General features: G+C 60.0%; 52 protein-coding genes and 1 riboswitch (1 of these 53 running past the window's edge). Of the genes, 42 read left to right on the top strand and 10 right to left on the bottom strand.

Annotated elements, in window-relative coordinates; all coding sequences use genetic code 11:
• Positions 1-506: the 5' portion of a hypothetical protein gene (locus tag K419_RS0113225; RefSeq protein WP_026842018.1), read on the bottom strand. It extends 160 nt beyond the left edge of the window; only the first 506 of its 666 coding nucleotides appear in the window; it begins with the start codon at positions 504-506; its stop codon lies off the left edge, out of view.
• A gap of 186 nt (positions 507-692) precedes the next feature.
• Between K419_RS0113225 and K419_RS0113220 the strand changes: the two genes are divergently transcribed.
• From K419_RS0113220 to gltX, 25 genes are all read left to right on the top strand, one after another.
• Positions 693-1,487, top strand: a complete 795-nt coding sequence (locus tag K419_RS0113220; protein WP_026842017.1) for a dienelactone hydrolase family protein — start codon at positions 693-695, stop codon at positions 1,485-1,487.
• A gap of 316 nt (positions 1,488-1,803) precedes the next feature.
• A complete protein-coding gene (locus K419_RS0113215) occupies positions 1,804-3,069 on the top strand; it encodes a metallophosphoesterase family protein (RefSeq protein WP_026842016.1) in 1,266 nt (421 codons plus the stop codon).
• Positions 3,060-6,023 (top strand): AAA family ATPase, encoded by a 2,964-nt coding sequence (locus K419_RS0113210; RefSeq protein ID WP_026842015.1) that lies wholly within the window; start codon positions 3,060-3,062, stop codon positions 6,021-6,023. Before K419_RS0113215 ends, K419_RS0113210 begins: the two co-directional genes overlap by 10 nt.
• Before the next feature lie 13 nt (positions 6,024-6,036).
• Complete coding sequence (locus tag K419_RS0113205; protein WP_026842014.1) at positions 6,037-6,933, top strand: DMT family transporter; 897 nt, start codon at positions 6,037-6,039, stop codon at positions 6,931-6,933.
• Between the two features lie 202 nt (positions 6,934-7,135).
• Entirely contained in the window at positions 7,136-7,816 is a 681-nt protein-coding gene (locus K419_RS0113200) for a site-2 protease family protein (protein ID WP_026842013.1), read from the top strand.
• Between the two features lie 43 nt (positions 7,817-7,859).
• The gene (gene trpS, locus K419_RS0113195) at positions 7,860-8,843 is read left to right on the top strand and encodes a tryptophan--tRNA ligase (RefSeq protein WP_026842012.1); all 984 of its coding nucleotides are present in this window, start codon (positions 7,860-7,862) and stop codon (positions 8,841-8,843) included.
• 242 nt (positions 8,844-9,085) lie between these two features.
• The gene (locus K419_RS0113190) at positions 9,086-9,940 is read left to right on the top strand and encodes a segregation and condensation protein A (RefSeq protein WP_026842011.1); all 855 of its coding nucleotides are present in this window, start codon (positions 9,086-9,088) and stop codon (positions 9,938-9,940) included.
• Complete coding sequence (gene scpB / locus K419_RS0113185; RefSeq protein ID WP_026842010.1) at positions 9,930-10,508, top strand: SMC-Scp complex subunit ScpB; 579 nt, start codon at positions 9,930-9,932, stop codon at positions 10,506-10,508. Before K419_RS0113190 ends, scpB begins: the two co-directional genes overlap by 11 nt.
• A 62-nt stretch (positions 10,509-10,570) precedes the next feature.
• Positions 10,571-11,371: an AmmeMemoRadiSam system protein B gene (amrB, locus tag K419_RS0113180; protein WP_026842009.1), complete on the top strand. Its 801-nt coding sequence runs from the start codon at positions 10,571-10,573 to the stop codon at positions 11,369-11,371.
• A complete protein-coding gene (locus K419_RS0113175) occupies positions 11,371-13,998 on the top strand; it encodes an A-adding tRNA nucleotidyltransferase (protein WP_026842008.1) in 2,628 nt (875 codons plus the stop codon). Before amrB ends, K419_RS0113175 begins: the two co-directional genes overlap by 1 nt.
• Before the next feature lie 268 nt (positions 13,999-14,266).
• Positions 14,267-14,650 carry a hypothetical protein gene (locus K419_RS0113170; protein ID WP_026842007.1) on the top strand — a complete coding sequence of 128 codons (384 nt, stop codon included), beginning with the start codon at positions 14,267-14,269 and terminating at the stop codon, positions 14,648-14,650.
• 317 nt (positions 14,651-14,967) lie between these two features.
• The gene (locus tag K419_RS0113165; protein WP_026842006.1) at positions 14,968-16,008 is read left to right on the top strand and encodes a DHH family phosphoesterase; all 1,041 of its coding nucleotides are present in this window, start codon (positions 14,968-14,970) and stop codon (positions 16,006-16,008) included.
• A 53-nt stretch (positions 16,009-16,061) separates the two neighbouring features.
• Positions 16,062-17,204: an aminotransferase class V-fold PLP-dependent enzyme gene (locus K419_RS0113160; protein ID WP_026842005.1), complete on the top strand. Its 1,143-nt coding sequence runs from the start codon at positions 16,062-16,064 to the stop codon at positions 17,202-17,204.
• Positions 17,205-17,350: 146 nt separating this feature from the next.
• A complete protein-coding gene (locus tag K419_RS0113155; protein WP_026842004.1) occupies positions 17,351-18,673 on the top strand; it encodes a PhoH family protein in 1,323 nt (440 codons plus the stop codon).
• 75 nt (positions 18,674-18,748) lie between these two features.
• Positions 18,749-19,777 (top strand): tRNA (adenosine(37)-N6)-threonylcarbamoyltransferase complex transferase subunit TsaD, encoded by a 1,029-nt coding sequence (gene tsaD, locus K419_RS0113150; RefSeq protein ID WP_026842003.1) that lies wholly within the window; start codon positions 18,749-18,751, stop codon positions 19,775-19,777.
• On the top strand, positions 19,777-20,604 hold the full coding sequence (gene rsmA, locus K419_RS0113145; RefSeq protein WP_026842002.1) for a 16S rRNA (adenine(1518)-N(6)/adenine(1519)-N(6))-dimethyltransferase RsmA: 828 nt from the start codon (positions 19,777-19,779) through the stop codon (positions 20,602-20,604). The genes tsaD and rsmA overlap by 1 nt, the downstream gene beginning before the upstream one ends.
• A 61-nt stretch (positions 20,605-20,665) precedes the next feature.
• Positions 20,666-22,018 (top strand): UDP-glucose dehydrogenase family protein, encoded by a 1,353-nt coding sequence (locus tag K419_RS0113140; RefSeq protein WP_026842001.1) that lies wholly within the window; start codon positions 20,666-20,668, stop codon positions 22,016-22,018.
• A gap of 147 nt (positions 22,019-22,165) precedes the next feature.
• On the top strand, positions 22,166-23,101 hold the full coding sequence (locus K419_RS0113135; protein WP_026842000.1) for a UDP-glucuronic acid decarboxylase family protein: 936 nt from the start codon (positions 22,166-22,168) through the stop codon (positions 23,099-23,101).
• Positions 23,102-23,107: 6 nt separating this feature from the next.
• The gene (locus tag K419_RS0113130) at positions 23,108-23,494 is read left to right on the top strand and encodes an FtsB family cell division protein (RefSeq protein ID WP_026841999.1); all 387 of its coding nucleotides are present in this window, start codon (positions 23,108-23,110) and stop codon (positions 23,492-23,494) included.
• Complete coding sequence (locus K419_RS23845; RefSeq protein ID WP_012530718.1) at positions 23,491-23,661, top strand: hypothetical protein; 171 nt, start codon at positions 23,491-23,493, stop codon at positions 23,659-23,661. The genes K419_RS0113130 and K419_RS23845 overlap by 4 nt, the downstream gene beginning before the upstream one ends.
• Complete coding sequence (gene argS, locus K419_RS0113120; protein WP_026841998.1) at positions 23,658-25,322, top strand: arginine--tRNA ligase; 1,665 nt, start codon at positions 23,658-23,660, stop codon at positions 25,320-25,322. Before K419_RS23845 ends, argS begins: the two co-directional genes overlap by 4 nt.
• A gap of 9 nt (positions 25,323-25,331) precedes the next feature.
• Complete coding sequence (locus K419_RS0113115; RefSeq protein ID WP_026841997.1) at positions 25,332-26,102, top strand: SPOR domain-containing protein; 771 nt, start codon at positions 25,332-25,334, stop codon at positions 26,100-26,102.
• 70 nt (positions 26,103-26,172) lie between these two features.
• Positions 26,173-27,015: a response regulator gene (locus tag K419_RS0113110; protein ID WP_026841996.1), complete on the top strand. Its 843-nt coding sequence runs from the start codon at positions 26,173-26,175 to the stop codon at positions 27,013-27,015.
• Positions 27,016-27,098: 83 nt separating this feature from the next.
• A complete protein-coding gene (locus K419_RS0113105; RefSeq protein ID WP_026841995.1) occupies positions 27,099-27,287 on the top strand; it encodes a DNA gyrase inhibitor YacG in 189 nt (62 codons plus the stop codon).
• Between the two features lie 68 nt (positions 27,288-27,355).
• Positions 27,356-28,759: a glutamate--tRNA ligase gene (gene gltX / locus K419_RS0113100; RefSeq protein WP_026841994.1), complete on the top strand. Its 1,404-nt coding sequence runs from the start codon at positions 27,356-27,358 to the stop codon at positions 28,757-28,759.
• A gap of 193 nt (positions 28,760-28,952) precedes the next feature.
• On the opposite strand, the gene K419_RS0113095 is transcribed toward gltX, so the two are convergent.
• On the bottom strand, positions 28,953-29,120 hold the full coding sequence (locus K419_RS0113095; protein ID WP_012530712.1) for a DUF362 domain-containing protein: 168 nt from the start codon (positions 29,118-29,120) through the stop codon (positions 28,953-28,955).
• A 235-nt stretch (positions 29,121-29,355) separates the two neighbouring features.
• Between K419_RS0113095 and K419_RS0113090 the strand changes: the two genes are divergently transcribed.
• Positions 29,356-30,621: an acetate kinase gene (locus K419_RS0113090; protein ID WP_026841993.1), complete on the top strand. Its 1,266-nt coding sequence runs from the start codon at positions 29,356-29,358 to the stop codon at positions 30,619-30,621.
• Positions 30,622-30,738: 117 nt separating this feature from the next.
• On the opposite strand, the gene pta is transcribed toward K419_RS0113090, so the two are convergent.
• The 4 genes from pta to K419_RS0113070 all read right to left on the bottom strand — a co-directional run bounded on the left by pta (position 30,739) and on the right by K419_RS0113070 (position 34,039).
• Complete coding sequence (pta, locus tag K419_RS0113085) at positions 30,739-31,740, bottom strand: phosphate acetyltransferase (RefSeq protein WP_026841992.1); 1,002 nt, start codon at positions 31,738-31,740, stop codon at positions 30,739-30,741.
• An 88-nt stretch (positions 31,741-31,828) separates the two neighbouring features.
• Positions 31,829-32,326, bottom strand: coding sequence for a molybdopterin adenylyltransferase (mog, locus tag K419_RS0113080; RefSeq protein WP_026841991.1), 498 nt, complete (start codon positions 32,324-32,326; stop codon positions 31,829-31,831).
• 23 nt (positions 32,327-32,349) lie between these two features.
• A complete protein-coding gene (gene moaC / locus K419_RS0113075; protein ID WP_026841990.1) occupies positions 32,350-32,826 on the bottom strand; it encodes a cyclic pyranopterin monophosphate synthase MoaC in 477 nt (158 codons plus the stop codon).
• 1 nt (position 32,827) lies between these two features.
• Complete coding sequence (locus K419_RS0113070; RefSeq protein WP_026841989.1) at positions 32,828-34,039, bottom strand: molybdopterin molybdotransferase MoeA; 1,212 nt, start codon at positions 34,037-34,039, stop codon at positions 32,828-32,830.
• Positions 34,040-34,113: 74 nt separating this feature from the next.
• Positions 34,114-34,234: riboswitch (molybdenum cofactor riboswitch) on the bottom strand.
• Between the two features lie 328 nt (positions 34,235-34,562).
• Here K419_RS0113070 and moaA point away from each other — a divergent pair.
• Both moaA and K419_RS0113055 read left to right on the top strand, forming a co-directional pair.
• On the top strand, positions 34,563-35,543 hold the full coding sequence (gene moaA, locus K419_RS0113060) for a GTP 3',8-cyclase MoaA (protein ID WP_026841987.1): 981 nt from the start codon (positions 34,563-34,565) through the stop codon (positions 35,541-35,543).
• 56 nt (positions 35,544-35,599) lie between these two features.
• A complete protein-coding gene (locus K419_RS0113055; RefSeq protein WP_026841986.1) occupies positions 35,600-36,031 on the top strand; it encodes an MOSC domain-containing protein in 432 nt (143 codons plus the stop codon).
• Here the strand turns inward: K419_RS0113055 and K419_RS0113050 are convergent.
• Both K419_RS0113050 and K419_RS0113045 read right to left on the bottom strand, forming a co-directional pair.
• Entirely contained in the window at positions 36,028-38,013 is a 1,986-nt protein-coding gene (locus K419_RS0113050) for a cache domain-containing protein (RefSeq protein ID WP_026841985.1), read from the bottom strand. The two genes, K419_RS0113055 and K419_RS0113050, sit on opposite strands and share 4 nt — an antisense overlap.
• Positions 38,010-39,380: a sigma-54-dependent transcriptional regulator gene (locus tag K419_RS0113045; RefSeq protein ID WP_026841984.1), complete on the bottom strand. Its 1,371-nt coding sequence runs from the start codon at positions 39,378-39,380 to the stop codon at positions 38,010-38,012. Before K419_RS0113045 ends, K419_RS0113050 begins: the two co-directional genes overlap by 4 nt.
• A gap of 268 nt (positions 39,381-39,648) precedes the next feature.
• Here K419_RS0113045 and fdnG point away from each other — a divergent pair, with 268 nt between their 5' ends.
• The 6 genes from fdnG to K419_RS0113010 all read left to right on the top strand — a co-directional run bounded on the left by fdnG (position 39,649) and on the right by K419_RS0113010 (position 47,325).
• A complete protein-coding gene (gene fdnG / locus K419_RS0113035; RefSeq protein WP_084154226.1) occupies positions 39,649-42,678 on the top strand; it encodes a formate dehydrogenase-N subunit alpha in 3,030 nt (1,009 codons plus the stop codon).
• Complete coding sequence (locus K419_RS0113030; protein ID WP_026841981.1) at positions 42,675-43,514, top strand: 4Fe-4S dicluster domain-containing protein; 840 nt, start codon at positions 42,675-42,677, stop codon at positions 43,512-43,514. Before fdnG ends, K419_RS0113030 begins: the two co-directional genes overlap by 4 nt.
• Positions 43,515-44,726 carry an NrfD/PsrC family molybdoenzyme membrane anchor subunit gene (gene nrfD, locus K419_RS0113025; RefSeq protein WP_012530700.1) on the top strand — a complete coding sequence of 404 codons (1,212 nt, stop codon included), beginning with the start codon at positions 43,515-43,517 and terminating at the stop codon, positions 44,724-44,726.
• A gap of 225 nt (positions 44,727-44,951) precedes the next feature.
• Complete coding sequence (gene fdhD, locus K419_RS0113020; RefSeq protein ID WP_026841980.1) at positions 44,952-46,358, top strand: formate dehydrogenase accessory sulfurtransferase FdhD; 1,407 nt, start codon at positions 44,952-44,954, stop codon at positions 46,356-46,358.
• A 93-nt stretch (positions 46,359-46,451) separates the two neighbouring features.
• The gene (locus K419_RS0113015) at positions 46,452-46,625 is read left to right on the top strand and encodes a twin-arginine translocase TatA/TatE family subunit (protein ID WP_012530698.1); all 174 of its coding nucleotides are present in this window, start codon (positions 46,452-46,454) and stop codon (positions 46,623-46,625) included.
• A 244-nt stretch (positions 46,626-46,869) separates the two neighbouring features.
• Entirely contained in the window at positions 46,870-47,325 is a 456-nt protein-coding gene (locus K419_RS0113010; RefSeq protein ID WP_026841979.1) for a bacteriohemerythrin, read from the top strand.
• 94 nt (positions 47,326-47,419) lie between these two features.
• On the opposite strand, the gene K419_RS0113005 is transcribed toward K419_RS0113010, so the two are convergent.
• Complete coding sequence (locus tag K419_RS0113005; protein ID WP_026841978.1) at positions 47,420-48,184, bottom strand: SDR family NAD(P)-dependent oxidoreductase; 765 nt, start codon at positions 48,182-48,184, stop codon at positions 47,420-47,422.
• 287 nt (positions 48,185-48,471) lie between these two features.
• Here K419_RS0113005 and K419_RS22055 point away from each other — a divergent pair, with 287 nt between their 5' ends.
• From K419_RS22055 to K419_RS0112975, 6 genes are all read left to right on the top strand, one after another.
• Complete coding sequence (locus K419_RS22055; RefSeq protein WP_035497228.1) at positions 48,472-49,314, top strand: DUF302 domain-containing protein; 843 nt, start codon at positions 48,472-48,474, stop codon at positions 49,312-49,314.
• Positions 49,315-49,344: 30 nt separating this feature from the next.
• A complete protein-coding gene (locus K419_RS0112995) occupies positions 49,345-49,695 on the top strand; it encodes a DUF488 domain-containing protein (protein WP_026841976.1) in 351 nt (116 codons plus the stop codon).
• 48 nt (positions 49,696-49,743) lie between these two features.
• Entirely contained in the window at positions 49,744-51,690 is a 1,947-nt protein-coding gene (locus tag K419_RS0112990) for an aconitate hydratase (RefSeq protein ID WP_026841975.1), read from the top strand.
• A complete protein-coding gene (pdhA, locus tag K419_RS0112985; RefSeq protein WP_026841974.1) occupies positions 51,674-52,651 on the top strand; it encodes a pyruvate dehydrogenase (acetyl-transferring) E1 component subunit alpha in 978 nt (325 codons plus the stop codon). Before K419_RS0112990 ends, pdhA begins: the two co-directional genes overlap by 17 nt.
• 350 nt (positions 52,652-53,001) lie before the next feature.
• On the top strand, positions 53,002-53,442 hold the full coding sequence (locus tag K419_RS0112980; protein ID WP_026841973.1) for a response regulator: 441 nt from the start codon (positions 53,002-53,004) through the stop codon (positions 53,440-53,442).
• A gap of 243 nt (positions 53,443-53,685) precedes the next feature.
• Complete coding sequence (locus tag K419_RS0112975) at positions 53,686-54,096, top strand: bacteriohemerythrin (RefSeq protein ID WP_026841972.1); 411 nt, start codon at positions 53,686-53,688, stop codon at positions 54,094-54,096.
• Here the strand turns inward: K419_RS0112975 and K419_RS0112970 are convergent.
• Entirely contained in the window at positions 54,093-55,319 is a 1,227-nt protein-coding gene (locus tag K419_RS0112970; protein ID WP_026841971.1) for a sensor histidine kinase, read from the bottom strand. The genes K419_RS0112975 and K419_RS0112970 overlap by 4 nt on opposite strands.
• A 236-nt stretch (positions 55,320-55,555) precedes the next feature.
• Here K419_RS0112970 and K419_RS0112965 point away from each other — a divergent pair, with 236 nt between their 5' ends.
• Entirely contained in the window at positions 55,556-56,206 is a 651-nt protein-coding gene (locus K419_RS0112965; RefSeq protein WP_026841970.1) for a response regulator transcription factor, read from the top strand.
• A 588-nt stretch (positions 56,207-56,794) separates the two neighbouring features.
• The gene (locus K419_RS0112960; RefSeq protein ID WP_026841969.1) at positions 56,795-57,103 is read left to right on the top strand and encodes a hypothetical protein; all 309 of its coding nucleotides are present in this window, start codon (positions 56,795-56,797) and stop codon (positions 57,101-57,103) included.
• Positions 57,104-57,671: the final 568 nt, after the last annotated feature.

Below are 57,671 nucleotides of genomic sequence, written 5' to 3'. Positions count from 1 at the left end.
TGGGTGGAGAGGATCGACCTGATGTTGCTCAGGTCCGACTCGTACGCCCGGTAAGCGCGGCGGACCGAAATAGCTTTGGCTGCAATCCGATCGAACGCCGGCCCCAACTCCAAAGGCTTCGTTCTCCCCGTGTTGGACAGCCGCGGGAATTGGCACTCTGTCACCGATTTTTCAGGCTCCACCAAGTAACTGCTTCCCTGGTACTCCATGCCGTCGGCATGTCTCACCAACCGCTCCCCAACCAGGTTCATACTCGCCGCCTTGTCGGCAAAATCCCGATAGGCACGTTCCAGGTCGGGAGGGTCGGCGAAAACAAGTTCCTCCAGCGCCTCGCGGGTGTTCTCTGCCTGCATACGGGCGTACTCGAGATCTGCCTCCACCGTCTGCAGCGAGGCGCTGTTGTTCTCACGGAAAGTGAACCGGCCTCCGGCGCACCCGGCGAGGCAAAGGCTCGAAAAGACAAATCCCACCACCAAAACTAAATGAGCCGGGCTCGGTTGTCTCATGACACGCTCCTGTTATGATTTGCGATACGTTAATGTTACTGATCGTGCCTAGGCTGTCAATGTGTCGTAACTTGCTTGAATCCCAGTAGTTTGATTTCTGATAAACTAATGATAGAAGTTCCGCAGCTAATGAGAGTGCAACGCCGGTCACAAAAAGACAGGCATTTCAGCAGCAGGAGGTTGATCATGAAACAGTACCTTTTTGCACTGATGATAGGAATGGTGGCCCAGAACGCGTTCGCCGGCGTGGTCGGCAAGACGGTCGATTACCGCCAGGGCGATACCGTCCTGGAAGGGTATGTGGCGTATGACGACTCGGTAAAAGGGAAACGGCCCGGGGTTCTGGTAATACACGAGTGGACCGGGTTGGGGGCATACGAGAAGGGGCGCGCCGACCAGCTTGCGAAGCTGGGGTATGTCGCCTTCGCGGCCGATATCTATGGCAAGGGAGTCCGCCCGGCGACCCAGGAGCTGGCGGCAAAGGAGGCCGCCAAGTATCGCGGCAACGACCGTAGTCTCATCCGGGCGCGTAGCGCCGCGGGTCTGGAGGCGCTATCCAAATTGCCGCAAGTCGATCCAAAGCGACTGGCGGTGATCGGGTATTGCTTCGGCGGGACCGCCGCGTTGGAACTGGCCCGCAGCGGTGCCGCTGTCTTGGGTACGGTCAGTTTCCACGGCGGCCTGAGCACCCCGGTTCCCGCGGATGCCAAGAACATCAAGGGGAAGGTCTTGGCTCTGCACGGGGCCGACGACCCCTACGTAAAGCAGCCCGAAGTGGAAGCGTTTCAGCAGGAGATGCGCCAGGCGAAAGTAGATTGGCAGATGAACTATTACGGCAGTGCCGTCCATAGCTTCACCAACCCCAAGTCCGGCAACGACCCGAGCAAGGGAGTCGCCTACAACGAGAAGGCCGACCGGCGTTCCTGGGAGGCGATGAAGATCTTTTTTAACGAGATATTCGGGCATAAGCAGAAGCGTTGACCACCTCCGCTATACGGGCGGAGTAAAGGGTCACGAGCCTGAGAGTCCCCGCCCCCGGAGGGGGGGAGGAGACAGACAGACGGTGACCTTCCTTCAACCTGCGCAACATGGCTGATCGGCTGGAGGGATTGGAGCGGGACCCCTGGGAGGGGTACTTCGAACTGCGCCAAAAGCTTCCCGGCGAGGGAGGGGGACCGGCAGGAAAGTAGCCTTGACTTGGGGCGGCAAGCGGCGGTATACCTGTTCAATTCAAAAAGGGGGACAGGCTACTTTTTGAAATCAAAAAAGTAGCCTGTCCCCTTTTCCCGGAGCCGTCATGCCCGTCAGATTCATCCACACCTCAGACATACACCTGGGAAAAACCTACCGCTGCCTGGGCGGCGATGCCGAGCGCTATCAGGACTTTTTCACCACCTTCGCAACCATCATCGCCGATGCCATCAAGGAGCAGGTCGACTTCGTCCTGATCGGCGGCGACCTCTTCCATACCGGACAGATCCTCCCCAAGACTTTCGCCAAGACAATCGAGATCCTGCAGCCGTTGAAGGACGCGGGGATCCCCTGCCTAGCCGTCGAAGGAAACCACGACTGGATACATCGCCGCGACAGTGTCTCGTGGATGGAGGCGCTTTCCCAACTCGGATACATCCGCCTGCTGCGCCCCTCCCGTACCGGCGACGGCAACTACCTCTTCGAATCTTTCGACCTTGAGCAGGGAGCGGGGGGGCACCTCGAAATCGGCGGAGTGAATATCTATGGTCTCGGGTATATCGGCTCCCAAGCGGCCAACCACGTGGCGCGCATCTGCGAGGCGGTCGGCACCCGCCGCAACGTCCTGCTCTTTCATGTCGGTGTCTGGAGCTACTCTCCCGTGGAAATCGGCAACATCCGTCCCGAAGAGGCGCTTCCTTTGTCGGATTGCTTCGACTACGTGGCGCTCGGGCACGGCCACAAGCCTTACGTCGTCCGCACCCCCGACGGCCGCCCCTACGCTTTCAACCCCGGATCGCCCGACTGTGTCAACTTCGGCGAGGAGCGCTACGACAAGGGTTACTACCTTGCCTCCCTTGAGGACGATGGGGAGGTCCGCCACGAATTCCGGCGCTGTTCCCCCCGCCCCATGCTGGTTCTAACCGTCAACCTGGAAGGCGCCATGAACGCCGACGAGGCATTGCAGCGGTTCGCCGCCGGGGTCGCCGAGAAGCTCGCCGGCGGTTCAGACCCGCGCTCGCCGCTGATCGAGGTTCGGCTCTGCGGCAAGGTCGGTTTCCACCCCTTCGAGCTCAGCCGCGACCGCCTGCGCCTGGCCCTCTTCGAGGTCTGCCAGCCGCTGCACCTGGAGATAAAGAACCACCTCTCCCAGGTCTCGGGGGGGGGAGGGGAGGAGAAGGTCAAGAAGAGCCTCGCCGAGATCGAGCGGGATGTGTTGGCTGAACTGGTAGGGGCTAACAGCCAGTATCAGGGTAGGGAAGAGGAGCTGGTGCGGCTTTCCCTCGCTCTGCGCGACCTGGTGCTCAAGGGGGAGGTAGAGGGTGAGGAACTGCTGGCCCTGCTTCCGTCTGGAGGTGCCGGATGCGCATAATCTCGGTCCAGTTGAAGAACATCAAGTCGCACCGCGACAAAGAGATTACCTTCTCCCCCGGTATCAACGTCCTCTCCGGCGCAAACGGTTCGGGCAAAAGCACCATCTTCGAGGCCATCGGCTACGCCCTCTTCGGCGTCTCTGCGCAGGACTTCGTCTCCAAGGCCGACCGCTTCCTCACCATCGGCGCGAGGAAGGGAGAGATCAGCCTGGTGTTCGAGCCCGCCTCCGGCGAGACGTACCGGGTGACCCGCACGGTGGGGGGCGCCGGCAAATGGCTCCTGGCCAAGGACAACGGCGGCGGCTTCGAAATAGAGGAACACGCGAACATCCAGGAGACGGAGCAGCGCATCGCCTCGCTTTTGGGGCTTGCCACCGGCCGGCCGCTGGCGGAACAGTTCAAGCTGGTCATCGGCCCCTTCCAGAACGACTTCCTGGGCCCGTTCGTCATCAAACAGCCGACCAAGCGCCAGGACGCCTTCGACGAGATCCTCGGCATCGACACCTGGCGCAAGACCTTCGACGGTACTAAGTCTCTCGCCAGCGCCATCGTCGCCAAGACGGAAACCATCCAGGCAGAGGTCGCCGCGAAGATGGAGCAGGTTTCTGTGCTTCCGGCCAAGGAGCAGGAACTGCGTGACCTGCGCGAGCAGGGGGTGGCGAAAGAGGCCCAGTTGCGGCAAAAGGTCGCCGAGCAGGAACAGGTTAACCAGCTTTTCGCCGGACTGGAGGCGCGGAAGGAACGGATCGATGCGGTCGGGCGCGAGGTGCAAGCCCTGGAAGATCGGTCCGTCTCCGGCAAGGAGTACATCTCCACCCAGTTGCTGCTGGTCGAACAATCGAAAGCGGCGGCAGCGCTCGTGGCTGAAGCAGCCCAGGGGAAGCATGCCTACGACGCAGCCGAGGCGAAGCTCAAGCGTTTGCGCGATGAAGAGCAGCAAAAGCTCGCTCTGGAGCGAAAGCTGGGAGAGCTGGATAAGGAACAGGCTGCCCTTCAAAGCACGCTGGCAATTGAGAACCGCGAGCTGGCCGAGACGCGGGCCACGATGGATACCGAACGAGAGCGCCTGGCACTGGAAAAAGCCGCGCTTGCAGATGCTCTTATCGAACTGAAGAGCGCGGAAGCGGCTACCGGAGAGGCGCTGGCGGTGGTCAACCGCAGTTGCGCGCAATTCCGCGAACTTCCCGTGCATCGCATCGATCAGGCCCTGCCTTATCTCTTCGTCGCCCTGGACCGCATGGCGGCTATAGACGAGCAGTCCCTGGAGAGAAAGAAACTTATCTCTGCCGGCGCCGCGCTCAAGACTGAAGCCGCCGAACTAGTCGCCCGGCAGGCCCTTTTGGAAAAGGTTCAAGCTGAGCGCTCCGAGCTGGCCGGGCGCAGGCTTTCGCTGGTCGAAGGGCAGGAAAAGCTGGGAGCGGGGGATTGCCCGTTCTTCCATGAGCCATGCCGGAACCTCGCCTCGGGTGACGCTTCCGGCCTCTTCGAGGCGCGCATCCAACGGATCGATGCGGAAATCTCGCGTCTCGACCAGCAGGCGGTGGAACTCGCCGCCCAGGTTGCGGCTGCGCAGGCTGCGGCACGAGAACTTGCCGGAGTAGAGCAGGTGGCGAGCGAGCTGGAGAAGGCTGGTCGCGAGCGCCAGAAGCTGGAGCAGGATTTCACCAATGGTTTTTCCGAGATCGCGTCCGCCGTGCTGGTCCCAAGCCTTCGGACCTGGCTCGATTCGGCAGAACTGGGAATCGATCTGGCTGCTGAACTTCCGGGCCTGCAGGTAGAGCTGGCCGCCGCGCCGCTGCAGCGAAGGGCTGCGCTCTCCGAAGCAAGCGATGCCTGGCGGCGTGTCGTTGTTTTGATCGAGGAAGGTCTGGATGTCAGGCTCAAGAAGGCTCAGGAGCCGGTTCAGGAGTGCGCGCTGAAACTGGCCCAGCTTGCCGAGAAAGGGGAAAGCCTCGCCGCGAAGGAGCGGGAACTCGCCGCCTCTGCCGAGAAGCTGGCCTTCCGCGAGCGGGCGATAGCCGAGCATGGCAAGCGGTTGGCGGCGCTGGTCGAAGCCATAGGCGCGGTGAAGAAGGATCTCGCCACTCATGCCGGCCTCGACCAGGCGATAAAGGAGGCGGGAGAGGAACTGGTTCGTTTTCAGGCAGACCGCGACCGCTACATAGCCAACGAAAAAGCAGCGCAAGAACTGGATAAGCGCCAGGAGACGCTGGCGAAATATCAGGCGAAGCTCAAGGAGATAGAAGGATCGCTGGCCGCAAAGAGGGAAGAGCTGCGCCAGTCGGTGGAGGGGTACGACCAGGCGCAGCATGAGGCCGTGAAACAGCAGCAGGTGGAGTTGGTCTCGGCAGTGGCGACGCTCACCTCAGAGATCGGAGCGGTAGGCGAAGGCATCTCGCGTCTGGAAGGGGAGACCGCCGCGCTTAGGGAAATTGCAGCTGAGATCGAGAAGAAGCTCGCCGCCATCGCGGCGTTGAAGGAACAGGGGGTTCTGGTCAAGTTCCTGCGCAACCAGGTGTTCAAGAACGTCTCCAGCCAGCTCTCCGAGCGTTTCCGGGAGGAGATCAGTTTCCGCGCCGACCGGATCTACCGCAGCATCTGCGCGTCCGACGAGGAGCTGGTTTGGGGCGAAAATTACCAGGTCGTGTTGAAGGACATGGCGGAGGGGCAGGTCCGGGAGCGAAGCGACGACCAGCTCTCAGGAGGGCAGATGATGAGCGCCGTGGTGGCGCTGCGCCTGGCGCTTTTGCAGACCATCGGCGCGCGCATCGCCTTCTTCGACGAGCCCACCTCGAATCTCGACGCCGAGCGGCGCGAGAACCTGGCGCGCGCCTTCCGCGCCATAGACGTGGGACAGGAGGAGGTGACCGAGCACTGGTACGACCAGCTCTTCCTGGTCAGCCACGACGTGAGTTTCACCGAGATTACCGATCAAACCATCCAGCTCGACTAGAGGATTTCCCTACATGTCCCCAAAACACTACGGCGCCTGGTTGATCGCCGCCTCCGCAGCAGGTTTCGCCACCCTCGGCATCCTCATCAAGAGCGCCTTTTCCGGCGGCGCCAACATCACCACGGTACTTGCCGGGCGGTTCCTGGTAGCGTCGTTTTTTCTGTTCATCTATCTCAGGGCGCGCAAGACCCCGCTTGTCATCGGGCGCAAATCCTCGCTGCAACTGCTGCTGATGGGAATGATCGGCTACGGCGGCATGTCCATGCTCTACGCCAACGCCATCCACTACCTTCCCGCGTCCCTGACCGGGATGCTCCTTTACACCTACCCGGCGCTCGTCACCGTCATCGCGCTGATCGTGGGTGAAGAGCGCTTCAACGCCGCCAAAGGTGTGGCGTTGGTGGTTTGCAGCGCCGGTTTGGTGCTGCTGTTGGGTGCCTCGTTCGAGGGCGCCCGGTTGGAGGGAGTACTTTGCACTTTGGGGGCGGCCGGGATCTACAGTTGTTACATCATCATCGGCAACCGCATCTTGAAGAACATCGACCCGCTGGTCACCTCATTGTGGGTCTGTGCCTCGGCAGGATTTACCTTTCTCATTTATGGCGTCGCTACCGGCGGCCTCACCCTGGACCTCGCGCCCGTTGGGTGGCTTTCCATCCTGGGGATCGCCCTGTTCCCAACGCTAATCGCGGTCGTCGGTTTCTTTGCCGGGCTACGCTACGTCGGCGCCACCAACGCCTCCATCATCAGCATGCTTGAGCCGTTGATCACCGTGCTCTTATCCGCGCTTCTTCTGGGGGAGCGGATCACCGCGCTGCAAGGTTTCGGCGGAGCGGTTCTTTTATTCGGGGGACTGATCCTGCAGTTGTGGGGGCACGAAGCGCGTCGCGAGACGGTCACCGAGGTTTAAAGTCGCTACCTCGCTTTTCCTTATAGGAGTAGGTTGCCCGGGCTCTCTCTCAGCGACGGAGGCGAATGAGTCCACCCTGCGCACTGTAGCCTTTTTGAATGTGTAGCCTGCGCACCATAGCCTTGGCGAAGGTGCGTTGACTTTCCTCCCTCGATCTGCTAGAGACATAGGGCTTGTACCCAACGCAAACTTGAAGGATTTCATGGAACAGTTCTTTCTCAAGCTTTCCATCATGCTGGTTCCCGCGCTCATGGCCATCACCTGTCACGAGGTGTCCCACGGCTACATAGCAGACCGCCGCGGCGACAACACCGCCAGATACTTGGGACGCCTGACGCTCAATCCTCTAAAACACCTGGATCTCTTCGGCACCCTGATGATATTCATCGTCGGGATAGGGTGGGCGAAACCGGTTCCGGTCAACTTCAACAATCTGAGGCGCCCGAAAACCGACATGATATGGGTCGCCGCTGCCGGACCCATCACCAACTTCCTGCTTGCGACGTTTTCCGCTTTCGCCATGCGCGCACTGATAGGCGCGACGCAAGGAGTGCCGGATACTTCCCCGCTGGCAGCCTTCGTTGACCCCGTCACGCTGATGCTCGCCTTCTCCGTGTACATCAACCTGCTGCTCGGTATCTTCAACCTGATCCCTGTGCCGCCTCTGGACGGCGGGAGGGTGGCGGTCGGTCTCCTGCCGCTGCGCCCTTCGATGGCGCTGGCGAGGCTGGAGCCGTTCGGCATGATCATAATCATCGTCCTGGTCTTTTTCACCAATGCTTTCAGCTACGTGATCTCACCCGCCCTGAGCTTCGGGGTGAACCTTTTGGCCGGGCCACACAGCAATCTCGTTTTCGGAGTAACCAGGCTCATGCTGAAATAGCAGGGCCAAGTAGATAGAGAAATCCAAAAGGAGTCCGCATTCTATGAGCAATAACCGTATCGTTAGCGGCATGAGACCGACTGGTAAACTGCATCTGGGCCATTACCACGGGGTGCTCTCCAACTGGCTTGAGTTGCAGCGTAACTTCGAGTGTTTCTTCTTCGCTGCCGACTGGCATTCGCTGACCACGGAGTACGCCACTACGGACGGTATCAAGGACAACATCAAAGAGATGGTGCTGGATTGGCTCGCTTTCGGGATCGATCCCGAGCAGAGCGTCATCTTCGAGCAGAGCAGGGTGCCGCAGCATGCCGAATTGAACCTGATCCTCGGGATGATCACCCCGGTCTCCTGGCTGGAGCGCAACCCCACCTACAAGGAGATGCAGGAGAATTTAACCACCAAGGACCTCTCCACCTTCGGCTTCTTGGGCTACCCGGTGCTGATGGCCTCCGACATCATCGTCTACAAGGCTTCGCGCGTCCCGGTAGGCCAGGACCAGATCCCGCACCTGGAGATCACCAGGGAGATCGCCCGCCGCTTCAACTACCTCTATGGCGAGGTGTTCCCCGAACCGTCCGCGCTCCTCACCGAGACCCCGAAGGTGCTCGGCACCGACGGCAGGAAGATGAGCAAGTCCTACGGCAACGCCATCTTCCTCTCCGACGACGCCGAGGAGACCAGGAAGAAGGTGATGTCCTACGTGACCGATACCCAGCGTCCCTTCAAGAAGGACCCGGGCGAGCCGGACCGCTGCGTCGCTTTCACGTTGCATTCGCTTTACGTGGATCAGGCCAAACGCGAAGAGATCGTCACCGGCTGCCGCGGCGCCCAGCTTGGCTGCGTGGATTGCAAGAAGATCCTGGCCCAGGCTATGGTCGATACCCTGGCGCCGCTCAGGGCAAAGCGCGCCGAGCTGGCTGAGAAGCCGGGGCTGGTGAGCGAGGTGTTGGCAGAGGGAAGCCGCAAGGCCGAGGTAGTCGCCCGCCAGACCTTGGAAGAAGCACGCGCGGCGCTCAAGGTTTAAACCGCCAAACGGCCGTTCAACGTTCCAGGTTCAAGGTTCAACTTTCTGCTCACTTCAAGGGGGCGGCATCTTGACGGCACGGTTGGTTGCGCTCCCAGGCAGAAGTCGCTGGTCTTGTTCCGGAGGCCGTCAGGGTGGCGAGGACCACTTGTCACCAAAGCCGCTCGAACGTAGAACGTTGAACCGTTTTCCCGCTGCTCGAACGTTGAACATTGAACGTTGAACGGCCTTTAGGAGATTTCTTGTCGCTGGATACGATGCAAAGCAACCTTTTTTCTGAAGCCCTGGAGCAGTCGTACCGGGTTCAGATCGAGGAGTTCGAGGGTCCGCTCGATCTCTTGCTCCACCTCATCAAGAAGAACGAGGTGGACATCTACAACATCCCCATCGCCGCCATTACCAGGCAGTACCTGGAATACATGGAACTGATGAAGGAGCTGAACCTGGACATCGCGGGGGAGTTCCTGGTCATGGCTGCGACGCTCCTGCAGATAAAGTCGCGCATGCTCCTTCCGGCGACCCAGGAGGAAGACGGGGAGGCCGAGGTGGAGGACCCGCGCGCCGAACTGGTCCGCCGGCTCCTCGAGTACCAGCGCTACCGCGACGCTTCACAGCTTCTCTCCGCCCGTAACCTCCTCGGGCGCGACGTCTTCGCCAGAACCTTCGATTCGCCGGAACTCGCAGAGATGGAGCCGCAGGAGGAACCTGCCGACGTCGAGCTCTTCGAGCTTATCGAGGCGTTCCAGCGCGTGCTTGCGCGGGTCTCGGTCGACACCTTCCATGACGTCGTGGCTGACGGCATCTCCATCGCAGACCGCATCGGCGAGGTGCTCTCGGTCCTGCATGCGGAAAAGACGGTCTGCTTCGACGCCCTCTTTACCACGGGGATGACGCGCGACCTCTTGGTGGTCACCTTCCTTTCCATCCTGGAACTCGCCAAGCTGAAACTGATCAGGGTGGTCCAGGTCGAGAGCCTCGGTTCCATCTGGCTCACTCTCAGCGCCGATCAGCAGGAAAACCGGCCCGAGCAGGAAGGCGTGGAGCCGCAAGAAAACCAGAATAGTTTGGAAACAGCGGAGGATGCAGTTGTCGGGTAAGCCCTTGAAATCGATCGTAGAGAGCCTCCTGTTCGTGTACGACCAGCCGCTTTCGCTGGACCGGCTCGCACTGATCCTCGAGGAATTCGAACGGAGCGATCTGCGCGCCGCACTGGACGAGTTGATGGAGGAGTACGCCGGCGCCGAGCGCGGCATCGTTCTTTCTTATGTGGGCGGTGGCTATCAGCTTCGCAGCCGTCCGGAACACGCCGATTACATCCGGAGGCTCACCAAGGCCAAAGGCGTCAAGTTCAGCCAGTCCGCACTGGAAACGCTCTCCATCGTCGCCTACCGGCAGCCCATCACCAGGGCGGAGGTCGAGTACCTGCGCGGTGTGGATTCCGGCGGGGTGATGAAGAGCCTCCTGGAGAAGAAACTCTTGAGAATACTGGGGAAAAAGGACGTTCCCGGCAAGCCGCTCATCTACGGGACCAGCCGCGAATTCCTGGAGCTCTTCGGCCTGAAGGACCTGAACGCGCTCCCGACGCTTAAGGAGATCCAGGAGCTGGTGCCGCCGGATCCGTTTGCGGACCAGCCCGCCCTCCCGTTGGGCTCGGTTGAAGGGTAGCCTTTGCTGCGTTAAAATATCGCCTGGCGCGCGGTAATGAGAACGCCGCCCTAGGAGGCCCCATGATACGTCAGCCCGCAGTAGCAGGTAAGTTCTACAGCGCCGACCCGGAGCAGCTCCGCGAGGAGCTTTCCCGGATGATTCCGCGGGAGGAACCCGCCAAGGCGATCGGGGTGGTCGCCCCCCATGCAGGCTACGTCTACTCCGGCGGCGCCGCCGGTAAGGTCTACGCTGCTGTCGAAGTCCCCGATGCTGTCATCGTGCTCGGCCCCAATCACACCGGCATGGGCGCTGCCGCAGCGCTCGCGCCGTCCGGGGAGTGGCTGACCCCGCTCGGCCCGGTCCCCGTCAACGACCGCCTCTCCCAGCTCATCATGAAACACGCCCCCCTGGTCCGTGAGGACAGCGCGGCCCACCGCTTCGAGCACTCGCTGGAGGTGCAGGTGCCTTTCCTGCAGTACCGAAACCCCCAAGTCTCCATCGCAGCACTTTGCCTTTCCCTGCCCGACTTCGACTCCATCTCCCGCGTCGGGACCGGCATCGCCCACGCCATAGCCGAGTACGGCTCAGAGGTGCTGATCGTGGCCAGTTCGGATATGACCCACTACGAGTCCGCTGCCGAGGCCAAGGCGAAGGACGACCTGGCCCTGGAACGGCTGGCGGACGTGGACCCTGAAGGGCTCCTGCGGGTTTGCCGCGACAAGGACATCTCCATGTGCGGCGTCATTCCCGCGACCGCGATGCTCGTTGCCGCCAAGACCCTGGGGGCTACCTCCAGCAGGCTTATCTGCTACACCAACAGCGGCGAGGTGAACGGAGACCTCAAGGCAGTCGTGGCGTACGCTGCACTCACGGTCTCTTGATGGATGTAATCACCACGCATCTAAACGCCGACTTCGACTGCATCGGCTCCATGGTTGCCGCAAAGAAGCTTTATCCCGAAGCGATCCTGGTCTTCTCAGGGGCCCAGGAAAAATCGGTGCGGGATTTCTTCCAGAAGGGGCACCCCCAGGACCTCGAATTCGCCCGCATCAAGGAGATCGATTTCTCCGCCATCACCCGCCTCATCGTTGTCGATTGCCAGCACTCCTCCCGCATCGGCAAGTTCGGCGAACTCGCCAAAAGCGGCAGCGTCGAACTTCACATCTACGACCATCACCCCACCAGTTCCGGCGACATGGAGCCCACCGGCGGCGTTATCCGCCCCTGCGGTTCCACCACGACCATCCTGGCCGGCATGTTGATCGAGCGCGGCGTCGAGGTAACCCCCTTCGAAGCGACCGTTATGATGCTGGGGATCCACGAGGACACCGGCAACCTGACATTCCCCTCCAGCACCGCGGAAGACTACACCGTGGCCGCGTGGCTCCTGGAGCGGGGCGCATATCTCAACGAAGTGGCCGACTCCATCGGGCGGGAGCTGACCGTCGAGCAGGTGTCGCTTCTGAACGACCTCCTGGTGTCGCTTAAGACCACCACCCTAAAGGGGGTCGACGTCTCGATATCCCACGCCTCAGTCGACCGCTACATAGGGGACATCGCCACCCTGGCGCACATGATCCGTGACATGGAGAACCTGCAGGCGCTTTTCCTCGTGGTCGGGATGGAGGACCGGGTCTTCGTCATCGCCAGGAGCCGGGTGCCGGAGGTGCGGGTAGGGGAGATCCTGCAGGAGCTGGGCGGGGGAGGGCATGCCACGGCAGCCTCGGCCACGGTGCGCGGGCTCACCCTGATCCAGGTGCTGGAGCGGCTGGACGCGGTGCTCAGGCGCCGGGTGGACCCAAGGCGGGTGGCGCGCGACATCATGTCGTCGCCGGTAAAGACCATATCCCCCGACTGCAGCATCGAGGAGGCGCGGGAGCGCCTGGTGCGCTACAACGTAAGCGCCATGCCGGTCATATCAGAAGAGGGGGTGCTCGGGATCATCTCCAGGAAGACTGTGGAGAAGGCGCTCTACCACAACCTGAACCAGGTGCCGGTGTCGGATTACATGCACTCGGAGTTCCACGTCGCCTCGCCCGATACCCCCATCACCGAGATCCAAAGCTATATGGTGGGGGGGGACGCCCGCCTGGTCCCGGTGATCTCCGAACTGGGGCTGATTGGAGTGATCACCCGCACCGACCTGCTCCGCTACAGCTTAGGCGGCGAGGCGCTCTACGATCTGTCGCGCGACGTTCTCCAGGTGAAGAGCCGGGAGGTGGAGTCGCTGATGAACAAGCACCTCCCGCAGCGCACCACCGTCATTCTGCACGACCTGGGGCGCGTCGGGGACCAGCTCGACCTCACCGTCTACGCGGTCGGAGGCTTCGTCCGCGACCTGCTTCTGGATATCCAGAACATGGACATCGACGTGACGGTGGACGGCGACGGCATCCTCTTTGCCGAGACCTTCGCTGCCCAATTCGGTTGCCGGGTAAAAAGCCACCAGAAGTTCGGCACCGCGGTGATCGTCTTCCCGGACGGCTTCAAGATCGACGTCGCCAGCACCCGCCTGGAATACTACGTCTCCCCCGGCGCGCTGCCGACCGTGGAGCGCTCCTCGCTCAAGATGGACTTGTACCGCCGCGACTTCACCGTCAACACCCTCGCCATAGCCTTGAACGGCGACTCCTTCGGCAAGCTAATCGACTACTTCGGGGCCTATCGCGACCTGCAGTCCAGGGTGATCCGGGTGCTGCACAACCTCTCCTTCGTCGAGGACCCGACCCGCGTCTTCCGGGCCATCCGCTTCGAACAAAGGCTCAACTTCAAGATCGCCAAGCACACCGAGGACCTGATCAAGAACGCCGTGAAGATGGAATTCCTGGAAAAGCTCGGAGGGCGGAGGCTCCTCGCAGAACTGGTCCAGATCCTTAGGGAGAAGGAACCGCTCAAAGGGATCGGGCGCATGGGGTCCCTTGGGCTTTTGCGTTTCATTCACCCGGGCATCGAACTGACCCCCGCCATGCAGGGAGCGCTGGAGGATACCCGATACGTCGTCTCCTGGTTCGATCTCCTCTATCTGGAGCGCCCTTACGAAAGCTGGTCGGTCTATTTCCTGACCCTGTGCGAGGGGCTCACCGAAGAACAGTTCTGGGGAACCTGCACCCGCCTCGCCGTCGCCGAGCATTACAAGGAGAGGCTGGTGGAGATGCGCCGGCAGAGCGAGGAACTGATCGGAAACCTGGAAAGAAAGCTGGCGCGTTCCGAGAAGGTCGACAACAGCGAGATCTACTTCACGATCAGGGGGCTTCCGGTCGAGGTGCTCCTCTACCATATGGCCAAAAGCCGTAGCGCCGAGGTGAAGCGGTGCATCTCGCTTTACTTCACCAAGCTCGACGGCATGCATCCCCAGATCGGCGGTGAGGATCTAAAGGAACTCGGCGTAGAACCGGGACCGCTGTACCGGGAGTTGCTGGACCTGGTTTTGAGCGCGCGGTTGAACGGTAAGGTTGCGAGCCGGGAAGACGAGATCCAACTGGTGCGCGAGGTGCTGGAGGGCGTGTAGCTTTTTTGCTACAGTACCGCTTTTTCACGTTATTTGGCCAAGTGGCCGTTTTATAACCGTTTTAACTGTGCAGTGCCCGCAAGGTGTTGCGATTAGGGCACATTGGCGATATTCCACCCTGCTGCTAATTAATACCGCTTTCACGCTGTTCTAATTTTTTTCTCAATCGATAACAACAACTTAACCCCGTCTGGTATCTTGAGTACTCCGTATTGGCCCCGTGTTTGCTTTAATCCGACTGAACGTGCACACACAGGAGCGTGATTCTATGAACAAATTGAAGCGTTGCATTGCTGTCGTCCTCACGCTGGTTTTTATGGCAACTCCCTGCCTCGCCGCCGAAAACGCTTTCAAGACGGTCTTTGAAGACTCCATCTACGGCGGTCTCGCCGGTGGCTTGGTCGGTGCCGCGCTGGTGGTCTTCACCAAAAAGCCCGCTGACCACCTCGACTACATCGCCTACGGCGCCGCCGGTGGTGTCCTGGTCGGCGCAGCCTACGGGGTGTTAACCACTTCGAAGTCGCTCGCTGAAATAGAAAACGGCAAGGTGAAATTCGCCATTCCGACCATCAAGCCTGAGTTCCGCGAAGGAAACGTGAAGGGGCAGACCACGCTGGTCGCCGTCGCGGAACTGATTCGCGGCAAGTTCTAGCCACAGCTGAATATATAAAACCACCGAAAAGGGGCGCTTCATGCGCCCCTTTTTTTATGCGTTCGAGACAGGCAGGGGCGCCTCCCCCTGGTTCCCAAGCTCCAGCTTGGGACCCCAAAGCAACGCAAAGCTCCTGCTTTGCAACCGGGTGGAAGCTGGAGCTTTGGGGGGCTTGCCTTCCCAAGGTGGACCTTGGGAAGGAGATTAAACGAATGCCGACTTCCCGCTTTTGCTTCCACCAAGCCCGTTCTCTTGCCTTAGCGGCGCCCCTGGTATAGACTTCACGAGTTTTTGAGCTTAGAAAACGGGGGTGCCATATGGAAACCAGTACGAAGCCGCCCGACCTTTTGGCCTACACCGACTCCCTGCTGACCTGGGTCAGCGGCCGGGGGCGCATCCTGATAGTGGTGCACGACAACCCCGACCCCGATTCGCTCGCCTCAGCCATGGCGCTGCGGCACTTCTTCGCGGTGAAGCTGAACCGCGAGGCGGTGATCGCATTCTCCGGCATGATCGGCAGAAGCGAAAACCTCGCCATGGCGAAACTGCTCCAGATTCCGCTCACCCCGCTGCCACTCATCGACCTCAAATCCTTTCAGGTGGTCTGCCTTTTGGACACGCAGCCCGGCACCGGGAACAACTCGCTCCCCGCAGGGATGCGCACCGACATCGTCATCGACCACCACCCCATGCGGGAGTCCAGCGCCGCCTGCCGGTGGGTCGATATCCGCCCCGATTACGGGACCACGGCGACCATTCTTTTCGAGTACCTGAAGGTGCAGGGGGTGTCGATCGGGACCAAGATGGCCACAGCGCTCTTCTACGCCATCAAGTCCGAGACGCAGGACCTGGGGCGTGAGGCGAGAAGGGCGGACCGGGACGCCTACCTGGATCTTTTCCCGCTGGCCAACAAGACCCTTTTAAACAGCATCACCCGTCCGAGCCTTCCCCGCGAATACTTCATCTCGCTGCATAACGCGCTGGAGCACGCGGCGCTCTACGGCAAGGTGCTGGTGGCGTCGCTCAAGGGGATCCAGTTCCCCGAGGTGGTGGCCGAGCTCGCCGACCTCCTGGTGCGGCTGGAAGGGACCGATACGGTGCTCTGCCTCGGGCACTACAGCGCCGAACTCGTTCTCTCCATCAGGACCTCGAACGAGGAGATAAACGCCGGCGAACTGATCCGCAAGCTGGTCGCCGGTATCGGCGCTGCGGGCGGCCACGGCATGATGGCCGGCGGCAAGATCGACTTGAGCGACAACTCGGAGCAGGCCATACACGTACTGGAGAACCTGCTCACCGAACGGTTGCTGGCCGAGCTGAAGATTTCCGAGCTGAAACCGGTGCCGCTGGTCCCCTGAAAGGTTCATGAAAGCGGTTGCCAAACGACCCTCAAAATGCTAGTAGATACCCTATGCCCGTCTTCCTTGATAACGCCGCGACCTCATTCCCGAAACCGGAAACGGTCTACCAGGCCATGGACGCCGCCCTGCGGGAAGTCGGGGTGGCGCCGGGAAGGGGGGGGTACCGGCAGTCCCTCGCTGCAGCCCGCATTGTCTACGAAGCCAGGTCGGCCCTGGCGCGTTTTTTCGGCGTCTCGGATTCATCCCGCCTGATCTTCACCCACAGCGCAACAGAATCCATCAACATCGCGGTCAACGGGCTTTTGAAGCCGGGCGACCACGTGGTATCCACCCGCGTCGAGCACAACGCGCTGTTGCGTCCGCTGCACCTGGCGGCAAGCCGCGGCGTCGAGGTGACCTATGTCCCCTCGGACCGCTTCGGGGTGGTGTCGGAGCGGGAGATAGAGCGGGCGATGCGCCCCGGCACGAGGCTCGTGGCGCTGGCGCACTGCTCGAACGTGACCGGAGCGGTGCAGCCGATCGAGGCGATTGCCCGGGTGGCGCGGCAAAGTGGCGCGCTTTTCCTGGTGGACGCGGCGCAAAGCGCCGGCTTTTTCCCCATCGACGCGGAGCGGACCGGCATCGATCTCCTCGCCGCGCCTGGGCACAAGGGGCTTTACGGCCCTCCCGGCACCGGCGTCCTCACCATTGCCGAGGGGCTCAACCTGGAACCGCTGCTGGTAGGAGGGACCGGAGGAAGCGCAAGCAGCCCCGAGCAGCCCGATCAGCTTCCCGAGCGGCTGGAGAGCGGCACCATCAACACGCCTGCCATCGCCGGCCTTAAGGCGGGGGTCGAATTCGTACTCTCTACCGGGATAGAGGTGATCCGGGCCAAGGAAGAGCTGCTGGTCAACCAGCTTTTGGAAGGGCTGCGAGCCGCGCCTCACGTCGAGGTCTACGGGCCGCTGGAGGGGGCGCGGGGCGCCGCGGTTTCCTTCAACGCGGCAGGGCACGATCCGGCGGCGCTCAGCTTCCTTCTCGATTCCGACTACGACTTAAGCGTCCGAGCCGGGCTCCACTGCGCCCCGGACACGCACCGCAGCATCGGGACCTACCCGACCGGAACGGTCAGGGTCAGTCCCGGCTTTTTCAACACAGAGGCTGACATAGACTTTTTCCTCAAAGCCCTGCACGAGATAACGGCGCGCGGCTAGTACGCGCCTCAACTGCAGGGATACTCACCAACTCTACGAAAGCGGCGCAAGCCGGGAAGGGGATTGATCCTACGAAAAGCTCACACTTAGCGGTTATTGATCGGGATAAACCGACTGTTCATCATGATGCTGCGCAGGGGGGGGATGTGAAGAAAATCTACGTGCTGGACACCAACGTTCTTCTGTACGACCCGCAGGCTCTCACCAAGTTCGAGGACAACTCCATCGTCGTGCCCATAACGGTGATCGAGGAGATCGACCGGTTCAAGAAGGACATGAACGAGACCGGCCGCAACGCCAGGCAGGTTTCCCGCCTCATGGACGCCTTCAGGAAGGAAGGGTCGCTCTCGCAGGGGCTCGCTCTGGAGAGCGGCGGTACGCTCAAGATCGAGATCTACGAAGAGAAGGTGATGAAGAGGCTCCCGCCGGAACTGCGCGAGGAGCGGGGCGACAACCGCATCCTGGCGGTCGCCGTCGACCTGATGGAAACCCAAAGCGAGATGCCGGTCATCCTGGTGACCAAGGACACCAACCTCCGCATCAAGGCCGACGCGCTCGGGCTCGATGCGCAGGACTACGAGTCGGACAAGGTCGCCATCGACGACCTCTTCGCCGGCTTCGTAAGCCTTGAGGTCGGAGCCGAGGTGGTCGACCGCTTCTACAGCCAGGGTTGGCTCGACACCGAGCTGGAGCTCCAGCCCAACGAATACGTCCTCCTAGCCCAGGCCGGGAACCCCTCGCACAGCGCCATCGGCCGTTTCGACCGGGTCTCCCACCGCATCGTGCCGCTGGGGAAACTGGACAAGGAAGGGGTCTGGAGCCTGTTCCCGAGGAACCTGGAGCAGTCCTTCGCGCTCGACGCGCTTTTGGACGACAACATAAAGATCGTGACGCTGGTGGGGAAGGCCGGCACCGGCAAGACCCTTCTTGCCATCGCCGCGGGGCTGCAGAAGACGGCGGAGGAGAACGTCTACAACCGGCTCCTGGTCTCGCGCCCGGTGTTCCCGATGGGGCGCGACCTGGGCTTTCTCCCCGGCGACATCGAGGAGAAGCTCACCCCCTGGATGCAGCCGATCTTCGACAACGTCGAGCTTCTTTTGAGCGGGCACGAGGGGGAGAAGCGCCAGCACAACAAGGGGTACAAGGAGCTGATGGCGATGGGGATCCTCGAGATCGAGCCGCTCACCTACATCAGGGGACGCTCGATCCCGAACCAGTACATGATCGTCGACGAGGCGCAGAACCTCACCCCGCACGAGATCAAGACCATCGTGACCCGCGCCGGCGAGGGGACCAAGATCGTCCTCACCGGGGACCCGTACCAGATCGACAACCCGTACGTGGACGCGGAGAGTAACGGTCTCACCTACGTGGTGGAGCGGCTCAAGGAGCAGGCCATCTCGGGTCACGTCACCATGACCAAAGGGGAGCGAAGCGAGCTCGCGGAGCTTGCCGCAAACCTCCTCTAACCTTTTCCCGCTTACGCCGGGCAACACCTAACATCAGGAGAGCAAAGGGGGCACGTCCAGTGCCCTCTGTTTTTTATGCTAGTTCTTGCTTTGGAATCATCCTGCGACGAAACGGCGGCCGCTGTGGTCAAGGACGGCCGCACCGTCCTCTCCAGCATCGTCGCCTCCCAGATCAGCGTCCACGCCGAATACGGCGGCGTGGTCCCCGAGATAGCATCCCGAAAACACCTGGAGTCCGTCTCCTTCGTGGTGGAACAGGCGCTCGCCGAGGCAGGCGTTGGTCTCGACCGGATCGAGGGGCTCGCCGTGACCCAGGGGCCGGGGCTTGCCGGAGCGCTCCTGGTGGGGATCTCCATCGCCAAGGGGCTCGCCTTCGGCCGCTCGCTCCCGCTTATTGGGGTGAACCACATCGAGGGGCACCTCTTGGCCGTCTTCCTGGAGGCGCCGGTGCAGTTTCCCTTCATCGCGCTCGCCGTCTCCGGTGGACACTCGCACCTCTACCGGGTCGACGGGATCGGACGCTACCAGACCCTGGGGCAGACGGTGGACGACGCCGCCGGCGAGGCCTTCGACAAGGTGGCGAAGCTGATCGGGCTCCCTTACCCGGGAGGCGTGGCGATCGACCGGCTGGCCCTCACGGGGGACCCGCAGGCGATCAAGTTCCCGCGCCCGCTTCTGCACGACGGGACCTTCAACTTCAGCTTCTCGGGCTTGAAGACCGCGGTGCTGACCCACGTCGGCAAGCACCCCGAGGCGAAAGAAGAGGGGATCAACGACCTCGCGGCCTCCTTCCAGGCGGCGGTCTGCGAGGTGCTCACCAAGAAGACGGCGGCCGCCATCGCCGCCACAGGGATAAAGCGGCTGGTGGTTGCCGGAGGCGTCGCCTGCAACAGCGCGCTGCGCCGCTCCATGGCCGAGTATGCCGCGGCGAACGGGGTGGAGCTTTCCATTCCCTCGCCCCCCCTTTGCGCCGACAACGCCGCCATGATAGCGGTCCCCGGCGACTATTATTTAGGCCTCGGGATGAAGAGCGGTTTCGATCTCGACGCGCTTCCGGTGTGGCCCCTGGACAAGCTGGCTGCACGGCTGAAGGAGCATTGCTGATGGAGAAGATCCGCGCGAAGAAGGAGTTCGGCCAGAATTTCCTGGTCGACGACAGCGTTCTCACCCGCATCGTCGCCTGCGTCGCCCCCACGGCAGACGACTGCATCCTAGAGGTGGGGCCTGGGCGGGGCGCGCTCTCGCGGCTTCTGGCGGAAAGCGGCGCCAGGTTCCTGGCCGTGGAATGGGACCGCGAGCTCTTGCCGCTTTTAAAGGCGGAATTTGCCACCGCTACCAACGTGGAAATCGGCCACGGCGACATCCTCAGGGTCGACCTCCCGCTTTTGCTAGGCTCCCGCGCAGAAGGGAAGAGATGGAAGGTAGCGGCGAACCTCCCCTACAACATCTCGTCTCAGGTGCTGTTCAGGTTCATGGAGCACAGTGAGCTCTTCGAGAAGCTGGTGCTCATGCTGCAAAAGGAGGTGGGGGACCGGCTGACCGCCCCCCCCGCCTGCAAGGAATACGGCGCGCTTACCGTGCTGCTCAGGCTGCACTTCGACATCCGCCGGGAGTTCATCGTGAAGCCCGGCTCTTTCCGGCCGGTCCCTAAGGTCGACTCGGCGGTGCTGAGTTTTCTCCCCCTGCCTGGGCCGAGGGTGGAGGTGGGGGACGAGGAACTTTTCCGCCGCGTGGTGAAGGGGGCGTTTCTGCAGCGCAGGAAAACCCTCCTCAACTCGCTGCGCTCCTCCGGTTTCGACGATGCCGACGGCTTTCTTTCCGCAGCCCTTTCAAGAAGCGGCATCGACGGCGGCAGGCGCGGCGAGACCCTGTCGCTGGAGGAGTTTGCCTGCCTCACCAGGGAACTTTTGGCCGGGAAAACTCTGGCGTAACCCCACAGGTATGTGCTATATAAGAACGCTAATTTTTTATCTCCCGGGAGGATGACGCAACATGAAAGTATGTGTGGTCGGATCAGGCTACGTGGGTCTTGTAGCCGGCACCTGTTTTGCCGAAAGTGGTAACGACGTCATCTGCGTTGACGTCGACAAGGACAAGATAGACGGTCTGAAGCGCGGCGTCATTCCCATCTACGAGCCCGGCCTGAAGGAAATGGTCTTAAGGAACTGCGAGGAGGGGAGGCTCAACTTCACCACCGACCTGGACCTGGCCGTGAAGGAGTCGCTGGTCTGCTTCATCGCGGTCGGCACCCCCCCCGGCGCCGACGGCTCCGCAGACCTGCAGTACGTCCTCTCCGTTGCCCGCTCCATCGGCCGCGCCATGGAGAGCTTCAAGATCATCGTCGATAAGTCCACCGTCCCGGTCGGAACCGCCGACAAGGTGCGCGCCGCCGTCAACGAGGAGCTAGCCAAGCGCGGGACGCATATCGAATTCGACGTGGTGTCCAACCCCGAGTTCTTGAAGGAAGGGGCCGCCATCGACGACTTCATGAAACCCGACCGCGTCGTCATCGGTACCGACAACGTGAGGACCGCCGAGATCATGAAGGAGCTCTACTCTGCCTTCATGCGCAAGTCCAACCGCCTGCTGGTGATGGACATCAGAAGCGCCGAGATGACCAAGTACGCGGCCAACGCCATGCTCGCCACCCGCATTACGTTCATGAACCAGATCGCGAACCTCTGCGAGACGATGGGCGCCGACGTCATGGCGGTCAGGGAGGGTATCGGCTCCGACTCCCGCATCGGTTACGACTTCCTCTTCCCCGGCGTCGGCTACGGCGGTTCCTGTTTCCCCAAGGACGTCAAGGCCCTGGTGAAGACGGCGGACGAGTGCAGCTACGACTTCGTGCTTTTGAAAGCGGTGGAAACCGCCAACGAGCGGCAGAAGGCGATCCTCTCCGACAAGATACTGCGCCGGCTTGGGAGCGCCGGGGACAAGCCTCTGGCGGGCAAGCGTTTCGCCATTTGGGGACTCTCCTTCAAGCCCCGCACCGACGACATGAGGGACGCACCTTCGCTCACCATCATCAACAGGCTTCTGGAAATGGGAGCCAGCGTGCACGCCCACGACCCTGAGGCGATGAACGAGGCGAAGAAGCATTTCGGCGACCGCATCAGCTACAGCGTGAACAAGTACGACCTGATGAGAGGGGCCGATGCGTTGGTCATCATCACCGAGTGGAACGAGTACAGGAACCCAGATTTCGACCGCATCAAGGAGCTCCTGATCAACCCGATCGTCTTCGACGGCCGGAACCTCTACCACCCTGCCCGCATGAAGGAGGCCGGGTTCGAGTACCTCCCTATCGGCAGAAACGGCAACGTCGTCTGCGAAATGAACTAAAAAGGCTGTTTCAGAGGCTGTTCTACGTTCTATGTTCTACGTTGAACACCGAACCCGGTCACACCTCTTGAATCGCGACCATGCTGAAACGAACATATAACGTTGAACGTAGAACGCAGAACGTTGAACGGATACTGAGAGGTTTCAATGCGCGTGCTAGTCACCGGCGGCGCCGGTTTTATCGGTTCACATCTATGCGAGAGGCTGTTGAGGGAGGGGCACGACGTCATCTGTCTGGACAACTTCTTCACCGGCAGCAAGCTCAACATCGCGCATCTCCTCGACAACTCTAACTTCGAGCTGATCCGCCACGACGTGACCCAGCCGATACTTTTGGAGGTGGATCGGATCTACAACCTCGCCTGCCCGGCGTCCCCGATCCACTACCAGTACAACCCGGTGAAGACCACGAAGACCAGCGTCATGGGGGCGATCAACATGCTGGGGATCGCCAAACGGGTGCGGGCCCGAATCCTCCAGGCCTCGACCTCCGAGGTCTACGGCGATCCGCAGGTGCACCCGCAGACCGAGGCCTACTGGGGCAACGTCAACACGCTCGGGATAAGAAGCTGCTACGACGAGGGTAAGAGGGTTGCCGAGACGCTGATGATGGACTACCACCGCCAGAACCACGTGGACATCCGCATCGTCAGGATCTTCAACACCTACGGCCCCAAGATGGCTGAAAACGACGGCAGGGTAGTCTCCAACTTCATCCTGCAGGCGCTCAAAGGGGAGGACATCACCGTCTACGGCGAAGGGGAACAGACCCGGTCTTTTTGCTTCGTCTCCGACCTCGTGGAAGGTTTGATCAGGATGATGGAGTGCCCCGGCTTCATCGGCCCGGTCAACCTGGGAAACCCCACCGAGACCACGATCGTCGAGTTCGCCAAGAAGATCATCGCGCTGACCGGCTCCAGTTCGCGCATCGTCTATAGGCCGCTTCCCGCCGACGACCCGAAGCAGCGCCAGCCCGACATCTCGCTTGCGAAGCAGATGCTCGGCTGGGAGCCCAAGGTGCGCGTGGACGAAGGGCTCAAGCAGACCATCGACTATTTCAGCTCGCGGCTCAATACGGCGTAAGAGACCATGCAGAAACGGCTATTTTTCGTACCCCTGGCGGTCATTATTTTCATCCTCTACTTCACGGTTTTCGGTGATCGTGGACTTTTGCGCATCAACCACCTGCACCGGGACCTGGACGACACGCAAAAGCGCCTGTCCGAGCTGAAGGAGGAAAACGACCAGTTGAAGAGGGAGATAGCTGCCCTGCAGTCGGACCGCCGTTACCTGGAAAGCATCGCCAGGCGCGACTTCGGCCTGGTGCGCAGCAACGAGGTGGTCTACCAGTTCCCGCCCCAGGCGCGGAGTGCTGCGCCCCAGGCACCGGAGCCTGCAGCGGCCGCCCGGCAACCGGCGCCCCCTGCGGCCGCCGCCAAAAATCCGCCCGCGGGCGGACCGAGGAGCAGGCAATGAAAGAGACAACCGGTAAACAGCATTGCGTGGTCTGCGCCTGGCGCGAGCACTGCAACAAGAAATTCTGCGTCGCCGACGGGGGAGCACGCTGCCCCGACTTCACGCGCGACGTCACCATAAAGTCCGTGCCAGCCACGGAGGAAGAGAAAAGGGAGGAGAAGATATGAAGGAGCAGCTGCGCGCATGCATCCTGAAGGGAATCGAGGGGTGTTTCGCCGACGGCACGCTCACCTCTGGTGAAGTACCGGCCATCAACGTGGAGAAGCCGGCGCATGCCGAGCATGGCGATTTCGCCACCAACGTCGCCATGCAGATGGCCAAGCAGCAGAGAAAGGCGCCGCGCGCCGTGGCCGAGATCCTGGTGGCGAAGCTCGCCGGCGCCTCTGACCTGATCGAGAGCCTGGAGATCGCGGGCCCCGGCTTCATCAACTTCTTCATAAAAGACAGCGCCTGGAGAAGGACCCTCACCGAGATCGACCGCGCCGGCGACGCCTGGGGCAAAAGCGGCATCGGCCGCGGCAAGAAGGTGCAGGTCGAGTTCGTCAGCGCCAACCCGACCGGGCCTTTGCACATAGGGCACGGCCGCGGCGCCGCGACAGGGGACGCCGTTGCCTCGCTTTTATCCGCGGCGGGCTTCGACGTCCAGCGCGAGTACTACATCAACGACGCCGGGAACCAGATGAACACCCTGGGGCTTTCCGGGCTTTTGCGCTACAAGGAACTCCTGGGGGAGAAGGTCGACTTCCCCGAGACCTGCTACCAGGGCGACTACATGAAGGATATCGCCCGCGACGCGGTCACCAAGTACGGGGACCGGTTCCTGAAAGTGCCCCAGGAGGAAGGAGTCGCCTTCTTCTCCAAGATGGGGGGGGACCTGATCCTCGCCGGGATCGACCAGGACCTGCAGGATTTCGGCATCCGTTTCGACCACTGGTTCTCCGAACAGTCGCTCTTCGACGAGGGTAAGGTGAAATTCGCCATCGAGGAGATGCAGGCCAAGGGGCTCATCTACGAGCAGGAGGGGGCGCTCTGGTTCCGCACCACCGACTACGGCGACGACAAGGACCGCGTCGTGGTGAGGAGCAACGGGGTCACCACCTATTTTGCCTCCGACATCGCCTACCACAGGGATAAGTTCGCCCGCGGCTTCGACTGGGTCATCGACGTCTGGGGCGCCGACCATCACGGCTATGTCCCGAGGCTTAAGAGCGTGGTGCAGGGGCTTGGGCGCGACGCCTCCGACCTCGGCATCATCCTGGTGCAGCTCGTTTCGCTTTTGCGCGACGGCGTGCCTGTGGCCATGTCCACCAGAAGCGGCGAGTTCGTGACCCTGAAGGAGGTCGTCGACGAGGTTGGGCGCGATGCGGCCCGCTTCTTCTTCCTGATGCGCCGCTCCGACAGCCAACTGGATTTCGACCTGGAGCTCGCCAAGCGCCAGAGTAACGACAACCCGGTCTACTACGTACAGTACGCCCACGCGAGGATCAAGAGCATCTTCGACACCGCTAGGGAAAGAGGCGTGGAGCCGCGCTTCGACAGCGTGAAGCTGGAACTGTTGCAGACTCCCGAAGACCTGAGCCTGATCAAGAAACTCTCCGTCTACCCGGAGATACTGGAAGGGGGCGCGGTGAATTTCGAGCCGCACCGGATCACCTACTACCTTCAGGAACTTGCCGGCGAATTCCACAGCTTCTACAACAAAAGCCGCGTGATCACCCCCGAAGAGCCGGAGCTGACCCAGGCGAGGCTTTTCCTGCTGCACTGCGTCGCCATCACCCTCAAAAACGCGCTCACCGTCCTCGGCATCTCGGCGCCGGAAAGGATGTAGGGGAGTTTCATGCGGCTTGATTACAGCGATAAGGTCGCGGCCCTGAGGGAGAGCCCTGAGCGAAAACCGGTGCAGAAACCAGCGCCCAAGAACCGGCCGCGCAAGGCGCCGCTCGGTCTCTTCGCCTTCCTGTCGGCGCTGGTTTTTCTGGGGGCCACCTTCGGCGCCGGCGTTTTCACCGGCTGGGTCCTCTTCAGGGGGAATGCACGTCCCCCTGTTGCAGCTAATGCGACCGCTGCGGCCCAGGCGAAGCAGGTCCCGGTTACGCCGCCGGCCGTTCCCGGCACCCCCGGCGCCCCGGTCCCCGAGACCCCGCTTACCTTCTACAAGACCCTCCCCTCCGGGGGGCACGGCGCGATGGGAAGCGGGGTGAATCTGAAGCTCTCCGATCCTCCCCCGCAGTCAAAGGCTGCGCCGGCTGCTGCCGCCGCGAAAGCCGCTGAGGCAAAGCCTGTCGAGGCGAAGCCCGCGCCGGAGAGGGGGGGTGCCGATAAGCCCGCGGCCGACAAGCCTGAGGGCCAGAAGCAGGAAGCTGCGAAGGTGCCGTCCGCGGCAGAGGGGCGCTACCTGGTGCAGATCGCGTCCTACCGCGACAAGAAGGAGGCCGACGCGGCCCAGTCGAAGCTTTCCGCCAAGGGGGTCGCCGCCTATCTTTCCGAGTCCAAGGTGCAAGGCAAGGGCGTCTGGTACCGCCTGCGGGTTGGGCGGCACTTAAGCAAGGCCGAGGCGGACCAGTTGGCCGCCAAGTTGGGGAGCGGAGCCACGGCTCTCCCCGAATAGCTTTTTTCCAGGCGCGCATGGTTTTTCGTATCCCCGATGCTACAGTTATCCCTTGTGTGGGGACCCCGCTATGGAAAAAAGAAAGAAACTAGGCGAAATATTTGTGGAAACCGGTGTGGTGACCGAGAAGACGGTGGAGCGGATGCTCGCCGTTTCCAAGCGCCTCAACAAGCGCTTCGGGACCGTACTCGAGGACCTGGAGCTTGTGACCGGGGAGGAGCTGGCCGCGGCGCTCGCCGTCCAGTACGGCTGCCGGGTGGCCAACAACTTCTCCGGCTACTCCTTCGCCCCAGAGCTTCTCGCCACCATCCCGGTCGACGTCGCCATGCAGAACAACATCTTCCCGCTCAAGCTCGACAACAAAAGGCTGGCGCTGGCCATGGCCGACCCCACCGAGACGCGGGTGGTGAGAAACATTTCGGCCAACCACGGCTTGAGCATCACCCCCTTCATCGCTACCCGCAAGGAGATCTATTCCGCCATCTGCAGGAACTATCTGCAGAAAGAGGTTTGCTCCTCCGCGGCGCACACGGTGCTCGTGGTCGAGGACGACAAGCTGATAGGGACCATGTTCGGCGACTTCCTGAGCCGCCAGGGGTACCGCGTCGTTTTTGCCTCGGACGGTCTTGAGGCTTACAAGGCCGTACTGACCGAGAAGCCGCATGTGGTTCTGACCGACCTGATGATGCCCAAGCTCGACGGTTTCGGCCTCTTCGACGCGCTGCGCAGCGTCCCGGATTTTTCCTCCATCCCGGTGATACTGATCACCGGTTCCATGCGCCCGGAGGACGAGGTGAAGGCCTTCGAGAGAGGGTTCTTCGACTTCATTGAAAAGCCGGTAAAGGAAGAGACCCTCATCACCCGGGTCAAGAGGGCGCTCCAGTTCCACCAGCGGAAATACCTGATCCTGTAAACGCCGCTACTTAGCGCAGTTTAGATTCGACCACCGACCCTCCAGGGCGCAGGCTTTGGAGGGATTTCTTTGCAGGAAACGCCATGAACGCCATCACCACCATAAAATGTCCTCAGTGCCGCAAGGAGATCACCCTCGCCGGCAATCCCTACCGTCCCTTCTGCTCGCAGAGGTGCAAGATGATCGATCTCGGCACCTGGGCGGACGAAGGTTACCGCATCCCAGGCGAAAAAGCCCCGGAGTCTGGGGACGAGGAGCCCGGGGACGAGTAGTCCAGGCATTTGCAGCGAACACATTTTTTGCAGCCATGCAATGATCACAGCAAAGGAAGGAGCTTTTCATGTCACAAGTACGCCTCCGTTTCGCACCCAGCCCGACCGGGTACCTCCACGTGGGGGGAGCGCGCACCGCGCTTTTCAACTGGCTTTTGGCGAGGAAGCAGCAGGGGAAGTTCATCCTCAGGATCGAGGACACCGACGTCGCCCGCTCCACCCAGGAGTCGGTCGACGCCATCCTGGAAGGGATGACCTGGCTGGGACTGGACTGGGACGAGGGGCCTTTCTACCAGTCTGACAATTTTCCGCTCTACAAGGAGCACGTCGAGAAACTGATCTCGGCCGGGAAGGCGTACAAGTGCTATTGCAGCGCCGAAGAGCTGGAGGCCAAGCGCGAGAAGGCGCTCAAGGAAGGTGGCAAGCCCAAGTACGACGGGACCTGCCGCAACCTGCCGCAGGGCGCGGACGACGGGCGCCCTTACGTGGTCCGTTTCAAGGCGCCGCAGGAAGGGACCACCTACTGGAACGACCTGATCAAGGGGAAGATCTCCTTCGAGAACGCCGAACTGGACGACCTGATCATCCAGCGCACCGACGGGACCCCCACCTATAATTTCGTGGTGGTCATCGACGACGCCACCATGGGGGTCACCACCGTCATCCGCGGCGACGACCACGTGAACAACACGCCGCGCCAGATCCTCCTGTACGAGGCGCTGGAGGCGACGGTTCCCCAGTTCGCCCACGTCCCGATGATCCTTGGGGCGGACAAGGCTAGGCTCTCGAAAAGGCACGGCGCCACCTCGGTCATGGCCTACCGCGACATGGGCTTTCTTCCCGAGGCGATGGTCAACTACCTGGTCCGCCTGGGCTGGAGCTACGGCGACGAGGAGATCTTCTCGCTCGAAGACCTGATCCAGAAGTTCTCCATCGAGAACGTGGGTCGGTCCGCTGGCGTCTTCAACCCGGACAAGCTCCTGTGGCTGAACGCGCACTACATCAAAAATGGCGACCCGGTGCGACTGGCCGGGCTCCTGGTCCCTTTCCTGAAGGAGCGGGGGGTAACCGACACCGCAGGTGGGCCGGAGCTTCCGGCCGTGGTCAAGACGCTGCAGGAAAGGGCTAAGACCATGCTGGAGCTGGCGGACGGAGCGCTGTTCTACTACCAGCAGGAGCTCTCCTACGACGAGAAGGGGGTAGCCAAGTTCTTCAACCCGGAGACCCCGGCTCTTCTTAGGGGGCTGTTCGAGAAACTGGGCGCGGTCGGTGAACTCACTACCGTCGCAATAGAGGGCGCATTCAAGGAGCTTTGCGAGGAGAAGGGGATCAAGCTCGGGCAGGTAGGGCCAGCGGTGAGGCTAGCCCTCTCGGGCTCCACCGCTTCGCCTGGGATCTACGAGATGATCGAGGTGCTGGGGCTGGAAGAGACCGGGAAGCGCCTGGAGCGGGCCATTGCCAAGCTCTGCTGATAACGGCAACAGGTAAAAGAAAGAGGGGGAGCTCCAGGGCTTCCCCTCTTTTTCGTGGTGCGGAAATAGAGGGGGGCGGCCCCTAACGCTTTTTGACTTTGGAAGTTCAGGCTGGTTTTGCGGCAGGCAAAAAAATAGGCCTGCAAGCGGACGGGCCGCTGCAGGCCATGGCATTTCATGGATCTGGTGTTGGTTAGGCCGAGATTGCGCTCACCGGGCAGGTGTCTACGCAAGCGCCGCAGTCGATGCAGGTATCTGCAGCGATGGTCCTTTTGTCGCCAGCCTCGCTGATTGCGTTGACCGGGCAGGAATCGTCACAGGCGCCGCAGTTGATGCATTCGTCGCTGATGGTATGTGCCAAAGTATTCACCTCCTTCATGTTTACTTAAAATCGCGGTCGAAAACTACCATAGGACATAAAAAAAGTCCACCATAAAGCTGTATGACATTTGCCGCAACGATGGGAGGGAGAAAATCCTTGAACTGTAGACCAGTCTACGGTATATTTAAAAAACAGTTTTATTTGTAAACTTTTTTAGCCGGACTAAAGTACCCAGCTTGCCCGGTTAAACTACAATGACGGGGGATGCAGATCGATGGATATACTCGCACTTAACTGCGGAAGTTCTTCTGTAAAATACCAGTTGTTTGACTGGGACAAAAAAGTGGTGGTCGCCAAGGGTATGGTGGAGCGCGTCGTCATCGGCGATTCGTTCATCCTGCACGAAGTCCCGGGCCGCGAGACCTACCGCGAGGATTCCGACTGTCCCGATCATAAGACCGCCGTCGATCTGATTCTGCGCACCCTGACCTCTCCCGGACACGGCGTGCTTACCGATATCAAGCAGATAGCCGCGGTTGGGCACCGCGTTGTACACGGGGGGGAGCGTTTCACCAAGTCCGTACTCATCGACGAGGACGTGCTGGCCGCGGTCACCGAGGTGCAGCATCTGGCGCCTTTGCACAACCCGCCCAATATCGCAGGCATCGAGGGGGCCATGGCCGTTCTTCCCGGCGTCCCCCAGGTGGCGATTTTCGATACCGCGTTTCACCAGACCATGCCCGAGCACGCCTATCTCTACCCGCTTCCCTACGAGTGGTACGAAAAGTACGGGGTCAGGCGCTACGGCTTCCACGGCACATCGCACCTCTACGTCTCCAAGCGCATCGCCGCCATCCTAGGCAAACCGGCGAACCAGTGCAACGTCATCACCATGCACATCGGTAACGGCGTATCGCACTGCGCCATCAAGAATGGGGTGTCCGTCGACACCAGCATGGGGCTCACCCCGCTGGAAGGCGCCATGATGGGTACCCGCTGCGGCGACATCGATCCGGCCATCCCCGCCTTCATGATGCAGAAGGAAAACCTCTCCGCCAAGGAGATCGACAGCATCCTCAACAAGAAGAGCGGCGTCATCGGCATCACCGGCCGCTTCACCGACCGTCGCGATGTGATCGAGCACGCGAACGGCGGAGACAACCTCTGCAGGCTCGCGCTGGACATCGAGGCTTACCGTCTCAAGAAGTACATCGGCACCTACATGGCCGTGGTGGGAAGGCTCGACGCGGTCGTCTTCACCGCCGGGGTAGGGGAGATGGGGGCTCCGATCAGGGAGCGCGCCATCGAAGGGCTCGACCACCTGGGCATCGTCCTGGACCGCGAGCGCAACGCCTCCGCCATGACCAGGAAGCGCGAGACCCTGATCACCACCGATGACTCGCCGGTGAAGGTGTACGTGATACCGACCGATGAGGAGCTGGTCTTCACCGAAGACGTGGCGGCCATCCTGGATGGGACCTACACGGACCACATGCACTTCGAATACAGCTTCTCCAGGCCCGACTTCGTCAGGAAGTAAGGCGCGGCAGAGCGTAAGGCAACAAAAAGGCCGGCGGGGTAACCCGCCGGCCTTTCTTTTTGTTCTTTGTGTAAGCGAGCCGCCGCCCGTGGTTGACAGGTCCGACAGGTCGGGTGTCTACCCCTGCGCCTGCACGGCGGTGATGGCGGTTACGTCCACGATGTCCTGGACGGAGCAGCCGCGGGAGAGGTCGTTGACCGGCTTTGCCAGCCCCTGTATCACCGGGCCGATCGCCTTGGCGCCGGCGATACGCTCCACGAGCTTATAGGCGATGTTGCCGGCATCGAGGTCGGGGAAGATCAGGACGTTGGCCTTGCCGGCTACCTTGCTGCCGGGGGCCTTCTTCCCGCCTACGGCGGGGATGAGCGCGGCGTCGGCCTGGAGTTCGCCGTCGATGCTGAGTTTGGGGTCCATCCCCTTCGCCAGCTCAAGCGCTTTGAGCACCTTGTCTGCATCGGGGTGGCTCGCGCTCCCCTTGGTGGAGAAGGAAAGCATGGCAACGCGCGCCGGGACGTCGAGGAAGGACTTGCAGTTCCTCGCGGTGGCAATGGCGATCTCCGCCAGGGCCTGTGCGTCGGGGTTGGGGTTGACGGCGCAGTCGGCGAAGAGGATGACTCCGTTCTCCCCGAACTCGGGGCTCTTAGTCGCCATCAGGAAGAAGGAGGAGACCGTCTTGATGCCGGGGGCGGGGCCCACGGTCTGGAAGGCTGCGCGCAGCACGTCGCCGGTGGTGCCGGTGGCGCCTGCTACCTCGCCGTCTGCGTCGCCTTGGCGCACCATCATCCCGGCGAAATAGAGGTTGTCCCCGCCGCAGAGAAGCTCGCGCGCCTGCTCGGCGGTGAGCCCCTTCGACTTCCTCAGTTCCACCAGTTTCGCCACGTAACTCGCTAACTTGTCGGAAGCGGCCGGCTCTATGATCTCGACACCGGCCAGGTTGATCCCTTTCTCAACTGCGGCGGCCTTGATCGCCTCAGGCTTCCCCAAAAGTATGATATGCGCCAAACCCTGTTCCACGATGGCCTGGGCGGCGAACAGCATCCTCTCGTCATAGCTTTCCGGCAAGACTACGGTCTTCTTGTTGCCTCTTGCCTTATCGTGAATCTGCTTTACCAACGGCATGATGATCCCTCCGTATTAAATTTCAAACCGTGTTAGTTGTATAACCCAGCAGGTCGGATCGGTCAATAGAAAAGGGTACGGATATGCATCACTTGGATAGCGGCGTGCCGCATTCTTCCGGGTCTCCCTGGAGCTTGGCTACGGCGTGGGGAACGGCGGCCCAGACGAAACTGATGTTTTCCGTCGCCCCCTTCGGGCTTCCGGGGAGGTTGATGATCAGGGTGTTTTTCCTGATCCCGGCGATGGCGCGGGAGATGATGGCGTGCGGGGTTTTTTTCAGGCTCTCCGCGCGCATCACCTCGCCGAAGCCGGGGAGCACCCGGTCGACCACCCGTTCGGTCGCCTCCGGCGTCACGTCGCGCGGGGAGACGCCGGTCCCCCCGGTGGTGAGGATGAGGTCGAAGCTTCCGCTATCGCACCAGGCCTCCAGCTTTTCCGAGATGAGGGACGCCTCGTCCGGGATCACCTCGGTGCAGGTGACGGTCACCCCGCGCTCTTCCAACCAGCTTCTCAGGGCGGGGCCGCTGCCGTCCGCCCGCTCGCCGGTGGAACAACGGTCGCTCAAGGTCAATATCGCTGCTCGCATGGGAAAATCTCCTTTGGGAATCCTTACGCTTCTCTTTTGAAGACGCCGCTCTTGCCGCCTTCCTTGTAGTGGAGCTTCACGTCGGAGATCACGATCCCCTTGTCGCTCCCCTTGCACATGTCGTAGACGGTGAGGGCGGCGACCGTGGCCGCTGCCATTGCCTCCATCTCCACACCGGTCCGCTCGAAGGCGCGCACCGTCGCCATAACCGCGATGGTCCCTTGTCTCTCGTCCACCTCGAACTCGATGGAGACGTGGTGCAGCGCCAGCGGATGCGAGAGGGGGATCAGTTCCGGGGTCTTCTTGGCCCCGGCTATCCCGGCTATGCGGGCCACGCCGAGAACGTCCCCCTTGGCGACGCGTCCGGAGACGATGGCCTGCACCGTTTCGGGCTTGAGAGTCAGCACCGCTCCGGCTATGGCGGTCCGCATCGTCGGGACCTTCTGGCTGACATCGACCATGATGGCGTTGCCGCTCGCGTCAAAATGATTAAAAGACATCTCAGTCCTCCATTTCCAGGGTGGGATCCAACAGGTGCAGCTCGACCTCTTCGCCTGCGGCAAATTCGGTGCGGTCGGCGGGGAGCAGAGCCAGCGCGTTGCAGCGGAGCATGGTCTTCAGTATCCCCGTGTTCTGGTCGCCCGCCGTGCTGGCCAGGTAACGGCCGTCCTCGATGGTGACCTGCACCCGCAGGAAGTTCAGTTTCCCCGCCTTCTTGCGAGTCCCCTCCTTGAGATAGCCTCGCACGGTCCGCCTCAGCGCCTTCTCGTGCCCCATCATCCTCAAAAGCGCGGGCCGAACGAATTCGTCGAAGGTGATCATAGTGGAAACTGGGTTTCCGGGAAGCGAGAAGACCGGCGTATTTCCCCTGAGCGCGAAAGCCGTAGGGCCGCCGGGCTTGACGCCTGGTTTCCAGAACTGCTCCATCACCCCAAGTTCAGCCAGGATCTCGCGCACCAGGTCGCGGTCCCCGGCGGAAACGCCTGCGGAGGTGACCAGTACGTCCGCCTTCAAACCCTCCGTTAAGAGGGCCAAGTGGCTTTCACGGTTGTCCCTGGCGATGCCGAGAATGACCGGTTCGGCGCCGCAGAGCTTGATGGCGCAGGCGAGAGCCAGGGCGTTACTGTTGACGATCTGGCTCTCTTTGGGTTCCGTGCCGATCTCAACCAGCTCGTCCCCGGTGGAAAGAATGGCTACCCGCACCCGGCGGTAGACCGGGACCACGGCGGCGGAGAAGGAGGCGAGGAGGCTCACCTGCGGCGGGCCGATCAGCGTCCCCTTCGGCATGATCAGGTCGCCGCGGCCGACGTCCTCGCCCTGGAAGCGGATGTGGTCCCCCTTTTTCACCTGCAGCAGCAGCTTCACGCTTTGCTCGCCCGCCTCGGTCTCCTCGATGGGGACCACGGCGTCCGCCCCAGGGGGGATGGGGGCGCCGGTCATAATCCTCGCGGCGCACCCCTCGACAACGGCGTCCCCGGAGCTTACCCCGGCAGGGATGTAGTCGGTCACCTTGAGGACGGTCCCGGGCGCGCAGCCGGCGCTTCTCACGGCGAAGCCGTCCATGGCGGAGTTGTCCCAGCGGGGCATGTCGCTGGGCGCGGAATAATCCTCGGCCAGTACTCTCCCGGCGGCTTCCAGCAGGAGTACCCGCTCAATTCCGGCGGGGGCGACTTTCTCAAGGATCGTTCGCCGCGCTTTTTCGTAGTTCATCATCGTCACCTCTTGTTGCTGTGGAGTGGGAATAGAAAAGGGTCCTGCATCCCAAAAGGAGAGGACCCCGTGCGCTTAATGGCGGCGGCGGTTCTCCTTTCCAAAGGGGAGGCGGCGCCGTTTCCGGCGGCACCCAACGGCACCAGCTTCGTGGGGGTACTCCCTTTAGAAGGCTGCGGCTCGGAGACTATCTGCTTGTTTTGCTTAAGCCATAACACAATTGCAGAAAAATAAAAAATTATATTATTCCCAGAATTTCCACCCAGGATTTTCCATCGCTGCGCCTGCCAAACGAACAGCTCGTAAAATCGCATTCTTATGCGATTTTAGACGGTGCTTCTCTAGTGCGTATACGTTTTCTCATCACTCGCCTGTCGGTAGTCCGCGCTTTTTTAAGGGGTTGCATTACCACCATCAAACAGGGTATGGTTTTTCGCATACTGCCTGAACCCGTGTGGGAGAGGGCGGCGACTTTCGCATTCCAGCCGTCGGCGGCAGCCGGCGGCTTCAGGGAAGAAGCTCAGCTATGGCACTGATAGACACCTACGGCAGGTGCATAAATTACCTTCGGCTCTCCGTCACCGACCGCTGCAATCTCCGTTGCCGCTACTGCATGCCGGAAGAGGGGGTCGAGAAACTGGACCACTCGCAGGTCCTCTCCTACGCCGACCTCTTGCGCATCTCGACCGAGGCGGTTGCCGCCGGCATCGAGAAGATCCGCGTCACCGGCGGGGAGCCCCTGGTCAGAAAGGGGATAATCTCCTTCCTGGAGCGCCTGGGCGCGCTCCCCGGGCTCAAAGAACTGGTACTGACCACGAACGGCCTGCTCCTTAAGGAGATGGCGCAGGGACTTCGGGAAGCGGGGGTGCAGCGCTTGAACATCAGCCTCGACTCGCTGAAGCCCGAGACCTTCGCGGCAATCACCCGCGGCGGAGAGCTTAAGCGCGTCTTGGACGGCCTTGAGGCCGCCGAGAAAGCCGGTTTCCCGCCGCACAAGATCAACGTGGTGGTGATGCGCGGCGTAAACGACGACGAGATCCTCGACTTCGTGGAACTCACCATGAAGCGCCCCTACGCGGTCCGGTTCATCGAGTACATGCCCACCTGCGGCGACGCCGACTGGCGCGAACTCTGCGTGCCGGGCGCCGAGATCAGGGAGCGCATCGGCGCCCGCTACCTCATAGAGGAGGTGAGCAACAGCGAGCTCTCCGGCCCTTCGAAGAACTTCAAGCTGCAGGGGTCGCAGGGGTCGCTGGGGATCATCACCGCCATGACCGGGCACTTCTGCAATGGCTGCAACCGGTTGCGGGTGACCGCCTCGGGGATCGCCAAGGGGTGCCTCTTCTCAGGTGACGGGGTGGACCTGCGGCCGGTCCTTGCCACAGGGGACGACGCCCTTTTGCGCCAGGAGGTGCAGCGCATCGTGGCCGCGAAACCGGGCCGGCACGAGGTGACGGACGAGGGCGCGGAAACGGTCCCCTTCGCCATGTCCAGAGTCGGCGGGTGATCAAGCGGCAGGTTGAGATTGTTTAGATACAGACCCGATTCAACAAGGAGTTAGCTATGACTGGAAAAATCATCGCGGTGAACGTGAGCCTCAACAAGGGTGAGCGCAAGACCCCGGTCCCCGAGGTCACGCTGCGGGAAAACCACGGCATCGAGGGGGACGCGCACGCGGGCGACTGGCACCGCCAGGTGAGCCTCCTGGCTCAGGAGAGCATTGCCAAGATGGTGGCCATGGGGCTCGACGTGAAAGAGGGAGACTTCGCCGAGAACATCACCACCGAAGGGGTGGACCTGGTGCATCTCCCGATCGGGACCCGGATGCAGCTGGGCGAGGCGCTCCTCGAGGTGACCCAGATCGGCAAAGAGTGCCATAACCGCTGCGCCATCTACTACCAGGCCGGCGACTGCGTCATGCCCAAGGAAGGGATCTTCGCCAAGGTGCTGAAGGGTGGCGTGGTGCGCCCCGGTGACGCGGTGGCGATCCTCTAAGCCCCCGGCGTTTGGGAGCGCGGGAGCACCACGGTGAAGGTGCTCCCCCCGCCCGGGACGCTCTCGACGTCGATGCGCCCTCCATGCTCCCGGACGATGCCGTAGGAGACGGAAAGTCCGAGGCCGGTACCGTTGGACTTGGTGGTGTAGAAGGGGTTGAATACCTGCCTCAGGTTCTCCAGCGCGATGCCGATCCCGGTGTCGCGGACCTTCACCTCGTAGCTCCCCGCGGGCTCCACCTGCTGGGTCCACACCGAGAGGACGCCCCCTGACGGCATCGCCTGCACCGCGTTCAAGACCAGGTTGGTGAACACCTGACGCAACTGGTCCGCATCCCCCTCCACCTGCGCCACGCTCTCCGCATACTGCTCCGCTATCTCTATCCCCTCAAGCGACACCTGGTGCCCGATCTGGCCCACGATCTCGTGCAAGAGCTCGTTCAGCCGCACGGTGCCCGCTTCCATCTGCTCGCGCCTGGCGAATTTCAACAGGTTCGATACGATCCGCTCCACCCTTTTCACCTGCTGGAAAATGGTGTCCACTTCCTCCCGGATCGGGGCGTCCTCCGGCACCGAGAGCTGCAACAGCTCCGTATTGCCGCGTATGATCGCCATCGGGTTGTTGATCTCGTGCGCGACCCCCGCCGCCAGCTCGCCTATCGCCGCCAGCTTCTCCACCCGCAGCAGCTCCTCGCGGGTCTGCACCAGGAGCCGGTTCTTTTCCTCCAGTTCGGCCGTTCTCGACTGCACCTTCTCTTCCAGGTTTCGGTTCAGCTCGATAATGCTGTCCTCGCGCTCCACGAGCGAGCGGCTCATGTCGTTGAACCGCCCCGCCAGGTCGCCGATCTCGTCCCGGGAATCGATGCTGCTTTTCACGTTGCGCTCGCCGGCGGCTACGCGTCGCGCCAGGAGGTCCAGTTCCCGTATCGGCTGGGAGAGCTTCCTCCCCAGGAACCCGGCCATGGAAACCCCCACCAGACCGCTCACCAAAAGGACGAAGCTCAAAAGAACGGCCATGTCGATCTTGACCGCCGAATACTGGCTCTCCAGCATCCCCACGTAGAGGGCGCCGATCGGGACCCCCTGCAGCGAGAGGATCGGTTCGTAGGCGGTCAGGTACCAGTCGTTCACCACGAAGGCGCGCCCGACCCACTTGGCCCCCTTGAGGAGCACCCGCTCCTGGACCGGCGCGGAGAGCCTGGTGCCGACGGCCCGGCTGCCGTCGGTGTTGGGGACGTTGGTGGCGATCCTTATGTCCCCCTGGAAGATGGTGGAGTTACCCACGTCCCGGCCGTTTTTCCGTGCCCCCTCGTAGACCACGGAGCGGATCCGGTCCACGAGCTTCTGGTTGTTGTTGAGGAGCACCCCGCCGTAGAGCGCCCCCAGCAGGTTCCCCGCCTTGTCCCGCACCGGTGCCGCGACCAGGAGGAACATGGCGCCGTTTAGCTGCACCGGGGCCCCTGCGGCGGGGAAGATGCGCGCCTGGCGCACCAGGCTGTCTCCTTCAAGCTCCAGTTCGGAAGAGGGGAGGATGGTGGTGCCGCTGGCGATCTCCCCCTTCAACGCGCGCGCCACGAACTGGTTGCGGGTCTTGTCGTCGCCGCGCAGCTCGGGGTTGTTGGCCCTGAAGATCACCTTTCCCGAGGCGTCCACGGCGGCGAGGATGTCCAGGCGCTCGCTGGCCTTTAGCGATGAGAGCGCCTCGCTCACCGCCCGCCGGTCGCCGGAGGCGATGGTCTCGGCGGTCCTGCCGAAGGAGGCGGTGAGCTTCACCACGTCGTAGATGCGCGAAAGCTCGCTCTGGTACGCCTCGCGGGCGACGCTCAGGTCGTAGCGGACCTTCTCCTGGGCCTGGGCGGCGACCTTGGAGCTCAGGATGAAGACCCCGGCCATCCAGCAGATGAGGATCGCTATCCCCAGCGGGATGAGCGTCGCCACGGTGAGCTTGGTCTTTATGGGAAAGCGCAGCTTGGGAAGGGTCATGAGGGAATGGTGATGCGGTATTCGACGATCTTGCGGTCCAGGGTTTTTCTGGAGATGCCCAGGATCTCGGCCGACCTGCTCTTGTGGTACCCGGTGCCGGAGAGGGTCCGCTCGATGGCTTCCTTCTCCACGTTTTCCAGCGAGACGAACTGCGCCTCGCCGCGAGGCGCTTCCACCTTTTGGGGCTGTTTGCGCCAGATGGGAAGCTCCTTCGCGGTGACCGTCTGGGTCCGGGCCAGGATGACTGCGCGCTCTATGACGTTTTCCAGCTCCCTGATGTTGCCGGGCCAGTCGTAGCCGCACAAAAGCTGCAGCGCCTCGGGTGCCAAGGTGGTTACCTGCTTCTTCATCTTCAGGCTGTACTTCTTCAGGAAATGCAGCGCCAGGGGCTCCACGTCGTCCTTTCTCTCCCTAAGCGGCGGCAGCGGGATGTTGATCACGTTCAGACGGTAGAAGAGGTCCTCGCGGAAACGTCCCTCCTGAACCTCCTGCTCCAGATTCTTGTTGGTGGCTGCCACGAAGCGGATATCGGCGCTTTTCGGGCGGGTCGACCCCACCGGGATGAAATCGCGCTCCTGGATCACGCGCAAGAGCTTTGCCTGGATGGGGAGGGTCATGTCGCCGATCTCGTCCATGAAGAGGGTGCCGCCGTCGGCCTCCTCCAATAGCCCCTTCTGCGCCGCGACCGCGCCGGTGAAGGCGCCCCGGACGTGCCCGAAGAGCTGGCTCTCCAGGAGCGTATCGGTGAGGGCCGCGCAGTTGATGGAGAGAAAGCGCCGGTCGCGCCTGAGGCTGTTGTAGTGGATGGCGCCGGCGATGAGCTCCTTGCCGGTCCCAGATTCACCCAATACCAGTATGTTCGCTTCGCTGGCCGCGACCTGCAGGGTGAGGTCGTAGATCTCCTGGAAGGCGGCGCTTCTGAAGATGATCGATTCCTGCAGAATCGGTTTCTCCAGCTCGCTCTTGAGCGCCCGGTTCTCCTGCAAGAGCTGCTCCTTTTCCAGGGCGTTTTTGAGGACGCTCAGTATCTTCTCCTTGGGAAAGGGTTTGGTGACGTAGTCGTAGGCGCCCATCTTGATCGCCTCGACCGCCGCGTCTATGGTTCCGAAGGCGGTCATGATGACGATGGGAAGCGAGGGGCGGAGCGCCTTCACCTCCTTGAGCACGGCGATGCCGTCCATGTCGGGCATCCTTACGTCCTGCAAAAGGAGGTCCGCGTCGGAGGGGTCCCCCTCTTTGAGGCGGCGCAGGAGCGCCGCGCCCCCGTTGAAGGTCTCCACCTGGTATCCCTGGGTCTGCAGCAGCTTCTTCAGATAGATGAGGATCCCTTCCTCGTCGTCGCAGATAAGAATCTTTTCCTGTCTCATTTCCCGGTGTTCCTCATGCTGCTCCTGCCACGGCGCTACCTGTGTAACCTGGTCAAAATGTCACACATCATGACAAAACGGCACATCTTTGAGCGTTGTTTAATGTTTAATGAGCTTCCTTCCGGCGGTGACAACAGTATCATTTCAAACCCTTACGGTACAAACTATTTTTTGATATTTGCGTAAACGCGCTGGCATGGCAATTGCCGTATACGCGTGCTTACTAACGGTGGCACGACGTTTATCATGGGAAAAGGAGAGATTCAACATGGCTGTTTCACGGAGGGAGTTTCTGCAGGGAGGGGCGCTGGCTACGGCACTGGTCCTTTCCGGCAAAAAAGCGGAAGCGGGCGGAGCCGATGCCTCGCAGATGCGCACCAAGGGGCTGAAAAGCTCGACCACCATCTGTCCTTTCTGCGCGGTAGGTTGCGGGCTTGTGGTGCATACCAAGAACGGCAAGATCGTCAACATCGAGGGGGACACCCAGCATCCGATCAACCAGGGTGCGCTCTGCTCGAAAGGCAGCGCGCTGTTCCAGGTCGCCAACAACGAGCGCCGCCTGCAGAAGGTCATGTACCGTGCTCCCGGCAGCGACAAGTTCGAAGAGAAGAGCTGGGATTGGGCGCTGGAGCGGATCGGCCAGAAGATGAAGGAGACCCGCGACAAGACCTTCAAGGCCAAAGAGATCAACAAGAAGGACAACAAGGAATACGTCGTGAACCGCACCGAGGGGATGGCTTTCCTGGGGGGCGCCGGTCTCGACAACGAGGAGTGCTACCTCTGGAGCAAGTTCGCCCGCTCCATGGGGGTCGCGAACCTCGAACACCAAGCCCGAATATGACACTCCGCTACAGTCGCCGGTCTGGCGGCTTCGTTTGGACGTGGGGCAATGACCAACCACTGGATTGACCTGAAGAACGCCGATGCCATCCTGGCCATCGGTTGCAACCCTGCAGAAAACCACCCGATTTCAATGAAATGGATCGAGGCGGCTATGGATAACGGCGGCAAGCTTCTGGCCGTCGACCCGCGCTTCACCAGGACCGGCTCCAAGGCCGATCACTACGCGCAGATCCGTCCCGGCACCGACATCGCCTTCCTGGGCGGAATGATCAACTTCGCGCTGCAGAACAACATGATCCACGAGGAGTACGTCCGCGAGTACACCAACGCCTCCTTCATCGTCAACGAGAAGTACGACTTCAACGAGGGTATCTTCTGCGCCTTCGACGACCAGGAGAAGACCTACGATCCGAAGGCCTGGGCCTACGCGGTCGACGGCTCCGGCAACCCCAAGCGCGACAAGTCCCTGAAGGACCCGCGCTGCGTTTTCCAGCAGCTGAAGAAGCACTACTCCCGCTACACCGTCGACATGGTCTGCTCCATCACCGGCACCAAGAAGGAAGACTACGTCGCCGTCGCCAAGGCGTTCTGCTCCACCGGGCGCGCCGACAAGGCCGGCACCATCCTCTACGCAATGGGTATCACCCAGTCCACCCACGGCACCCAGAACGTCCGCGCGACCGCCATGCTGCAGATGCTGCTGGGCAACATCGGCATCGCCGGCGGCGGCGTGAACGCGCTGCGCGGCGAGAGCAACGTACAGGGCTCCTCCGACTACGGCCTGCTCTTCCACCTGCTCCCGGGCTACCTGAAGTCCCCTGAGTTCGACAACGTCGACCTGAAGGCATACCTGGAGAAGTGGACCCCGAAGACCAAGGATACGAAGAGCGCCAACTGGTGGGGGAACACCCCGAAGTACACGGTGAGCCTCCTCAAAGCCTGGTATGGCGACAACGCCACCGCCGAGAACGGCTTTTGCTATGACTACCTCCCCAAGAGAAGCGGCAACTACTCCTTCATGAAACTGATGGAGAAGATGGGCAAGGGCGAACTGCAAGGGCTCGTCTGCATGGGGCAGAACCCGGCTGTGGGCGGCCCGGATTCCCTGAAGACCCGCGAGGCGCTGGGAAAACTCGACTGGCTCGTCACCGTCGACCTCTGGGAGACCGAGACCTCGATCTTCTGGAAGCGCCCCGGCGTGAACCCCAAAGACATCAAGACCGAGGTCTTCATGCTGCCGGCAGCCTCCTCCGTCGAGAAGGAAGGCTCCATCTCCAACTCCGGCCGCTGGGCCCAGTGGCGCTACAAGGCTGCGGAACCGGTAGGGGATGCGAAGAGCGACCTCTGGATCATCGACCAGTTCGCGAAGCACATGAAGAAGGCGTACCAGAAAGGGGGAACCTTTCCCGAGCCGATCACCAAGCTCTCCTGGAACTACGGCGAAGGCCACGAGCCTGAAGTGCACCTGGTCGCCAAGGAGATCAACGGCTACTTCACCAAGGACATGACCATCGTCGACAAGGACAAGACCCTGGAGTTCAAGAAGGGTGACCAGGTCCCGATGTTCAAATACCTGCAGGACGACGGCTCCACCGTCTCCGGCTGCTGGATCTACTGCGGCTCCTACACGAAAGACGGCAACCAGATGGCCCGCCGCGACGCCACCGACCCGACCGGGCTCGGCATGTTCCCGAAGTGGTCCTGGTGCTGGCCGGTCAACCGCCGCATCATCTACAACAGGGCTTCCGTGAATCCGGACGGCGCGCCGTTCAACCCCAAGCGCGCAGTCATCGCCTGGGACGCGCTGGAGAAGAAGTGGAAAGGCGACGTCCCCGACGGTCCCTGGCCGCCGATGAACGACGCGAAGGAAGGGAAGTACCCCTTCATCATGATTCCTGAAGGGCATGGCCGCCTCTACGCGCTGGACATGAAGGACGGTCCGTTCCCCGAGCACTACGAGCCGATCGAAAGCCCGGCCAAGAACCTGATGTCCAAGGTGCAGAGCAACCCGGCGGTCAAGGCCCCGGCCAACATGTCCAGCGACCTGAACAAATACCCGTTCGTCGGCACCACCTACAGGATGACCGAGCACTGGCAGGCAGGCGCCATGACCCGCAGCCTTCCCTGGCTGGTGGAGCTGGTCCCGACCATGTTCGTCGAGATCTCCCAGACGCTCGCCTCCTCCAAGGGGATCAACAACGGCGACCAGGTGAAGATCACCACCGAGCGCGGTTCCATCGAGGCGAAGGCCCTGGTCACCACCAGGCTCAAGCCGTTCAACGTGCAGGGGAAAATGGTAGAGCAGGTGGGCCTTCCCTGGCACTTCGGTTATGCAGGTCTTGCTACCGGCGACTCGGGCAACGTCCTGACCCCGTCCGTCGGCTGCGCCAATACGAGCATCCCCGAATTCAAGGCATTCCTCTGCAACATCGAGAAAGGGGGTAAACGCGCATGAGCGAGACCAATCAGGATTTCAACAAGAGCAAGGCGTTCTTGATCGACATGACCAAGTGCACCGGCTGCCGCGGCTGCCAGGTCGCCTGCAAGCAGTGGAACCAGCTCGACGCCGAGAAGACTGAGTTCTTCAACGGCGAGGGTTACCAGAACCCGCCCCTTATGTCGGAGCACACCTTCACCCGCATCAAGTTCCGCGACTACGAGAAGAACGGGCAGAACGAGTTCGCCTTCTACAAAGAGATGTGCATGCACTGCAACGAGCCGGCGTGCGCCTCCGTCTGCCCGGTCGGCGCCTTCAAGAAGACCAAGGAAGGCCCCGTCGTCTACGACGCCAAGCGCTGCATCGGCTGCCGCTTCTGCATGGTCGCCTGCCCGTTCGGTGTTCCCAAGTACGAGTGGAGCAAGGCGTTCCCGCTGGTGAGAAAGTGCACCGGCTGCTACTCCAGGGTGAAGGAAGGGCTGAAGCCCGCCTGCGCCACCACCTGCGTCTCCGCCATCACCTACGGCGACCGCGGGGAGATGATCAAGGAGGCGAACAAGCGCATCGCCACCCGCCCGGAGAAGTACCTGAAGAAGCTCTACGGCGCCGAAGAAGCGGGTGGGACCAGCGTCATCTACCTGACCGCGCTCCCCTTCGACGAACTCGGGTTCAAACCGGTCACCAAGAGGCCGCTCCCGTCTTACACCTGGCAGGCGCTGCGGCTCGTGCCGGGGATCTTCCTCACCGTCGGCAGTTCGCTCTCGCTCCTTTCCTGGTTCAACCACAGGAAGGAGAGGATCGCCAAGGAAGAGGAACAGAGAAAATCCGGCGCAACGCCTAAGGAGGAGAGCTAGATGACCGCTGCAAAGATAATCATCAACGAGATCAAGGGATACCACCGCTTCGTTAAATTCCTGATCGTCCTGGTATCGCTGGGCGCGCTCGCCTCCCTGGTCCGCTTCGTGTTCGGCCTCGGGGTCACCACCAACCTGAACGACACCTTCCCCTGGGGACTCTGGATCTCCTTCGACGTCGTCACCGCCGTACCCCTGGCGGCGGGCGCCTTCACCCTCGGGGCCATCGTGCACTGCTTCCACATCAAGAAGCTTGAGCCGCTGGTGCGTCCGGCCATCGTGACCGGCTTCCTCGGCTACTCGCTCGTCTGCGTCGGTCTCCTTCTCGACCTGGGGCAGCCGCAGCGCTGCTGGCATACCATGGTGTACTGGAACCCGCACTCCCCGATGTTCGAGGTTTCCATGTGCATCGCCGCGTACACCACGGTGCTCTTCCTGGAGTTCCTGTCGCCGGTCTGCGAGAAGTTCGGCTACCACGTGCCGCTGAGGCTGCTTAGGACCATAGAGATGCCGCTCGTCATCGCGGCGGCCTCCATCTCGACCTTGCACCAGTCTTCGCTCGGAACCTTCTTCCTGATCGCGGTCGATAAGCTGCACAGCCTCTGGTACAACCCGCTCCTGCCGCTGCTCTTCTGGGTTTCTGCCATGTGCGCCGGCATCTCCATCATCATCGTGGAAGCGACCATGAGCCACAAATGGATGGGGCAGCCCGACGAGAGCGAGCTTTTGGAGACTCTGGCGAAGATCCTCCCCTGGGTCATCACCGCGTACCTGACCCTGAAGCTCTTCTCCCTCTTCGCGCTGACCGAGGGGCCGCTCTTCAACCGTCCGGGTCTGGTGGCGCTTTTCGCTGTCGAGATGCTGGGCGGGGTGATCGCGCCCCTGGTGATGCTGATGAACGGCAACGTGCGCGAGAACAACCGTCTGCGCGCTACCGCCGCCTGGCTCGTCATCGCAGGCGTCATCTTGAACCGCTTCAACGTATCGATGTTCGGGATGGAGGCTCCGGGAACCTTCTACTACCCCTCCTTCATCGAGAGCCTGGTGACCGTCGGCATCATCGCGGCGCACATCCTGTTCTTCGTCCTGATCGCGAAATACTTCCCGATCTTCGAGCACCATCCGGAGACCGTGGACTACTCGATCCCGGACAACTTCCACAAGACCGACAAGGGACCTGCAGTACACGGCAAGGTCGCAGGCGAAGCCTAGCCTGCCGGGCAGCTTGAGACGAACTGCAAGTGAAGCAAGTGAAAGGTAGTAATTGAAGTAAGTTAAGTGAAGAAGTACGAGGACACCCTCCGAAAGCCCCTCTCCCTCAGGGAGAGGGGCAGGGGTGAGGGTAACAGAACGTCACACAGCAGCGCCCTCACCCCGCCCTCTGCCAAAGGGCGAGGGAGAGTGGACGCGAGTCGGCTGACAGCGAGGAGCAACCGGGTGGCTAGCAAGATCTACAGTTTCAACAAAGGTGTGCTGGTACAGGAAGAGGGCGGGGTGGTCAACGAATACCCGCTGCAACTGGTGGTGAACGGGCGCGAACTGGCGACCCTCATTGCCTCGCCTCACGATCTACGCTTCCTGGTGGCGGGCTTTCTGCGCCTGCAGGGGTTCGTCTCACAGGTGGAGGACTTCCTGGCCTTGGCCATCTGCCAGGATTTCGGGGCCGCCAGCGTAACCATCCGGGGAGAGCTCCCCGAGCGCCTGAAGCCGGTGCTCACCTCCGGCTGCGGCACCGGCATCAGCTTCAACATGCCCAAGCCCGTCGAGAAAAAGGGGCCCTCCCGGGTCCATTCCACCGCCTCGATCTTCACGCTGATGAACCAACTGGCGCAGAAGGCGGAAGGGTACAAAAGCCATGGCGGCATGCACTCCGCAGGGGTCGGCGATACCGAACTCATCCTGCACGCAGAAGATATCGGCCGCCACAACACCATAGACCGCCTAGCCGGAGAGGCCCTTTTGAAGGGAATCTCACTGGAAGGAAAGATTCTGGTCACTTCGGGACGCGTTTCGACCGAGCTGGTGGCTAAGGCCTCGCTTCTCGGCATCGACGTGATCGCTTCCCGCACCTCGCCTACCGACATGGCGATCAAGATGGCGGAAGAGGCCGGCATCACCCTGGTCGGCTACGTCAGGGCCATGAGCTTCAAGCTCTACACCCACGTCGAGGGGATCGATTTCCGCGCCGGGGACGGCAAGGTCCATGGGGTGACCGGCGTTATCCTTGCTGGTGGGGCCTCCAGCCGTATGGGGAGCAACAAGGCCCTGCTGCCGCACAAGGGGGGGCGCTTCATCGAAAGCATCTACCGGGAGCTTTGCGAGATCTTCCCCGAGGTGATCCTGGTAACCAACGCCCCCGAGCAATACCAGTTCCTGCCCTGCCGGAAGGTGCCCGATCTCTACGAGGGGATGGGTGCTTTGGCAGGGATCCACGCGGGGCTTTCCCAAAGTTCGAACCCGGCAGTATTCACCGTGGCCTGCGACATGCCGCACCTGAATCCGGCGCTGATCAGGCACATTGCGAGCCACCGCTACGGCTGCGACCTGGTGCTCCCCATGAGCCCGCAAGGCTACGAGCCGCTGCACGCGCTGTACAACAAGGGGTGCCTGCCGGCCATGGAGTCTTCGCTCAAAAACGGCAAGCGCCGCGTCGTTTCCATCCTGCCGCGGGTGAACGTGCGCGAAATAAGCCCCTCGGAGGTGGCCGGTTTCGACCCCCGCTTCGATTCCTTCAGCAACATCAATACGCCGCAGGAATACTACGACCTGAGAAACGCCGACAAGGAAAAGGCGGCCGCAGGCGAGCCCTTTTCCGATGCAGCTCAGCAAAAGCTGCAGGCTTGAATTTGAAAGCGACCCCGGGCCAAAGGCATCGGGGCTTACATAAAACCAACGATTCATCGGACCGGTAGGGCGGTTCTTTAAAGGAGAAGTTAAATGTTTGGATTCGGTATGCCGGAAATGATCATCGTCCTCGTCATAGCACTGGTTGTGGTAGGACCGGCGAAACTCCCGCAGTTGGGGCAGGCACTGGGAAGCAGCATCAAGAACTTCAAGAAGGCATCCTCCGGTGAGGACGTGGTCCAACTGAACGAGGAAAAGAAGGCGTAACGGTTATCAGCGAGATGGTTGTCAAAGGCCGCAGGCGAACTGTCTGTGGCCTTTTCTGTCCAGCATCAAAGCTTGTATCGGTGTCGACAAACTGCATGGGATCTTTTGCGCTATCTTGGTGCACCGCTGGCAGAGCGATGTTATTGCTAAAGTTGCCTAGAGTTTTGCCGATAATTAACCACAGAGGGCGATAAAAACACTCTCACACTCCAACAAGGAGACAGGCGGTACAGGAGAGAGATGCATGTTGACGCAGTGGCGTGATGAAATGATTACCGGGAACCATGAAATCGACGGACAGCACCAGGAGCTGTTGCGCCGTGTGGACGATTTGTTGAAGGGCGCCAGGGCGAAAAAGGGTAGCGAAGAGATCGGAAAGCTGATGTGGTTCCTGAAAAAGTACGTGCGCAGGCACTTCAAGGACGAGGAAAAACTGCAGCTGGAATCGGGCTATCCCGGGTACGAGGCGCACAAGGCCCAGCACGAGATGTTCTTTCGCGAGGTGCTCCGCCTGGAGGCGCTGCATGCCGAGCAGGGCGAGAACACGCTGATGATAGTTGCCGCCGTCAACGCCATGTGCGAGTGGCTGCGCAGCCATTTCAAGAGGATGGACATGGAGTTGATCCTGTTCCTGCAGGATAACAACATCAACCGCCCTGCGCTGAGCCCAGACGACAACGACGATTCCGAGGACTACTGACCGTCCGGAAACTCAATGAGCTGAATGAACAAAAGGAGCAACCTCCCTCGGGTGGTTGCTCCTTTTTTATTTTCCGGCCGGCTTTTCTCAACCGCTATTCTGCGGCGCCGCGGTGGACTGCCAGCGGACCCCATGCCTGGCAAACCGACATCACCTCTACGCTGTTGATGTTGACCCGTTGCGGCACCGACGCCACCCACGCAACAATCTCCGCTATGTCTTCGCCCTGCAGCGGTTCCGTGCCGGCATAGACGCGATGCGCCTTTTCGTCCTCCCCCTTGAACCGCACCTTGGAGAACTCGGTCTCGGCCATGCCGGGCTCGATGTTGGTTACCCTGACGGCGGTCCCCAAAAGGTCCGCGCGCAGATTCCGGGAGAACTGCTGCACGAACGCCTTGCTGGCGCCGTAGACGTTCCCTCCGGGATAGGGCCAGCTACCCGCGACGGAGCCGATGTTGATCACGTGCCCGCGGTTGCGGGCCACCATCCCGGGGAGGATGGCGCGGGTGCAGTACATGACCCCCTTTATGTTGGTGTCGACCATGGTTTCCCAGTCGTCCAGCGAGGCCTGGTGGGCAGGCTCAAGCCCTAGTGCCAGCCCGGCGTTGTTCAGCAGCAGGTCTATCTCGGCAAACTGAGCCGGGAGCGAGGCGAAAGAGGCGGAGACGGCTTCCCGGTCGCGGACGTCCAAGGTGATGCAAAAGACCCTGGAGTCGCCGCCAAGTTCCTCCTTGAGTTGCTCCAGCGCCTCGCGGCGCCGGGCGGCCAGGACCAGCTTCCATCCCTGGTTCGCGAAGGCGCGGGCACATGCGGCTCCGAACCCCGACGAGGCCCCGGTTATCAGCGCAGTCTTACTCATCGATTCCTCCTCATTATTTCTGTTTTTCGTCAGGCTTATTAGAAGAAAGGCTATCTTAAAGGAGATCACCGGTCTTTACAAGTGCAGCTGGTGAGGGTCTAGCGGTTCAAGCGTTAATCGGGAAATTCCGGAAGCTCATTCCCATTAAAAAAGCGTCCTGCATTGCCTCGCAAAAACAATCGGGTAAAGTTGGTGATGTTTTTTGCAACCGTTTTTCGCTTGATTTTGTCAAGCGACTTTTCGCTTACTTTGGCTTCTTTTCCGCCAACGGCAGGAGGTGCCAGGTCATGCGCAAGATCAGTTATAGCTGCGAGGTGCATGCAGCGTTCGACAACATCTGGAAACTCATCATCGAAAAGGTTGAGCTGCCGCAAACGTACCTGCCGGGCGCGGTCCAGTCGCGCATCCTGCAGCATTACGGCAACGGGCTTTTGCGGGAGGTGCGCGGGGAGGGGCTGCTGATCAAGGAGAAGGTGGTGATCGACAAGACCCACGGCGAGGTGCACTACTTCCTGATGGAGCACCCGCTCTTCACCGGGCGCGTCATCAACCGTGTGGTTCCTTCCTCGGTGCAAAGCCCTGTGGCCCCGCAGGTCCTCACCATCGAGGTTGACTGGACACCGAAGGACGATGAGGCCGAGCGAATGATCCAGGCGACGATACCGGAACAGATCCAGCGGGAGGTGCTGAGCCTCAAACAGCTGGCAGAAGCCATGGAAAAAGAGGAATCGCTGCCGCTGCACACCCATTATGCTTTCGGCATCACCATGACCCTCACTTTCAGCGACGCGCTGGAAAGGGTACAGCAGGAGCTGCAGAAAGAGGGCTTCGGCATCATCTCTTACATAGACATCAAAAAGAAATTCCAGGAGAAGCTGCACAAGGATTTTCGCAACTACCAGATCCTGGGAGCTTGCAACCCCGGGCTCGCCTACCAGGCGTTCGGCATCGAGATCAACATCGGCACCCTGCTGCCGTGCAACGTCGTGGTCTATTCCCTTTCGGAGGGGCGCACCGTGGTGATGGTCATGGACCCGGTCGCTGCGCTCTCGTTGGTGGGGAACAGCCAATTGACCGAACTGGCTGAGACGGTCAAGCAGAGCATGCAGAGGGTGATCGCCGCCCTTTGACGCTGCGTAGCTATCGTAACGGGGGATGCCATGCTTAAGATAAAGCGCATATACGAGGAAGCCGACGGGAACGACGGGCTGCGCGTCCTGGTCGACCGCCTCTGGCCACGCGGAATCTCCAAGGAACGGGCGCATTTCGACCGCTGGGAGAAGGAGCTAGCACCAAGCGACGAGTTGCGCCGCTGGTTCGGGCACGATCCGGAACGGTGGCAGGATTTCAGGAGCCGATATCGTGAAGAGCTGGAAGGGCAGGGGGAACTGCTGCAGGAAATAGCGGCAGCGGCCGCCAAGGGGCCGGTAACGCTTTTGTACGCCGCTAAAGACGAGGAGCATAACAACGCAGTGGTGCTGAAAGAGCTTATCGGCAAGGCGCGCAAGTGATCGGGCGTCAGGGTTAGCTACCGGCAGGCGAGGGGGCGAGGAGGCAGCATGGGCGACAATGTGGCGATGAAAATATTGAAAGAGCACCTGGTCGAAGGGAAGCTGGTGCCGGGGCAGGAAATAGCCTTGAGGATCGACCAGACGCTGTTGCAGGACGCGACGGGGACCATGGCGATGCTGGAGTTCATGGCGATGGGGCTTCCGCGGGTGAAGGTGGAACTGGCGGCGCAGTACGTCGATCACAACCTGCTGCAGACCGACAACAAGAACGCCGACGACCACGCCTTTTTAACCAGCGCGGCCCAGAGGTTCGGCGTCTACCTCTCCAAGCCGGGGAACGGGGTCTCGCACCAGGTCTCTCTGGAGCGCTTCGGCGTCCCTGGCACCACCTTGTTGGGCGCGGACTCGCATACGCCTACCGCGGCTGGCCTGGGTCAACTCGCCATCGGCGCCGGGGGGCTGGATGTCGCGCTCGCCATGGCGGGGCACCACTTTCATCTCACCTGCCCACGCATCTGGGGGGTAAAGCTGACCGGGCAGCTGCAACCCTGGGTCTCAGGGAAGGACGTGATCCTGGAGATGCTAAGGCGCCACAGCGTGAAGGGAGGGGTGGGGAAGATCATCGAGTACTACGGCCCCGGGGTCGCCACCCTTTCCGCTACCGACCGCGCCACCATCGGAAACATGGGGGCCGAGCTTGGCGCAACCAGCACCGTTTTCCCCAGCGACCAACATACACTTGCCTTTCTTAAGGCCCAGGGGCGCGGCGAGGTGTGGCGCGAACTATTGCCGGACCCGGATGCGACCTACGACGACCACGACGAGATAGACCTGAGCCAGGTGGTTCCGCTCATCGCCTGCCCCTCGTCGCCGGACAACGTGGTGCCGGTCTCGGAAATCGAGGGATTGAAGGTGGACCAGGTCATCGTCGGCAGCTCGGTCAACTCATCTTTTCGGGACCTGATGACTGTCTGCCGCATCCTCGACGGTCGCAAGGTAGCGCCGGGCGTCGCCTTCCATATCAACCCCGGCAGCCGCCAGGTGCTGGAGAACGTGGTGGCGCAGGGAGGATTCATAATGCTCCTTCTGGCCGGAGGCCAGGTGCACCAGCCAGGTTGCCTGGGCTGCATCGGCATGGGGCAGGCCCCAGGCACCAACCAGGTGTCGCTGCGGACCTTCCCGCGCAACTTCCCTGGGCGAAGCGGCACCAAGGAGGACCGTGTCTACCTCTGCTCCCCCGAGACCGCTGCTGCGGCCGGTGTATTCGGGGTGGTCACCGACCCCCGGAAGCTCTCCGACCTCCTCCCCTGGCCCGCCGTGCAGAACCCGGAGCAGTACCTGCTGGATGACGCCGGCATCATCGTGCCCCCCGAGGACGGTAGCGCCGTGGAGATCGTCACCGGCCCGAACATCGTCCCCTTCCCGGAATTCCCCGCGCTGCCGGACCAGCTCGATGTCGAGGTGATCATCAAGGTCGGCGACAACATCTCCACCGACACCATCATGCCGGCAGGGAACAAGGTGCTCCCATTCCGCAGCAACATCCCCGCCATCAGCAAGTTCGTCTTCGAACAGGTCGACCCCGAGTTTGCCGACCGTGCCTCACAAAAAGGGGAGGGGGCGGTAATCGGCGGCGAGAATTACGGGCAGGGGTCGTCGCGCGAGCACGCCGCGCTGGCGCCGCGCTACTTGGGCATCAGGGTGAAGATCGCCAAAGGCTTCGCCAGGATCCATCGCTCCAACCTGATCAACTTCGGGATACTGCCGCTCACCTTCAAGAACAAGGACGACTACGACCGGATCAAGCAGGGGGACCGCCTGCAGCTAACGAACCTGCGCGAATTGATCCAGGGGGGAGCGACCGAGATACCGTTCAAGGTCAACGGAGGCGAGATCCTTACCCAGCTCGCTGTTTCGGAGCGGGAGCGGGCGGAACTTCTGGCCGGGGGGCTTTTGAACAAGGTGAAGGAGGAGACCAATGGCGGACAATCTTAAGGATCTGCTTCCCGAGGAGGATCTGCTGAAATTCTACGAGCAGATGGTGCTTTGCCGCGAGTTCGAGGAGAGCTGCGCCGAACAGTACTCCAAGGGGCATATCACCGGCTTCCTGCATCTCTATAGTGGCCAGGAAGCGGTCGCCGTCGGCTGCACCGCCGGGCTGCAGCCTGCCGACTACGTGCTGTCGGCCTACCGCGACCACGCCCAGGCCATCGTGAGGGGGGGCGATCCCAAAAGGGTCATGGCGGAACTCTTCGGCAAGGCGACCGGTCTTTGCAAGGGGAAAGGGGGGTCGATGCACCTGTTCGCGCCCGAGCTGAACTTCATGGGGGGGTACGCCATCGTGGGGGGGCAGTTCCCCATCGCCATCGGGCTTGCCTGGGGGAGCCAGCTCCAGGAACAGGACCGCATCACCGCCTGTTTCTTCGGCGACGGCTCAATGAACCAGGGGACATTCCACGAGTCGCTTAACTGGGCGCGGCTTTGGGAACTCCCAGTACTCTTCATTTGCGAGAACAACTTCTACGGCATCGGGACCGAAGTTCACCGCGCCTCGGCCCAGGCAGCACTGCACCGGCGCACCTGCGGCTATGACATACCAAGCGAGAAGGTGGACGGCATGGATGTGGTAGCCATGTATCAGGCGACCAAGAGGGCGGCGGAGTGGGTGAGGGAGCGCCAGCGCCCCTACTTCATAGAGGCGGTCACCTACCGGTTCCGCGGCCACTCCATGTCCGACCCCGCCAAGTACCGTAGTTCCTCCGAGGCCGAGGTCTGGAAAAGACGCGACCCGATACCGAACCTCTCGCGCCGCCTGCTGGAGGAGGGAATCGCCGACCAGGCGCGCCTGGACGAGATAAACAGGAATGCCCTGGCCCAGGTCCAGGAGGCGGTTCGCTTCGCCGAGGATTCCCCCTGGCCTGAGGACTCCGAGATCTGGAACGATATCTACGTGTGAAAAGGCCTGGCGAATACGGAGGGGCGCACCCCTCCTGATACAATACCCATCCATTACTTCGTAAAGGCCAGCCAATTTAGCTGGTCTTTTTTTATACACATACTTGGAAACATGTCATGGTGCGGGATCGTCACAGGGAAACCGGGCTCCATGAGGCGACGCGCATGACGCATAAGAAAAAGACCTGTATTGATATGGTTTTTTACCTATATAAGGCTAAGGCAAATCTTACTTCGGCTAGTACGAATGGAACGGTGTATTTATGTAATTTCCCTAACTATAAGAAAATGCTAATTGCAGCGTTAGAATCTGTGATGTTTCCTTTGGTATGTGTTTTATCGGAGGTCGCAATGTACAAAAATAATGATGATATTTGCAGGATGAATATCCTCGTTGTTGACGATGACCTGGACATCGGCAAGATGATTTGCACTATGTTGACGAAAAATTATCCGACACAGAACGTATTATATGCTGAAAACGCTTACGCTGTTTCGAAAATCACCGACAGCGTAAGTATAGACATATACATACTAGATGTTCTAATGCCTGTTATTAATGGTATTGAACTTTCCTTCATGTTATCAAAACGAAGTCCTAACCATGCAGTAGTTTTGATGTCAGTTTGTAAGGAGTATGAGTTGATACAAAGATGTTACGAAACTGGTGCAAAATTTTTTATACATAAGCCTTTAGACTTTGATAAATTTTTTTCCAATCTCGATTCGTTGATGATCGAAACATTTTATAAACGCTTCTACAGAGATAAGAGGTTGCGACACGTGCTCTGATTTTTTAAAAAAGAAATTTCACTGTTGTTAAATGTACACATAGGCAGTTGTTGACATTATGGGCTATCTGAAATATTGTCTCTTCTATCGATTCATCAATTAAACCAAGTACAAAGCCATAATACTAACCCATCCGTGAGGATGTGATGGAAGGCCTAGTGGGTCTCACAGAGGCAGATGGGGCGCGGATTTTCATATTTTTGGCTCCTGCTTGTTTGTCTGACGGCCCGGAAAGGGTGACCTATGCTGCTGATCAGTTGGCATGCTGATTTTTCTGTTGGAATTCCGATAATCGATGAACATAATCAGCAGTTTATTAAGCTGATTAACATGGTCTCTGAACAATTCGGCCAGGGGTTTTGTGCTGAAAGCCGCACTGTCCTTTTAAAGACTGTTGTTTCCCTGAGTCGCTTCTATTTTGAATATGAAGAGCGTTGGATGGCTAAAGTCGCTTTTCCAGAATTGTCCGGGCATAAAAGGGACCATGGCGCATTCATGGCGCGTATCCTCCCGTGTGTTGAAGGTGATGCAGGTGACGATGCTCAGTTTCTGCAGTTCTTGAACGACTGGAGCCTTGAGCACTTCAACTTGCACAACCCCAAGGTTAAACGATATGTCTTGGAGTATGGCGGGCGGTTAAATGAAATTAATTAATTCGGGCCGGGCGCAGGGATTTCGACTGTCACAACAGTCTTTTTGTCGGGTCCTGAGGAGATGCTCAGGTTCCCTTTGAGGAAGGCTACCCTTTGCTGAATATGTGACAAGCCAAAACCCTTCTTGCAAGAAGATAAGAAGCCAACTCCGTCGTCGGTTACCGACAGCCTGACCAATTCGTCACTTTTTGTTATGGTTACCAATATTTGGCTCGCAGTTGCATGTTTTATCACATTAGTAAGCAACTCTTTGGCCGTTTGATACAGTACAGTGCATATATGATTTGGTAATTCAAGCTTTTCCTGGTCGTGTTGAAATGAAAATTGTAAAGCGGCTGCCTGGGTCATTGTTTCTCCGAGATTTTGCAGCGCTTTAAGAATTCCAAAATCGTACAGCACTGGAGGGCTTAGGTCGTAGCAGATGCGTCTGATCTGTTGCATTGTCCTTACAAGCTCGCCGACAAGTTCTTCCTGCAATACACGCGAGGGAGTCCCGTCCTTGAGTCCCATATCGAGTCTGAGTTTGCAAAGCGCCAGATGCTGCACCACATCATCATGCAATTCTGTTGCAATTCTTCTCCGCTCTCGTTCTTCCGAGAAGACTAGATTCGCGGCAAGCAAAGACAAAAGCTCGTACGATTCTTTTAGACTTTTCTCTAGTTTGACGCGCTGGTCAATCTCTTCTCTTATCTCCTGGTTTAGGGCGTGCAGTTGTGTGTTGGCTTTAGTCAGCTTATGGGTCCGTTCCTCTATCAGCCGCATTAAGTCTTCCTTAGCTTTCCTTAGATCCTGCTCCAATACCTTTCTCTCGCTTATCTCTCTCGCATACCCACTCCACAAGCAACTACCATCCTTTAGCAAGATTGGAGTGGCCGCTGCCTCTATCCAATATTGCCGCTCCATTTTGATACGAAACTCCTGTTGCCAAAGAGATAGGTTCTCTGCCGAGTCGGCAAGTGATGCAATGACAATACCCACATCATCGCAGTGAAGCTTTGAAAAAAAACCAGAAGCATCTGTTGGCGCCTTGCAGGAACGAACATGAAAAAGTTTCGTGAAGCCGTCGCTGATATACGGAAAGCTATGACGACCGTCGCCATGCTTTTGGTACTGAAACAACACTACCGGCACGTGTTGTAAAAGGTTATGGAGCTTCCTATCTGACGGGAATTGCTTTTTGGAAACTGTCTTTTTTTTGTTTTGGATGTCCTTGATACTGTCCATTGTCAGCCCTTGACTCGGTAGCGATCGTGTCTTGTATGACGGCAATATAATTTATATTATTAAATTTTAAAAGTTTTTTTTATGAGCGGCTGTTTCAGCACAGAACCAGTCTCGTTGTAACACGCTGATTGTCTTATATATTGTTGACCTTTATCTTTGACTGTGGTACCTATTGCAGCGATACATAAGTCAATATTAATACAGGTGGCGGTTCCCATCTGGTAAGGGGGGGAGGAATGGGCATCAGGATAATATTAGCTGATGATCACGTCATGTTTAGGGAAGGAATGCGTGCGCTTTTGGAACGCGAAGAAGATATGGTGGTGGTTGCAGAGGCCGGTGATGGGGTCTCGGTGGTCGAGAAGACTCTTGAAAATATGCCGGATGTAGTGGTTCTGGACTTGAGCATGCCAGGTATGAATGGGACCGAGGCTGCCAGCGTCATTCACCAAAAAGCTCCGGGGATAGGAATAATCATCCTCTCAATGCACAGTGACCGACAGTATGTCATCGAGGCTCTAAAGTTAGGGGTTAAATCGTTCATTCTGAAAGAGTGGGCTTTTCAGGAATTGGTAACTGCAGTTCGCTGCGTTTTTAAAGACACTTCATATCTAAGTCCCCGTCTGAGCGACATAATAATTTCTGGCCTTGCTGATGAGGGAAAGCCTCTCGGCAAGTATAGCCTAACCCCACGTGAGGAGCAGGCATACCGGTTGCTGGTTGCGGGCAAAAATTGCAAAGAGATCGGCTATGAGCTCAAAATTTCTAGCAAAACAGTCGAGACTTACAGGCTGAAGGTCATGAAAAAGCTAAATATCTCGAACATAGCGCAGCTCGTCAATCACGCAGTGCAAGAGGGCATAGTCGGAAGACCTGAATCCTTTTGACTGCACAACTCCTCATAGAACTTCTGAACCGTCACGTCCTGCATGCTCGCTGTCGCCTGTCTTAAACCTGTTTCAGCTGCCTTATGACACTGTGGAGATAGCGGATCGTAATATCCTAGATTATGATTGTGTGGAGTACCTCTTTCGGCCGTGTACCGTCCAAAGCCCCCTCCTTTGCCCTTGACTCTCGCTCAGCCCAGTTGCACGCCTCTTCCAGTCTTAGGCGCACTCCCTGAACAATGTGCATGCAGGAATGCCGTCTAGTCAGCAACCAAGCATCTAGAAGGATCACGTCAGCTTCAGCATGATCCACACCTCAAACGCTTGCTGCGCTTCCGAAGCCTCACCCAATGGTTATACCAATCCAATATCTGATTCAGTAGGAGATTTATCCTTACCACATGGTGAGCAGTAAACTGCATAAAGACTCAGAAATTAACGATAATGACAAATTTATCTTATTGTAATAATCTAACGGTAATGCTGGTAATCTCTTAGGAGTGCTCCAAATAAGGCATCTCCGAATTACACTGACCCCAAATGTCTTACTTCGTTTGCAGATGTGCCAATATTACGGAGGGGATAATCATGGATTACAGGTACAGCATCATTAACGAATGTCTCGGAATCGTTCGGCAATCAAATATGCCAGTAAACAACATGCTATACTTGGAAGCGTTGCTTTACCGAGTGAAATTATCACTGTTGAAAAGTGCAAACAATAAACGCACTGCGGAACCCTCCGGTGACTTTAAAGAACTTATCAGTCAAGCACATGCTGCGTGTGACAGTGATTTCGATGAACAAACAGTTCGTGATCTAGCCGGCAGTATTCACGTAGTGATCTCACAGTTTAACACCGAACCTACCATGTCACACAAGGGGTATGCAGGTTGATTATACAAATGCTTGATTTAAATAATGTTGCGAATCATCATGAAGCCATTTCGGAATATAAGTGCCACTGAGGTAGGATGTTCTTTGGGAGGTTTTATGCCATACAGGAAAAGGGTGTCCTATAAACTGCTGACCCGACCCGGTTGCTGCATCCCGGATTTTATCTTGAATGAGATTGCAGAACAGGCGAGAAAAAAACATCATTCCAACGCTTGCACTAAAGTGCAAGGGATCATGTCGACTGTCGCGTTTGTTGTCGCTGTATGTATCGCCTGCCTAGCTTGGCAATAGAAGTTATAGATTTAAGGCCGATTGCTTGCTAATCCAACAGCTTTTTCTCTGCAACATCCCCTCAGTTGAATCCCTTCCCCCTTATTTCACTGCACAGTAATCCTTTGAAATGTGACAAATCCGTTGTGATCAAGATGGAGTTTGATAATATTTTGAACTTGTGACTCTTGGTATTAAATCTAAACTAGTGTCCGTCCGGAAAGGGCAGTTTTCTGAACTTCGTGGTGACAAAGATGTCCGAAATGCACCGAAATCGTTAAGAGCGTGCTAACGCACT

Source organism: Citrifermentans bremense R1, assembly GCF_000426865.1.
GTDB lineage: Bacteria > Desulfobacterota > Desulfuromonadia > Geobacterales > Geobacteraceae > Geomonas > Geomonas bremensis.
The sequence above is the reverse complement of the archived record's forward strand: the minus strand, read 5'-3'. Positions and strand labels throughout refer to the sequence as shown.

Coding starts and splice junctions, on each gene's coding strand:
- K419_RS0113220 (WP_026842017.1), top strand. CDS start 693: ATGAAACAGTACCTTTTTGCACTGATGATAGGAATGGTGGCCCAGAAC.
- K419_RS0113215 (WP_026842016.1), top strand. CDS start 1,804: ATGCCCGTCAGATTCATCCACACCTCAGACATACACCTGGGAAAAACC.
- K419_RS0113210 (WP_026842015.1), top strand. CDS start 3,060: ATGCGCATAATCTCGGTCCAGTTGAAGAACATCAAGTCGCACCGCGAC.
- K419_RS0113205 (WP_026842014.1), top strand. CDS start 6,037: ATGTCCCCAAAACACTACGGCGCCTGGTTGATCGCCGCCTCCGCAGCA.
- K419_RS0113200 (WP_026842013.1), top strand. CDS start 7,136: ATGGAACAGTTCTTTCTCAAGCTTTCCATCATGCTGGTTCCCGCGCTC.
- trpS (WP_026842012.1), top strand. CDS start 7,860: ATGAGCAATAACCGTATCGTTAGCGGCATGAGACCGACTGGTAAACTG.
- amrB (WP_026842009.1), top strand. CDS start 10,571: ATGATACGTCAGCCCGCAGTAGCAGGTAAGTTCTACAGCGCCGACCCG.
- K419_RS0113175 (WP_026842008.1), top strand. CDS start 11,371: ATGGATGTAATCACCACGCATCTAAACGCCGACTTCGACTGCATCGGC.
- K419_RS0113170 (WP_026842007.1), top strand. CDS start 14,267: ATGAACAAATTGAAGCGTTGCATTGCTGTCGTCCTCACGCTGGTTTTT.
- K419_RS0113165 (WP_026842006.1), top strand. CDS start 14,968: ATGGAAACCAGTACGAAGCCGCCCGACCTTTTGGCCTACACCGACTCC.
- K419_RS0113160 (WP_026842005.1), top strand. CDS start 16,062: ATGCCCGTCTTCCTTGATAACGCCGCGACCTCATTCCCGAAACCGGAA.
- tsaD (WP_026842003.1), top strand. CDS start 18,749: ATGCTAGTTCTTGCTTTGGAATCATCCTGCGACGAAACGGCGGCCGCT.
- rsmA (WP_026842002.1), top strand. CDS start 19,777: ATGGAGAAGATCCGCGCGAAGAAGGAGTTCGGCCAGAATTTCCTGGTC.
- K419_RS0113140 (WP_026842001.1), top strand. CDS start 20,666: ATGAAAGTATGTGTGGTCGGATCAGGCTACGTGGGTCTTGTAGCCGGC.
- K419_RS0113135 (WP_026842000.1), top strand. CDS start 22,166: ATGCGCGTGCTAGTCACCGGCGGCGCCGGTTTTATCGGTTCACATCTA.
- K419_RS0113130 (WP_026841999.1), top strand. CDS start 23,108: ATGCAGAAACGGCTATTTTTCGTACCCCTGGCGGTCATTATTTTCATC.
- K419_RS23845 (WP_012530718.1), top strand. CDS start 23,491: ATGAAAGAGACAACCGGTAAACAGCATTGCGTGGTCTGCGCCTGGCGC.
- argS (WP_026841998.1), top strand. CDS start 23,658: ATGAAGGAGCAGCTGCGCGCATGCATCCTGAAGGGAATCGAGGGGTGT.
- K419_RS0113115 (WP_026841997.1), top strand. CDS start 25,332: ATGCGGCTTGATTACAGCGATAAGGTCGCGGCCCTGAGGGAGAGCCCT.
- K419_RS0113110 (WP_026841996.1), top strand. CDS start 26,173: ATGGAAAAAAGAAAGAAACTAGGCGAAATATTTGTGGAAACCGGTGTG.
- K419_RS0113105 (WP_026841995.1), top strand. CDS start 27,099: ATGAACGCCATCACCACCATAAAATGTCCTCAGTGCCGCAAGGAGATC.
- gltX (WP_026841994.1), top strand. CDS start 27,356: ATGTCACAAGTACGCCTCCGTTTCGCACCCAGCCCGACCGGGTACCTC.
- K419_RS0113090 (WP_026841993.1), top strand. CDS start 29,356: ATGGATATACTCGCACTTAACTGCGGAAGTTCTTCTGTAAAATACCAG.
- pta (WP_026841992.1), bottom strand. CDS start 31,740: ATGCCGTTGGTAAAGCAGATTCACGATAAGGCAAGAGGCAACAAGAAG.
- mog (WP_026841991.1), bottom strand. CDS start 32,326: ATGCGAGCAGCGATATTGACCTTGAGCGACCGTTGTTCCACCGGCGAG.
- moaC (WP_026841990.1), bottom strand. CDS start 32,826: ATGTCTTTTAATCATTTTGACGCGAGCGGCAACGCCATCATGGTCGAT.
- K419_RS0113070 (WP_026841989.1), bottom strand. CDS start 34,039: ATGATGAACTACGAAAAAGCGCGGCGAACGATCCTTGAGAAAGTCGCC.
- moaA (WP_026841987.1), top strand. CDS start 34,563: ATGGCACTGATAGACACCTACGGCAGGTGCATAAATTACCTTCGGCTC.
- K419_RS0113055 (WP_026841986.1), top strand. CDS start 35,600: ATGACTGGAAAAATCATCGCGGTGAACGTGAGCCTCAACAAGGGTGAG.
- K419_RS0113050 (WP_026841985.1), bottom strand. CDS start 38,013: ATGACCCTTCCCAAGCTGCGCTTTCCCATAAAGACCAAGCTCACCGTG.
- K419_RS0113045 (WP_026841984.1), bottom strand. CDS start 39,380: ATGAGACAGGAAAAGATTCTTATCTGCGACGACGAGGAAGGGATCCTC.
- K419_RS0113030 (WP_026841981.1), top strand. CDS start 42,675: ATGAGCGAGACCAATCAGGATTTCAACAAGAGCAAGGCGTTCTTGATC.
- nrfD (WP_012530700.1), top strand. CDS start 43,515: ATGACCGCTGCAAAGATAATCATCAACGAGATCAAGGGATACCACCGC.
- K419_RS0113015 (WP_012530698.1), top strand. CDS start 46,452: ATGTTTGGATTCGGTATGCCGGAAATGATCATCGTCCTCGTCATAGCA.
- K419_RS0113010 (WP_026841979.1), top strand. CDS start 46,870: ATGTTGACGCAGTGGCGTGATGAAATGATTACCGGGAACCATGAAATC.
- K419_RS0113005 (WP_026841978.1), bottom strand. CDS start 48,184: ATGAGTAAGACTGCGCTGATAACCGGGGCCTCGTCGGGGTTCGGAGCC.
- K419_RS22055 (WP_035497228.1), top strand. CDS start 48,472: ATGCGCAAGATCAGTTATAGCTGCGAGGTGCATGCAGCGTTCGACAAC.
- K419_RS0112995 (WP_026841976.1), top strand. CDS start 49,345: ATGCTTAAGATAAAGCGCATATACGAGGAAGCCGACGGGAACGACGGG.
- K419_RS0112990 (WP_026841975.1), top strand. CDS start 49,744: ATGGGCGACAATGTGGCGATGAAAATATTGAAAGAGCACCTGGTCGAA.
- pdhA (WP_026841974.1), top strand. CDS start 51,674: ATGGCGGACAATCTTAAGGATCTGCTTCCCGAGGAGGATCTGCTGAAA.
- K419_RS0112980 (WP_026841973.1), top strand. CDS start 53,002: ATGTACAAAAATAATGATGATATTTGCAGGATGAATATCCTCGTTGTT.
- K419_RS0112975 (WP_026841972.1), top strand. CDS start 53,686: ATGCTGCTGATCAGTTGGCATGCTGATTTTTCTGTTGGAATTCCGATA.
- K419_RS0112970 (WP_026841971.1), bottom strand. CDS start 55,319: ATGGACAGTATCAAGGACATCCAAAACAAAAAAAAGACAGTTTCCAAA.
- K419_RS0112965 (WP_026841970.1), top strand. CDS start 55,556: ATGGGCATCAGGATAATATTAGCTGATGATCACGTCATGTTTAGGGAA.
- K419_RS0112960 (WP_026841969.1), top strand. CDS start 56,795: ATGGATTACAGGTACAGCATCATTAACGAATGTCTCGGAATCGTTCGG.